At 45.1% G+C, this 56,775-nt stretch carries 61 protein-coding genes and 1 tRNA gene (2 of these 62 only partly in view); 30 read left to right on the top strand and 32 right to left on the bottom strand.

Annotation, left to right across the window (positions count from 1 at the left end; all coding sequences use genetic code 11):
• The 3 genes from IMZ38_RS04335 to IMZ38_RS04325 form a co-directional block, all read right to left on the bottom strand.
• Positions 1–686, bottom strand: partial view of a PhoH family protein gene (locus IMZ38_RS04335; RefSeq protein WP_193435691.1) — the 5' portion only. 460 nt of this gene lie to the left of the window's left edge; the window shows 686 of its 1,146 coding nt (coding positions 1–686); its start codon is at positions 684–686; its stop codon lies beyond the left edge, outside the window.
• A 135-nt stretch (positions 687–821) separates the two neighbouring features.
• Positions 822–1,562 (bottom strand): DNA polymerase sliding clamp, encoded by a 741-nt coding sequence (locus IMZ38_RS04330; RefSeq protein ID WP_193435690.1) that lies wholly within the window; start codon positions 1,560–1,562, stop codon positions 822–824.
• A gap of 70 nt (positions 1,563–1,632) precedes the next feature.
• Positions 1,633–2,298: a restriction endonuclease gene (locus IMZ38_RS04325; protein ID WP_193435689.1), complete on the bottom strand. Its 666-nt coding sequence runs from the start codon at positions 2,296–2,298 to the stop codon at positions 1,633–1,635.
• An 82-nt stretch (positions 2,299–2,380) separates the two neighbouring features.
• On the opposite strand from IMZ38_RS04325, the gene IMZ38_RS04320 reads away from it, so the two are divergent.
• The 4 genes from IMZ38_RS04320 (at position 2,381) to IMZ38_RS04305 (ending at position 6,554) form a co-directional block, all read left to right on the top strand.
• A complete protein-coding gene (locus tag IMZ38_RS04320; RefSeq protein ID WP_413743238.1) occupies positions 2,381–3,361 on the top strand; it encodes a deoxyhypusine synthase in 981 nt (326 codons plus the stop codon).
• Entirely contained in the window at positions 3,358–4,701 is a 1,344-nt protein-coding gene (locus IMZ38_RS04315) for a tRNA(Ile)(2)-agmatinylcytidine synthase (RefSeq protein ID WP_193435687.1), read from the top strand. The genes IMZ38_RS04320 and IMZ38_RS04315 overlap by 4 nt, the downstream gene beginning before the upstream one ends.
• A gap of 68 nt (positions 4,702–4,769) precedes the next feature.
• Positions 4,770–5,966: a pyridoxal phosphate-dependent aminotransferase gene (locus IMZ38_RS04310; protein ID WP_193435686.1), complete on the top strand. Its 1,197-nt coding sequence runs from the start codon at positions 4,770–4,772 to the stop codon at positions 5,964–5,966.
• A 21-nt stretch (positions 5,967–5,987) separates the two neighbouring features.
• Entirely contained in the window at positions 5,988–6,554 is a 567-nt protein-coding gene (locus tag IMZ38_RS04305) for an HD domain-containing protein (protein WP_227410818.1), read from the top strand.
• Positions 6,555–6,566: 12 nt separating this feature from the next.
• Here the strand turns inward: IMZ38_RS04305 and IMZ38_RS04300 are convergent, their stop codons facing one another.
• Positions 6,567–7,424 carry a M55 family metallopeptidase gene (locus tag IMZ38_RS04300; RefSeq protein ID WP_227410817.1) on the bottom strand — a complete coding sequence of 286 codons (858 nt, stop codon included), beginning with the start codon at positions 7,422–7,424 and terminating at the stop codon, positions 6,567–6,569.
• Between the two features lie 80 nt (positions 7,425–7,504).
• On the opposite strand from IMZ38_RS04300, the gene IMZ38_RS04295 reads away from it, so the two are divergent.
• Genes IMZ38_RS04295 through IMZ38_RS04280 form a run of 4 tightly spaced genes read left to right on the top strand, consistent with a single transcriptional unit; the run spans position 7,505 to position 10,383 of the window.
• Positions 7,505–8,578, top strand: coding sequence for a transglutaminase-like domain-containing protein (locus IMZ38_RS04295; protein ID WP_193435685.1), 1,074 nt, complete (start codon positions 7,505–7,507; stop codon positions 8,576–8,578).
• Between the two features lie 48 nt (positions 8,579–8,626).
• Positions 8,627–9,169 (top strand): macro domain-containing protein, encoded by a 543-nt coding sequence (locus IMZ38_RS04290; protein WP_227410816.1) that lies wholly within the window; start codon positions 8,627–8,629, stop codon positions 9,167–9,169.
• 10 nt (positions 9,170–9,179) lie between these two features.
• Positions 9,180–9,893, top strand: coding sequence for a ribose 5-phosphate isomerase A (gene rpiA, locus IMZ38_RS04285; protein ID WP_193435683.1), 714 nt, complete (start codon positions 9,180–9,182; stop codon positions 9,891–9,893).
• A 19-nt stretch (positions 9,894–9,912) separates the two neighbouring features.
• Entirely contained in the window at positions 9,913–10,383 is a 471-nt protein-coding gene (locus IMZ38_RS04280) for a metal-dependent hydrolase (RefSeq protein ID WP_227410953.1), read from the top strand.
• Here the strand turns inward: IMZ38_RS04280 and IMZ38_RS04275 are convergent.
• Positions 10,366–12,054, bottom strand: a complete 1,689-nt coding sequence (locus tag IMZ38_RS04275; RefSeq protein ID WP_193435681.1) for a hypothetical protein — start codon at positions 12,052–12,054, stop codon at positions 10,366–10,368. The two genes, IMZ38_RS04280 and IMZ38_RS04275, sit on opposite strands and share 18 nt — an antisense overlap.
• A 109-nt stretch (positions 12,055–12,163) precedes the next feature.
• On the opposite strand from IMZ38_RS04275, the gene IMZ38_RS04270 reads away from it, so the two are divergent.
• The 6 genes from IMZ38_RS04270 to IMZ38_RS04245 all read left to right on the top strand — a co-directional run bounded on the left by IMZ38_RS04270 (position 12,164) and on the right by IMZ38_RS04245 (position 16,743).
• Complete coding sequence (locus tag IMZ38_RS04270; protein WP_319637031.1) at positions 12,164–13,120, top strand: eIF2B alpha/beta/delta subunit family protein; 957 nt, start codon at positions 12,164–12,166, stop codon at positions 13,118–13,120.
• Entirely contained in the window at positions 13,117–14,118 is a 1,002-nt protein-coding gene (locus IMZ38_RS04265; protein WP_193435679.1) for a ribose 1,5-bisphosphate isomerase, read from the top strand. The genes IMZ38_RS04270 and IMZ38_RS04265 overlap by 4 nt, the downstream gene beginning before the upstream one ends.
• Positions 14,119–14,124: 6 nt before the next feature.
• Entirely contained in the window at positions 14,125–14,457 is a 333-nt protein-coding gene (locus tag IMZ38_RS04260; protein WP_193435678.1) for a hypothetical protein, read from the top strand.
• Between the two features lie 28 nt (positions 14,458–14,485).
• Complete coding sequence (locus tag IMZ38_RS04255) at positions 14,486–14,848, top strand: metal-sulfur cluster assembly factor (protein ID WP_193435677.1); 363 nt, start codon at positions 14,486–14,488, stop codon at positions 14,846–14,848.
• 70 nt (positions 14,849–14,918) lie between these two features.
• The gene (gene serS / locus IMZ38_RS04250; RefSeq protein WP_193435676.1) at positions 14,919–16,301 is read left to right on the top strand and encodes a serine--tRNA ligase; all 1,383 of its coding nucleotides are present in this window, start codon (positions 14,919–14,921) and stop codon (positions 16,299–16,301) included.
• A 70-nt stretch (positions 16,302–16,371) separates the two neighbouring features.
• Positions 16,372–16,743, top strand: coding sequence for a hypothetical protein (locus IMZ38_RS04245; protein WP_193435675.1), 372 nt, complete (start codon positions 16,372–16,374; stop codon positions 16,741–16,743).
• Between the two features lie 173 nt (positions 16,744–16,916).
• Here IMZ38_RS04245 and IMZ38_RS04240 read toward each other — a convergent pair whose 3' ends face one another.
• Genes IMZ38_RS04240 through IMZ38_RS04230 form a run of 3 tightly spaced genes read right to left on the bottom strand, consistent with a single transcriptional unit; the run spans position 16,917 to position 18,737 of the window.
• Positions 16,917–17,819 carry a PfkB family carbohydrate kinase gene (locus tag IMZ38_RS04240; protein WP_193435674.1) on the bottom strand — a complete coding sequence of 301 codons (903 nt, stop codon included), beginning with the start codon at positions 17,817–17,819 and terminating at the stop codon, positions 16,917–16,919.
• On the bottom strand, positions 17,776–18,066 hold the full coding sequence (locus IMZ38_RS04235; RefSeq protein ID WP_193435673.1) for a hypothetical protein: 291 nt from the start codon (positions 18,064–18,066) through the stop codon (positions 17,776–17,778). Before IMZ38_RS04235 ends, IMZ38_RS04240 begins: the two co-directional genes overlap by 44 nt.
• A gap of 29 nt (positions 18,067–18,095) precedes the next feature.
• Complete coding sequence (locus tag IMZ38_RS04230; protein ID WP_193435672.1) at positions 18,096–18,737, bottom strand: MBL fold metallo-hydrolase; 642 nt, start codon at positions 18,735–18,737, stop codon at positions 18,096–18,098.
• Between the two features lie 60 nt (positions 18,738–18,797).
• On the opposite strand from IMZ38_RS04230, the gene IMZ38_RS04225 reads away from it, so the two are divergent.
• Together IMZ38_RS04225 and IMZ38_RS04220 are read left to right on the top strand one after the other, a co-directional pair.
• The gene (locus IMZ38_RS04225) at positions 18,798–20,210 is read left to right on the top strand and encodes a glycosyltransferase family 2 protein (protein ID WP_193435671.1); all 1,413 of its coding nucleotides are present in this window, start codon (positions 18,798–18,800) and stop codon (positions 20,208–20,210) included.
• Positions 20,211–20,264: 54 nt separating this feature from the next.
• Positions 20,265–22,895 (top strand): ATP-dependent helicase, encoded by a 2,631-nt coding sequence (locus IMZ38_RS04220; protein ID WP_193435670.1) that lies wholly within the window; start codon positions 20,265–20,267, stop codon positions 22,893–22,895.
• 7 nt (positions 22,896–22,902) lie between these two features.
• On the opposite strand, the gene IMZ38_RS04215 is transcribed toward IMZ38_RS04220, so the two are convergent.
• Genes IMZ38_RS04215 through IMZ38_RS04200 form a run of 4 tightly spaced genes read right to left on the bottom strand, consistent with a single transcriptional unit; the run spans position 22,903 to position 24,696 of the window.
• Positions 22,903–23,658 (bottom strand): DUF2192 domain-containing protein, encoded by a 756-nt coding sequence (locus tag IMZ38_RS04215; protein WP_193435669.1) that lies wholly within the window; start codon positions 23,656–23,658, stop codon positions 22,903–22,905.
• On the bottom strand, positions 23,659–23,925 hold the full coding sequence (locus IMZ38_RS04210; protein ID WP_193435668.1) for a hypothetical protein: 267 nt from the start codon (positions 23,923–23,925) through the stop codon (positions 23,659–23,661).
• Between the two features lie 4 nt (positions 23,926–23,929).
• Entirely contained in the window at positions 23,930–24,295 is a 366-nt protein-coding gene (locus IMZ38_RS04205) for a hypothetical protein (protein WP_193435667.1), read from the bottom strand.
• 29 nt (positions 24,296–24,324) lie between these two features.
• Positions 24,325–24,696, bottom strand: coding sequence for a DNA-binding protein (locus IMZ38_RS04200; protein WP_193435666.1), 372 nt, complete (start codon positions 24,694–24,696; stop codon positions 24,325–24,327).
• 66 nt (positions 24,697–24,762) lie between these two features.
• On the opposite strand from IMZ38_RS04200, the gene IMZ38_RS04195 reads away from it, so the two are divergent.
• Positions 24,763–25,680 (top strand): hypothetical protein, encoded by a 918-nt coding sequence (locus tag IMZ38_RS04195; RefSeq protein WP_193435665.1) that lies wholly within the window; start codon positions 24,763–24,765, stop codon positions 25,678–25,680.
• Here the strand turns inward: IMZ38_RS04195 and IMZ38_RS04190 are convergent.
• Entirely contained in the window at positions 25,654–26,880 is a 1,227-nt protein-coding gene (locus tag IMZ38_RS04190; RefSeq protein WP_193435664.1) for an aminotransferase-like domain-containing protein, read from the bottom strand. The genes IMZ38_RS04195 and IMZ38_RS04190 overlap by 27 nt on opposite strands.
• 135 nt (positions 26,881–27,015) lie before the next feature.
• Between IMZ38_RS04190 and IMZ38_RS04185 the strand changes: the two genes are divergently transcribed.
• A complete protein-coding gene (locus IMZ38_RS04185) occupies positions 27,016–28,521 on the top strand; it encodes a radical SAM protein (RefSeq protein ID WP_227410815.1) in 1,506 nt (501 codons plus the stop codon).
• Here IMZ38_RS04185 and IMZ38_RS04180 read toward each other — a convergent pair.
• From IMZ38_RS04180 to IMZ38_RS04160, 5 genes are read right to left on the bottom strand one after another with little or no spacing between them, the layout of a single operon-like run.
• Entirely contained in the window at positions 28,479–29,285 is an 807-nt protein-coding gene (locus IMZ38_RS04180) for a hypothetical protein (protein ID WP_193435662.1), read from the bottom strand. The genes IMZ38_RS04185 and IMZ38_RS04180 overlap by 43 nt on opposite strands.
• Entirely contained in the window at positions 29,275–29,694 is a 420-nt protein-coding gene (locus IMZ38_RS04175; RefSeq protein ID WP_193436911.1) for a Zn-ribbon domain-containing OB-fold protein, read from the bottom strand. Before IMZ38_RS04175 ends, IMZ38_RS04180 begins: the two co-directional genes overlap by 11 nt.
• A gap of 6 nt (positions 29,695–29,700) precedes the next feature.
• On the bottom strand, positions 29,701–30,762 hold the full coding sequence (locus IMZ38_RS04170; RefSeq protein ID WP_193435661.1) for a hydroxymethylglutaryl-CoA synthase: 1,062 nt from the start codon (positions 30,760–30,762) through the stop codon (positions 29,701–29,703).
• A gap of 55 nt (positions 30,763–30,817) precedes the next feature.
• Positions 30,818–31,936 (bottom strand): ABC transporter ATP-binding protein, encoded by a 1,119-nt coding sequence (locus tag IMZ38_RS04165; protein ID WP_193435660.1) that lies wholly within the window; start codon positions 31,934–31,936, stop codon positions 30,818–30,820.
• A gap of 5 nt (positions 31,937–31,941) precedes the next feature.
• On the bottom strand, positions 31,942–32,907 hold the full coding sequence (locus IMZ38_RS04160; RefSeq protein ID WP_193435659.1) for an ABC transporter ATP-binding protein: 966 nt from the start codon (positions 32,905–32,907) through the stop codon (positions 31,942–31,944).
• Between the two features lie 88 nt (positions 32,908–32,995).
• Between IMZ38_RS04160 and IMZ38_RS04155 the strand changes: the two genes are divergently transcribed.
• Complete coding sequence (locus tag IMZ38_RS04155; RefSeq protein WP_193435658.1) at positions 32,996–34,060, top strand: radical SAM protein; 1,065 nt, start codon at positions 32,996–32,998, stop codon at positions 34,058–34,060.
• Here IMZ38_RS04155 and IMZ38_RS04150 read toward each other — a convergent pair.
• From IMZ38_RS04150 to IMZ38_RS04135, 4 genes are all read right to left on the bottom strand, one after another.
• On the bottom strand, positions 34,057–35,985 hold the full coding sequence (locus IMZ38_RS04150; protein WP_193435657.1) for an ABC transporter permease: 1,929 nt from the start codon (positions 35,983–35,985) through the stop codon (positions 34,057–34,059). The two genes, IMZ38_RS04155 and IMZ38_RS04150, sit on opposite strands and share 4 nt — an antisense overlap.
• 11 nt (positions 35,986–35,996) lie before the next feature.
• The gene (locus IMZ38_RS04145) at positions 35,997–37,100 is read right to left on the bottom strand and encodes an ABC transporter permease (protein WP_193436910.1); all 1,104 of its coding nucleotides are present in this window, start codon (positions 37,098–37,100) and stop codon (positions 35,997–35,999) included.
• Between the two features lie 86 nt (positions 37,101–37,186).
• The gene (locus tag IMZ38_RS04140) at positions 37,187–39,943 is read right to left on the bottom strand and encodes an ABC transporter substrate-binding protein (RefSeq protein WP_193435656.1); all 2,757 of its coding nucleotides are present in this window, start codon (positions 39,941–39,943) and stop codon (positions 37,187–37,189) included.
• 40 nt (positions 39,944–39,983) lie between these two features.
• Complete coding sequence (locus IMZ38_RS04135) at positions 39,984–40,814, bottom strand: hypothetical protein (protein WP_193435655.1); 831 nt, start codon at positions 40,812–40,814, stop codon at positions 39,984–39,986.
• A gap of 339 nt (positions 40,815–41,153) precedes the next feature.
• Here IMZ38_RS04135 and aspS point away from each other — a divergent pair, with 339 nt between their 5' ends.
• The 5 genes from aspS (at position 41,154) to IMZ38_RS04110 (ending at position 44,950) form a co-directional block, all read left to right on the top strand.
• Positions 41,154–42,419 carry an aspartate--tRNA(Asn) ligase gene (gene aspS / locus IMZ38_RS04130; RefSeq protein WP_193435654.1) on the top strand — a complete coding sequence of 422 codons (1,266 nt, stop codon included), beginning with the start codon at positions 41,154–41,156 and terminating at the stop codon, positions 42,417–42,419.
• Positions 42,420–42,466: 47 nt separating this feature from the next.
• Positions 42,467–42,787: a helix-turn-helix transcriptional regulator gene (locus IMZ38_RS04125; protein WP_193435653.1), complete on the top strand. Its 321-nt coding sequence runs from the start codon at positions 42,467–42,469 to the stop codon at positions 42,785–42,787.
• A gap of 9 nt (positions 42,788–42,796) precedes the next feature.
• Positions 42,797–43,942 carry an inositol-3-phosphate synthase gene (locus tag IMZ38_RS04120; protein ID WP_193435652.1) on the top strand — a complete coding sequence of 382 codons (1,146 nt, stop codon included), beginning with the start codon at positions 42,797–42,799 and terminating at the stop codon, positions 43,940–43,942.
• A gap of 67 nt (positions 43,943–44,009) precedes the next feature.
• A complete protein-coding gene (locus IMZ38_RS04115; protein WP_193436909.1) occupies positions 44,010–44,681 on the top strand; it encodes an adenylate kinase in 672 nt (223 codons plus the stop codon).
• Between the two features lie 68 nt (positions 44,682–44,749).
• Positions 44,750–44,950: a hypothetical protein gene (locus tag IMZ38_RS04110; RefSeq protein WP_193435651.1), complete on the top strand. Its 201-nt coding sequence runs from the start codon at positions 44,750–44,752 to the stop codon at positions 44,948–44,950.
• On the opposite strand, the gene IMZ38_RS04105 is transcribed toward IMZ38_RS04110, so the two are convergent.
• The 5 genes from IMZ38_RS04105 to IMZ38_RS04085 all read right to left on the bottom strand — a co-directional run bounded on the left by IMZ38_RS04105 (position 44,938) and on the right by IMZ38_RS04085 (position 47,184).
• Complete coding sequence (locus IMZ38_RS04105; RefSeq protein WP_193435650.1) at positions 44,938–45,450, bottom strand: Lrp/AsnC family transcriptional regulator; 513 nt, start codon at positions 45,448–45,450, stop codon at positions 44,938–44,940. The genes IMZ38_RS04110 and IMZ38_RS04105 overlap by 13 nt on opposite strands.
• Positions 45,451–45,526: 76 nt before the next feature.
• Positions 45,527–46,342 carry an aldo/keto reductase gene (locus tag IMZ38_RS04100; RefSeq protein ID WP_193435649.1) on the bottom strand — a complete coding sequence of 272 codons (816 nt, stop codon included), beginning with the start codon at positions 46,340–46,342 and terminating at the stop codon, positions 45,527–45,529.
• A 65-nt stretch (positions 46,343–46,407) separates the two neighbouring features.
• Positions 46,408–46,507: transfer RNA gene (locus IMZ38_RS04095), tRNA-Thr, on the bottom strand.
• A gap of 37 nt (positions 46,508–46,544) precedes the next feature.
• Complete coding sequence (locus tag IMZ38_RS04090; RefSeq protein WP_193435648.1) at positions 46,545–46,814, bottom strand: MoaD/ThiS family protein; 270 nt, start codon at positions 46,812–46,814, stop codon at positions 46,545–46,547.
• A gap of 13 nt (positions 46,815–46,827) precedes the next feature.
• Positions 46,828–47,184, bottom strand: coding sequence for a GNAT family N-acetyltransferase (locus tag IMZ38_RS04085; protein ID WP_193435647.1), 357 nt, complete (start codon positions 47,182–47,184; stop codon positions 46,828–46,830).
• Between the two features lie 91 nt (positions 47,185–47,275).
• Between IMZ38_RS04085 and IMZ38_RS04080 the strand changes: the two genes are divergently transcribed.
• A complete protein-coding gene (locus IMZ38_RS04080; protein WP_193435646.1) occupies positions 47,276–48,457 on the top strand; it encodes a hypothetical protein in 1,182 nt (393 codons plus the stop codon).
• On the opposite strand, the gene IMZ38_RS04075 is transcribed toward IMZ38_RS04080, so the two are convergent.
• The 4 genes from IMZ38_RS04075 to IMZ38_RS04060 all read right to left on the bottom strand — a co-directional run bounded on the left by IMZ38_RS04075 (position 48,365) and on the right by IMZ38_RS04060 (position 52,478).
• Positions 48,365–49,525 carry a DNA primase gene (locus IMZ38_RS04075; RefSeq protein WP_193435645.1) on the bottom strand — a complete coding sequence of 387 codons (1,161 nt, stop codon included), beginning with the start codon at positions 49,523–49,525 and terminating at the stop codon, positions 48,365–48,367. The genes IMZ38_RS04080 and IMZ38_RS04075 overlap by 93 nt on opposite strands.
• 193 nt (positions 49,526–49,718) lie before the next feature.
• Positions 49,719–50,243: a hypothetical protein gene (locus tag IMZ38_RS04070; protein WP_193435644.1), complete on the bottom strand. Its 525-nt coding sequence runs from the start codon at positions 50,241–50,243 to the stop codon at positions 49,719–49,721.
• On the bottom strand, positions 50,236–51,222 hold the full coding sequence (locus IMZ38_RS04065) for a helix-turn-helix transcriptional regulator (RefSeq protein WP_193435643.1): 987 nt from the start codon (positions 51,220–51,222) through the stop codon (positions 50,236–50,238). The genes IMZ38_RS04070 and IMZ38_RS04065 overlap by 8 nt, the downstream gene beginning before the upstream one ends.
• 53 nt (positions 51,223–51,275) lie before the next feature.
• Entirely contained in the window at positions 51,276–52,478 is a 1,203-nt protein-coding gene (locus IMZ38_RS04060; RefSeq protein WP_193435642.1) for a hypothetical protein, read from the bottom strand.
• A gap of 108 nt (positions 52,479–52,586) precedes the next feature.
• On the opposite strand from IMZ38_RS04060, the gene IMZ38_RS04055 reads away from it, so the two are divergent.
• The 5 genes from IMZ38_RS04055 to IMZ38_RS04035 all read left to right on the top strand — a co-directional run bounded on the left by IMZ38_RS04055 (position 52,587) and on the right by IMZ38_RS04035 (position 56,687).
• Positions 52,587–53,195 (top strand): hypothetical protein, encoded by a 609-nt coding sequence (locus IMZ38_RS04055; RefSeq protein ID WP_193435641.1) that lies wholly within the window; start codon positions 52,587–52,589, stop codon positions 53,193–53,195.
• A 69-nt stretch (positions 53,196–53,264) separates the two neighbouring features.
• Positions 53,265–54,776 carry an NAD(P)H-hydrate dehydratase gene (locus tag IMZ38_RS04050; RefSeq protein WP_193435640.1) on the top strand — a complete coding sequence of 504 codons (1,512 nt, stop codon included), beginning with the start codon at positions 53,265–53,267 and terminating at the stop codon, positions 54,774–54,776.
• A gap of 36 nt (positions 54,777–54,812) precedes the next feature.
• A complete protein-coding gene (locus IMZ38_RS04045) occupies positions 54,813–54,950 on the top strand; it encodes a hypothetical protein (protein ID WP_193435639.1) in 138 nt (45 codons plus the stop codon).
• Between the two features lie 6 nt (positions 54,951–54,956).
• The gene (locus IMZ38_RS04040) at positions 54,957–55,490 is read left to right on the top strand and encodes a YkgJ family cysteine cluster protein (RefSeq protein ID WP_193435638.1); all 534 of its coding nucleotides are present in this window, start codon (positions 54,957–54,959) and stop codon (positions 55,488–55,490) included.
• Between the two features lie 147 nt (positions 55,491–55,637).
• Complete coding sequence (locus tag IMZ38_RS04035) at positions 55,638–56,687, top strand: hypothetical protein (protein ID WP_193435637.1); 1,050 nt, start codon at positions 55,638–55,640, stop codon at positions 56,685–56,687.
• Positions 56,688–56,691: 4 nt separating this feature from the next.
• Here IMZ38_RS04035 and IMZ38_RS04030 read toward each other — a convergent pair whose 3' ends face one another.
• A protein-coding gene (locus IMZ38_RS04030) for a D-aminoacyl-tRNA deacylase (RefSeq protein ID WP_193435636.1) crosses the window boundary here: on the bottom strand, positions 56,692–56,775 show its 3' end. The gene runs 738 nt beyond the window's last position; only the last 84 of its 822 coding nucleotides appear in the window; its start codon lies beyond the right edge, outside the window; it ends in the stop codon at positions 56,692–56,694.

The following is a 56,775-nucleotide window of genomic DNA, read 5'->3' as shown; positions in this document are numbered from 1 at the left end:
ATCTGCTTCTCTGTCTCAGTTAGCTTTCTAGAGCGCATCTTCGACTCGAACAATAACTTTATCCCCATCTTTGCCCCAGGCCTAACAATATCTTTCAACCCGAGATCAACCACTCTGGCTGACTCCTCGTTAAGCAGGAGCTCCCTTAACATGATTGTGGAGTCTTTAACCGTGTGAGCCCTCTGGAAGATAGGGTCCCCGGCTATTACAAGCCTGCTATTATTTCCTATTCTTGTAACAACCTCTATAGCGCTCTCCACCGGAATACTTTGAACATCGTCTAGAAATATCAGTGAATCGTCAAAGGTTCTCCCTCTCAGATAATGGGAGTCTGCTATTACTATTTTGTAGTTTTTGATCATCTCCTCTACCTTGGCCCATTCAATATACCCGTATAAAATATCCCTCAAGTATGAAGAGGCGAGCTCGTAGTAAAGCTCGCCAAGGTCTGCGGGTGTGAGCTCGCTCCCCGATGTAACGTCAACCAGGGGACGCGCTATAATGAATCTCCTATACTTCTCGTTTAGAACGCTTTCTACTCCGTACAGGATGCTGAACAAGCTTTTCCCTGACCCAGTTGGGCCGAAAATCCCTACTATGCTGTACTTGGCATTCTTTAAGGCATCAACGATCTCAACCTGTCCAGGGGTTTTCGGTTTAACCATGTTTAGTAGTGAAATGCCCATTAGCCGTCACCGTTATTTCTCAGTCAACATTTACATTCAGAGAATTCTTATTAAATTTCACCGTGAAATTCGGTTAAGTTGTTGAAACAACTGTGACGTAAATAGTAGAAGAGGTATTTCTTTTTCTGAGAAAAGCTACATGGAGACCGGGGCCATGATATATCTTACTTTGCCTGTTCCTCCGATTTGAAAGTCTAGCAGCAATGGTGAGTCGCTTGAGAATCCGAGAAAGACCACATCGGAGACCCTGCACAGTTTCATTACGCTTCTCAAATACGATATATCGTACTGTGATTTTGAGGGCTCATCGACCTCAAGCGAGACCAGTCCAACGGATCCTATTTTAAGCCTTGTCTCGTTAACACCTGTACCCCGGCCTCTGAACACCAGTTCCTCCGTTGAAGGAGCCTCAATTTCAATAATGGTTCCAACAACCTCCGCATCCTGAATAGCGTGGTTAACAACGCTGGCTATTAACTGCGCCCTTACATTAGTCTGAAGCCCGGTAGAGGGAATATCTATAACGGGTACCTCGAGGTTCCTAAACCTGTACTCCCTTCTGACAAGTCCTTCGATCCTGAAATTAACATAGTTTCCATCTGACCACACCACTAGGTTTTCTCCTTTCTTCACATGCTTCAAAACCTTCTGGATATTGGAGGTTGAAAAGCCTAGGGATCCTTCCTTCTCTACCGTGTATTCGAGAAACATGTCTCTAGGAAGGTTAACCTCTATTAAAGCAATCTGTGAAATATCCATAGCTCTCAGAAATACTCCCTCGCTTGTAATGCTTAAGGAAACCTCATCAACGAGTTTTCCAACCGCTTCAAACAGTTCCTTCAATATTTTAGCTTCCGGAATCACTATCTTAATCATTTAACCACCCTGAACCACTCCTATTTAAAATAATCACTACATCATATATAATTATTGATTTACACGAAAATTATTTCACCACTGGAATAGGTTTTATGTTAAATTCTTCGAGAACATAATATGCCTCTCGCAACACATTGTTCAATTCCCTAATGCTAACTATTAAAACGTTTCTATGAGACCTGAGCGATGGGGTTAGCAGTGTAACAAGTAGTGGTATTAAAAACCGGGTTTTCTTCAGCAAGGGATATTTAGGAATTGCTTGTGGAACCATCTTAGACAGCCTCACAGTTCTCTCATAATGCGAAGAGGCTGCCTGCGCAAGCCTGCTCTTCGATGATGCAGACCAGTGCTTACAGTCTACTACGAAGCTTAAACCAGTTGACGCGTTAATCGCTACAACATCTACTTGGAGCCTTTGGGGGGAAAATATTGAAACGTTATTGATGGTTTCATACCCATGGAGTGAGAAAACCTCTGAAGAAAGCTTCTCGAATTCTTTCCAGTCGACCAGACTACTGAGCTTTCCAATCTCTAAACCTTTTTCGAGCCCGTGTTCCAGTAATTTGAAAACCTCTCTCACAACAACTTCCTCACCATGGATTTCGATCAAGTCGTCCAGCTCACGTAGTTTTTCCAGAAGAACATGCCTACTGAGTCCTGAAAGCCTAGCTAATTCGTCAAGGAAAAGCCGCCTATGTTTCAGCAGAGATACTATTAAGTCCTCCGAAGGCATTACACCATCTTCCTTATAACAAATATACCTGATAATGCTTTATAATGGATAAGGTGAGGATGCCTTGGCTGAGAAAGACTTTATGGAGGAGGCTAGGAGATCGATTCTCAAGGAGAAAGTCCAAGATTATACGGTAACCGGCAGGGAATCGGTCTGCGAGCTAATCGAGAATTTCGAGAAAGCCCACGGGTTCATGGCAGGGCATGTTGCACGTGCCTCCAGGATTATCAGCGAGATGGTGTTGGATAAGAATGTTTTCAAAATATTTTCATTCACAGGCAACCTCGTCGCCACGGGTTTAAGAGGTGTTATAGCTCAGCTTTTGAGAGAAGGGTTTTTCAATGCCGTGATAACTACTTGTGGAGCGGTAGACCATGATATTGCCAGAGGCGTGGGGGCCGCCTACTACAAAGGGGATTGGGGCTTTGATGACGCACTCCTCAAAGCAATAGACGTTCACAGGCTAGGAAACGTTCTCATACCAATGGAAAACTATGGTTTAGCTGTTGAGAAGTTTTCGCGAAAAATGTTTGAGGAATTAGTTGCTCAGAGGAAGCGTTGGAGCGGTTATGAGCTCTTATGGGAGGCTGGGAGAAGGATAAGCGATGATAACAGTATTTTGAAAGCGGCTTTCGAGAGGAAAATTCCGGTTTTCGTGCCCGGGCTATATGACGGTGCTTTTGGGTCTCAGATCATATTCAATTTGTCGACAATAGGTTTGGAAGTAGATCTTGCTGAGGATGAGAAAAAGCTTGTCGAAATAGTGTTCTCGAGTGAAAAACTTGGTGCTTTAGTCATCGGAGGAGGGATAAGTAAGCATCACACTATATGGTGGGCGCAGTTCAAGGAGGGCTTGGACTACGCTGTCTACTTGACAACCGCGGTTGAATACGATGGTAGCCTGAGCGGTGCTCATCCAAGGGAGGCTGTAAGCTGGGGGAAGATTAAGCCAAGCGGAAGGACGGTAACGGTTTACGGGGATGCCACGGTATTGCTACCTTTAATAGTGGCTGGATTCAAATGCTTGCTTCGTAAGAATGAAGGCCCAGTTGGTGGGACGTGACGAAAGCTGAGAGAATTTTCCACATAGGCATAGACGATGTTGATTCCCCTGCGGGAGGATGCACGACACATTTAGCCCTGTTAATGCTTAAGGAATTATTGAAGCATAGTATTACCCTAGTAGACTATCCTAATCTTGTAAGGCTTAACCCGGGGGTTCCATGGAAGACTAGGGGGAACGGCGCGGTTGCTTTAAGGTTCATCACGAACATGGAATTAGGCGAGATATACGGGATAGTGGAGGGCATTTTCAAGAAATACGTGGAAGAGTTCGAAAACCCTAAACATCAACCGTGCTTATTGATCGTAGAGGGGGAAGTCCCTAACAAAATCGCATTACTAGCTAGGAAAGCCCTATACGATATTATCCCCCCGGATCTCGCGTTGAAAGCCCTTGAAGGAACTCCTCACATCTTCAAATGTTTCAATGGGACTCGAGGCATAGTCGGTGCCTTAGGCGCGGTTGGAAATACCATGACCACAGAAGACTACACGTTTGAGCTGATCGCTTATAGAAGAGTTGAAAACCTGGGCAGGGAACGCTGTGTTGACAAGGATAGCGTTAAAGAAATGGACCGGGTATATGGAGATGAGACCATACTCAACTACGACCCGGTTGAAGACAGGATACTAATCACGCCAAGAGGGCCCGACCCTGTTCTTCTCGGGATACGTGGAGAAAACCCGTCGATCCTTATAAAGGCTTACAAGATGCTTAAGCTTTGCGAAGAACCAGATTTCGCAGCAATATTCAGGACTAACCAGCACACCGACCCACACATTAGGCTTGCTGAAACCATATGCGAAGCCCACCCCTACATGTGCTTAAGGCTTCGAGGCACAGTTGCTACAAAACCGTTCAGGGACGTTGGAGGGCACGTGTTTTTCAAGATTTGTGATGATAGTTGCTGCATTGACGTGGGCGTTTACGAACCGACTAAATGGTTTAGAAACATTGCCGAGCTTCTAATCCCTGGCGACGTGGTTGAGGTTCAAGGATGTGTGAGACCTCCTTCCACTTCCCACGGCATGACTTTAAACCTTGAGAAACTCCACGTGATTTGGTTGAAACCCGTAATTGTTTACGAGAACCCCTTATGCCCGGTATGCGGCAAGAGGTTAACCAGCGCCGGAAGGGGCAAGGGATTCAAGTGTAGGAATTGCGGGTTTAAGTCTAAAGATATTGCCAGAAAAATCAAAATATTGGAGAGGGGTATAAGCGAGGGATGGTATCAGCCACCATACAGTGCTTTTAAACACGTTATGAAGCCGTTGAAAAGGGTTGGGCGGGAGAAGCGGGAATTCAACTACACACATATAGAAACCGTTTTCGTAATGTAAGCTATGTATGATTTAATATTTTATTGTTAAATACTTATATGTATGTATTAATGCTAAAGGGGTTGGGAATGCAGGTATCCTCAAGAGTTAAAAACCTCGAGCAAAACCCTCAGAGAATTCTCATCGCGAAAGCTGACGAACTAGCCCGGAAGGGTTTGAAAGTATACAACTACACGGCTGGGCAACCAGGCCTCCCCCCGGATAGAAGAGCACTGGATTATTTTATCGAGAAATTAAGGGAAGACCCCTTCAAACATTTCAGGTATATTCCAACCCAAGGACTTCCTGAGTTGAGGCAGGCGATTTCTCAAGACTTGAAAAAGTACGGTGGTATTGACGTATCGCCGGATGAAATAATGATCGCTTCCGGTGGTGCGGACGGACTAGTATTATCAATTTACACCACCACTGACCCTGGCGACGAAATTTTGCTTTTAGAACCATGCTACAGTGTGTACTGGGATCTCGCGAAATTCGCAGGGTTAAAGCCTGTCTCCTGCGCACAGATCCATGAGAAAGGGTTTAATCCTGACCCTGAATGCATTAAGAAAAAGATATCGAGTAAAACAAAGGCCATCCTGTTTGCAAGCCCTGATAATCCAACCTCCCGTATAATAAGCGAGGAGGTTGCCAAGACCATAGCAGATATTGCTGTCGAGAAAAACATTTGGGTTATATATGACGTAGCATACAAGCATATTGTTTACGAGGGACAGCATGTTTGGCTTGAAAAATACATGCCGCTAGACAACCTGATAGTGGTGGGATCGTTCAGCAAGGACATCGCGATACCGGGGGGAAGATTAGGCTACGTATACACGTCGAAGACGGCGATAAAAGAGCTTGTAAAGCTTAAGGGAGCATTAGGAATAGTGGCTCCTGTTCCCAGCCAATGGCTTGCATACTACTATCTCGATAAAGGGTTTAAAGAGGAATACTTGAGAAATGTTCTACCAGTATACAAGAAGAGGCGTGACACCGCCTACGAAGCCTTGATAAAGAACCTGCCGGAGGCAAAGGTGGAGAAGCCCTTGGCAAGCATGTACTTATTCCCCGATATGACTGCCTATCTCGAAAAGCTGAGGCTTGACGATTTCAGCTTCACTATGAAACTAGCTGAGGAGGCAGCCGTTATCACCCTTCCCGGCTCGATATTCGGTCCTTCCGGCCGAAACCATTTAAGAATAACCTTCGTTACAATGAGCGAGGACGACTTGGTCAAAGGCATTGAGCTGATGGCGGATTGGATTAGCAAGGCTGGTTAATAACCGGACCATACAATGATTATGAAAGGTGGTTTTTTGAAAATATCTGGAATAATAAATATTAGACACGTACCTAGAACCGGGTGGGTGCTGAGAGGGGTTCCACCAGCAGTAGCCGAGACTATCTCGGATCACATTTTCCTAGTAACATTGGTGTCTTTGAAGATTTCGGAAGACTTAATGGAGAGCGGGTTTAAAGTAGATGTTGCTAAAACCCTCGTGATGAGCCTAGTTCACGATCTTCCTGAAGCTGTGACAGGCGACATCGTTAGATATGTTAAGGAGAAGGAGCCTTCTTACTTTAAAATGGTTGAGGAGAAAAGCCTAGAGAGTCTAGGGATGGAGAAATATATCGATTTGTATAGAGAATTCGAGGAAAGGAAAAGCTTAGAATCTATAATTGTTAAGTTATCAGACTATTTAGCTACAATCATAGAGGGGAGAAGGCTGATCGCGCTGGGATATAGCGATGTCCGTGAGATTGTTGAGAACATGGAAAACCTGGTTAAAAACATTCTTGAATCCTTAAACAATTTAGAACTCAAAAACGTTGTTGAAAAAACGGTCATGAACATGCTGAAAAATTAGGTTTCGACTTCACTATTTAATACTGTTTTTTAAAGCGTCAACCCCATAGCCAACCATTGCTAATAGCTCAATCAATCCTATAAGTTCCCGAGCGTTTTCAGCAACGAACCTTACAGTGTAAGCATTCAATCGCTGGAACTTATCATATGATTCGACAACATCAGCTATTAAGGAGTCGCGGAAAACTGTTTCAACCACGTATGGTTTTCCCAAGCTTATCAACCCTATCTTCCCCTCGCTAAGCCTCTTAACAGCCTCGCGAACCCTGTGCCTCAGTTGATCAATAATGATTTCGATAGATGGGTTTATTGCAGAGTATCGTGAAACCCCTTTCTTCAAAGGCACGAAAACCGTGCCCGGAGAGAATGAGTTTACTTCAGCTTCTAAATACTCGTCCCCTGCAACAAGGGCTACCGGGACATTGTTCTCAGATGAGTAGAGCCCGTTCAAAAGGAATTCGCTTGCCCGAACCCCGTTTACTCTTATCTCGGAAAACGTTCTACCGCTCATGGTGTGATCTAGTATGCCGTGTACCGTTCCCGCGGCGGAGTGGTAGCCTATGAAGATTGATGCGTTAAAGGTTGAGTCAAGAGTTGTAACCATGCTCAACGGTCTAGGATATCCTTGTATGATTTTAGCATTTCCTTTAATTTCAGAGTAATCCAGGTTGGTCATTAATCCGTGGCTGTCAGCAACAATTATTTCTGAAAACCCATTATTAGAGAGTTCTTCAATAAGAGTGTTAACAATTTTAGTAGCCACTCTAACGGTTCTCTCGAACTGGGAACTCCATGGATTTAGCATAGTAAGAGACGATACTCCTGGAAGGCCCTCAACATCGAGGGATATGAAGGCTTTCATCAGGGTCATCCCTTTCTCGGTTTTATTCTCTGTTTGAAGACATATATATTTCCAGAATACTCCGCATTAAGATAGAGGGTGAGGTTTAAGTGGAGGTTTCGAAAATACTAGTGGCCGTACTTCTAGCTTGCTCTCTCTTCTTAGGGTTAAGCTACTACTCAATCCAACGCGCGTACGAGGATCTTGAAGAAAAATATGAGAATTTACTTAACGGATATCGTGAATTAGAGGTAAAGAACTCTGAACTGGTGAGCAATCTGAGCCTTCTTCAAATGGAGAATGAGTGGTTAAAGAGTAATTTAACCAGCATGGAATTGTATTATACCGCTATCATCACCATGTATCAATCATGGCTTGAAGGGAACTCTAGCGAGATCTCTGTTCTCATAGAAAAAATCACGTATTTGAGAACCAAGCTATCAGAGTATGCTAATGTTATAGGTATCCCTAACGGCCTCGAGTACTTGGAGGATTTGACTCAGCAGGAGAGAAATCTCTTCCTCCAGAAAGCGGTAAACAGCTTACCCCTTAATCTTAACTTCTCACAATACGTTGAAAAGTATGGGATACCTCTAGGTATACATGTGTACGTGTCTCTTACGACTTACTATCAGCCGGATCCGGTGTCGGCTAAGGAGTATTGGAAACTCCCAAACGAGACCTTGCAGGATCTGGGCGGTGACTGCGAAGACCTATCACTACTTACATACTCTATCCTCGTTAGAAGCGGTTACAATAACACATACCTTGTCGAGTGGCTTAGCGATGATGTAGGGCATGTGGCAGTGCTTACACGTATTATGGGAAGATGGTATTTGATCGATGTGGCAGGCAACTGGTTTAATGGATTAAAACTGTATGTTTACACGAAGATTCTAAAAGAGGGCACTACCTATGATTTGAAGCTCCCGCCCTTATCCCTACACCCAGATGTGAAAGACTGGTTGGTAAGGAACAATTATGCAACCATAGATGTTTCCTTACCCCCAGGACAGCGTGAGCTAGATGGAGTTGATTTAAAAACGCTTCTCCAAGAATGGGTTGCTTACTGGGTTAGGCTGGGAGAGAGCCCTGTTGAGTACAGGCTGGTCGGTTTAAACGTTTACTTGAAAACCGGATCGATTACACAATTAGCGAATTACTTAGAGAACCTGGGTAAGTAGTGGAATCGTTTTAAAATCCAACCGGCATAGATCAAGATGGTTTTCCCGATGAAGTGTTATAGGAAGGATCGTTTGATATTGTGTTTAACCATTGGCGATATAACAGGTTTCACAGGAGACGCTATCGTGAACCCGGCAAATACGCTTGGTTTAATGGGGGGTGGAGTGGCACTCGCCATCAAAAGAAAGGGCGGGGATGAAATCGAGAAAGAAGCGGTTGCACAAGCACCAATAGGGATTGGCGAGGCAGTTGTGACGAATGCTCACAGGCTGAAATGCAGGAAAATAATTCATGCTCCCACGGTGATTCAACCGGGAGGAAGGTCTAGCGTAGAATACGTGTTAAAGGCCGTGGAGGCATCCTTGAAGAAGGCTATCCAACTCGGTTTAAGAACTATTGCTTTCCCCTTAATGGGAGCGGGCACAGGGGGATTATCGGTCGAGGAATCCCTAAGCGCGATGCTTGGAGCGATGAAGTCCTATTCTAGTCAAGACCTGGAATTAACCATTTACTTTAGAAACCCGGAGGATTTTGAGAAAGGAGTAAGCATTGTGAGTAGGAATGGATTTGTAACAGTTAGCGAGGAGTAAGGTGTGAATCTTGGATGATCTAAGTTATCAGGCAAAAATTAATGCCGCGGTTAAAGCCTGCGAACTTATACAACTTAGCTTCAACGACGTTAGAATTGTTGGCCTAGGCACCGGGTCAACCGTTAAACACTTTATTAACGCCTGCGAAAACTTCCTTGAAAACAAGATCCTGGTACCCTCATCCTTCGACACGGCCCTCCACTTGAAAAACCTGGGGTTTAGTAAAATACTTGACCCTGTCACAGCCAGCGCCGTGGATGTGTACATTGATGGGGCTGACGAGGTTAGTGTGAAACTCGATATGGTTAAAGGGAGAGGCGGCGCCTTTCTAAGAGAGAAATCGATTGCCTTAAGAGCTAAGACAAGGATTTACGTTATTGATCAATCCAAGTTTACAGGGAAACCGTATCTCTACCTAAAACCAGTACCCATCGAAATAGTCCCTGTGGCTTTGCCAGTGGTCCTCGACTATATCAAATCCTTGGAGAACGTTGAAGCTGTTTTAAGAATGGATTCATCCAAAGACGGGCCTGTGGTAACTGATAATGGAAACTTTATTGTTGACTTAAAATTTACTTCTCCTATTCAAGAACCAGCTGTTATGCATGAAAGAATTAAGAGAATTCACGGGGTAGTGGAAACAGGGATATTTCCATCATTCCTTGTTGACTATGTAGTAGTAGGTTATCCTGATAAATCAATTCTACTTCAAAGGAGTGTTTAGGTAGATTTGTTTGAAGCGTGTGACGCATCTTTTCATGGGGGCTGCAATAGGTTTTCTCTACTGTCAATCACCTGCACTATGTGTATACTCCGTGGCGCCGAGCATCATGGGAGCCTATATCCCGGATTTTGATTTACACTATCGTCACCGTAAACTTTTACACAATCTTTTCTCAGCCCTTCTACTAACTCTTATAGCCTGGACAATGTTGAACCGGATTAACCTATGGATGATACCTGATCAAAGCGTTATATGGAAATCCTTCATGCTTGGATACCTGTCCCACTTGTTTCTCGATGCTTTAACCCCCAAGGGGGTTTTCTTATTATACCCGGTCAGCAACAAGTCCTTATCAGCTGGAATTTTCAAGAGCAATAGCTTTTTAGCTAACGCTCTACTTGTCCTCGCTTCAACGGTAATGATTTTATGGAGAGTATATGAATTAATAGGTGAAAAATTCCTCTCAACAGTACTAGGGCTTCTGCCTTGAGAAGATGGCTCTCCCCACAATAAGGGATAAACCGGCCGCTATTATAATAAGCCCAACCAGCCCTGTGGTTATGAAAATGTATGCCTGGTTTCTAAGCTCTTCCGCTCTTTTCAACTCCTCCTCAACCACTAAGATCCGGGTTGACAAGTTAGCGTTAACGGACTGACAAGTGCTTAATTCCTCCCTAAGATTCGTGAGTGTAGAGTTTAACTCGGTGACTCTTAGCTTTAGCTCATCGATGGTAGCGTTCAACCCTGAGATAACGCTGTTTTTCAAATTCAAGAGGTCTATGAGGATCCCGATGCTCGGATTGTAATTAGTGCTCATCATGAACAAGTAGTGTGCTAGGTTTGAGGCTTTGATACTTCCCGTATTCTGCCCAGCCAGGAGAGCCCTGGGAGTGTAGAAGACTAGTCCATTACCAACACCTTCCAGCTCGGGAGTGTTTACTACGAAGTATTGTTCAGCACCATTGTTGATGAGGGTGTAATTGATTCCTCCAACGCTAGAAAGATATTCGTAAAGATTGGTTAAATTACCTGTCACGTTGTAAACCCCTGGCATGAGCCTGACGCCCGGCGGACTAATTGAGGGCTCACCAATTATTTGAAACGGGTTAAGTAGAATGATTAACGCGGAAGGTTTCCTAGCTGAGAACCCGCTGATCATCCTTGCCACGGAGTTGCACACCATGGTTCTCAACTCCGTAGAGTTTAATTGACCACTCATTTTTTCAGCCAGCGTGAAGTATGGGTGATAGATTAAGTGTACGTGTAGATTGCTTCTAGATAACGTTGTGTTAAGGACCTTTTCGAATGCCGTGAGAGATTCGTTAAACCACCATTTCAATGCTTCACCGTCTAGTCTATCGCTAAACCATTCTTGGTAAAGGAACCATAAGGGTAAAGTACCTGTAACCTCGCCTAGAGGTGTTGAAAGCCACCCTGCTGACGAGATTGTTCCAGGGAAGAATATTGTGATATGCGTGTCATTTTTACTCAGCAAGTAGAATTTAACATAGTAATCTCCCGGTTCAACCCCGATTGTCTGATTAACGCTAACCCTTACCTCATTCGATGCTTTCGCAGACTGAGTTATCGAGAGGGTTATGTTGTAAGAATCAAGAAGAATTTTCACCTTCTCGTTCTCAACGATTACTCTCAGCGATGTGTTGAGCTCAACCCATTCAATACTCTCATTAACACCGACAATAGCAATGAATGGCTTCAGCGTTCTCACCATGGCGTTGTACAATGGGTTTAACGCGTTGGAGTGGTTTGAAGGATTAATCATTGGAATATTAATAAGGCTGACATTGCCCCATGTAGCGTTCAGCCAATCCTGGTCAACCATTTCAACCCACGGGTGTGGAACCCCTTGAAACAGAACGTGAGACTCGTTAAACGGGATTTTATCATACGTGTATATTTCACCCGTAAGTATGCCGTACATGAACAAGATGTAATCGTAAGGAGGGGTTGGGTTTAATTCAGCCACCCCGTAATCGGTAGTGTTTAGAAGAGTTGCAACGTATGATGCATCATCCATCGACATACCCGGCAAATACATTACGAGGAGTTCATCCAGGTCGTTTCCATGTGTAAATAATGGAGTAGTCAGCAATGTGATGAATACAGCTAATATGAGTGTTCTGCCTAAACCCTTCAGCATCCTATCCACCATGTTAAACATGTTATTTCGGGCTTAGCTTAAAAGTATACCACATGTTGTAAAGCTTTAAATAATGTTGAAATAGTATTGATCTTAAACCTAGCTTGCGGTGAGCTTCTTGGAGAGGGAACTTATCAAGCATGGATTTAAACAACGTTACACAGGATCCGAGATAGTTTTCGCAACGCTTGACGCGTTGAAAGAGTATTCGGTTTCTAGCGACGAGAAATCTTTTGCGAAACATCTTTTAAACACTTACGAGAAAATTATTGCGGAAAGGCCTGCCTCTGCGGGAGTACTCAACATTCTTAGAGTAGTAATCGAGTCCTTCTTAAAAACCGGGTTACAAACCATTCCGAATCTAATAACGGATTTGAAATCCGGTTATGAGAAAGCTCTGTGGGCTGCTGCCGAGGTCGCTTGCAAAAGAGTTTCCAAAGGAGACGTATTGATGACCAGTAGCAATAGTCTAGCTGTTAGAAGATTCTTCGCCAAGCTTAGAGAGGAAAATATCGAGGTAGAAGTATACGTTCCTGAGTCGAGGCCGGGTCTTGAAGGTTTATTGCTGGCGGAATATTTAGAAGAGTTAGGCTTCAATGTGAACCTTATTGTTGATTCCGCAATGAGATATTTCATGAAGAACGTGGATAAGGTTTTCCTGGGAGCTGAGGCCGTTGCTGCTAATGGAGCTGTGGTAAGTAAGGCCGGGTCTAGCCTGATGGCTCTCGCCGCCAAGGAGGCTAGGGTGAGAGTCTACGTGATAGCTCCGCTCCTTAAATTCAGTTTTGAGTCAGTCTACGGGGAAATGATAAAACTCCCTGAGGGAGGATGGGAGCTCTTAATGGATGATGAAACAAGAAATATGTTACCGGTGAACTATGCTGCAAGAGCCCCATTATACGATGTGACCCCGCCCGAGTACATAGATGCTATCGCCACGGAATACGGGATTTTCTCTCCTCAAGCCATCCCCATTTTACTGAAGGAGATATACGGCTCATACCCGCCGAGCATCTCGCCCCTGCCAAAACTTGTTAAACAGCTCGAAGAGGTGTATCATATATGACGGAGCAGGGGATTCCTCCAAAAGTTCTCGAAATAGCGGAAGGAATCAAAACTATGCGGATAAGAGGCGCGGGGAAGATCGCCCGGGCCGCAGCAGAGGCGTTGAAAATTGCGGCACTGGAATACGGCGGCGTCAAAGAGGTTGCTCCTTTCAAGAGATATATGGGAAAAGTGGCTGACTTACTAATAGCTACCCGACCAACCGCGGTGAGCCTTCCGAACGCTGTGATGTATGTTTTAAGCTCTTTACACAGGGCTAATCCTGGAACATTTGAGGATGCCGTGAACACAGTAGTGCTCACTGCCGAAAAATTCATTGAAGAAAGCATCAACGCTGTGAAGGTTATAAGTGAAACCGCCGCGAGAAGAATAAGAGAAAATTCAATCATCCTTACCCACTGCCACAGCTCTGTTGCTGTTAGCGCGATCACTGAGGCCTACAAGCTGGGAAGAGTAGTGAAAGTATACAGCACTGAAACCCGTCCCTTCTACCAAGGCAGGATAACCGCTAAGCAGTTGCTTGAAAATGGAGTGCCAGTCGTCCAGATACCGGATAGCGCTGTAAGATACGTGATGCACGAAGTCGACCACGTGGTCATAGGTGCAGACACCGTGGCAAGCAACGGAGCCGTTGTAAACAAGATTGGGACAAGCCAGGTAGCGCTCGCGGCTAAGGAAGCAAGGGTGAGGGTTTACGTCGTGGCCGAAACCTACAAGTTCTCTCCCACTACATTGATTGGGGAACCCGTTCCAATAGAATTCAGGGATCCAACCGAGGTAGTCCCCGATTCATGGCTTCAAAAACATCCCAGGATTAAGGTATTGAATCCTTCATTCGATGTAACGCCTCCGGAATACATTGATGCTATAATAACTGAGATAGGGGTGATACCTCCGCAAGCAGCAATACTCGTGCTTATGGAGAGATTAGGTTGGGCTTTAGATAAGATTAAACAGGGTGGATTAACAAAGATTAAGTTTGAAGACTACACGGAGTAGAGGTTTATGGAGAAAGATATTGAAAAATTGAAAAAGGAAATAATTAGTCTAATAGATGAGTCCACGCTTCCAGTAATTAAGGAAGCTTTCTATTCAAACCCTGATGTTGAAGCCGTTATGGAGAAACTCTACGAACAGTGGGAGAGCAATAATCACGCCGGAATCCCCCTGGATTACGCCACGTACGAGGAGTTGTTACTGCTTCATAAAGTGGCAAAAAAGGTTGTAAACTCTCCTCACGAGGAGTTGTCTAGAAGTAGGATGAGAAGAGCTATGGGATTGCCGGAGAAAACAGAGGAGAAGAAGAGCGGTTGGAAGAGATTATTTAAAAAAGCGTGAGCCAATAACTCTGTTATAGGGATGTCAATTGGAAAACCAGGATTTGAAAGAGAAAATAATCAAGGTCCTAGAAACAATTATGGACCCTGAAATAGGCATAGACATCTATAACCTAGGATTGATTTACAATATTGAAATAGTCGATGAGAAAAAGGTTAAAATAGACATGGGTTTAACTACGATGTTCTGCCCATTAGCAACAACCCTCCCGCTCATGGTTATTGATCAGCTGAAGGAGGTGTTAAACATGGATGCCGACATAAACATAGTATACGAACCGGCTTGGACGCCCTTGAGAATGACTCCTAAAGGAAGAGAGATGTTCAAGGAGAAATTCGGCTACGACATTGTAGAACAGTATGAGAAAACACTTAACCCCCGCCAGGAGTGAGCACGGCAAATTTCCTTTTAAATATTCGAACAATCATTTATGATATATAAGCTATTAGAAGGTGGGAGAATTGTCGTGGAGTATTTTAACATTACTTCGTGAAAACCCTGAGATGCTGAAGGAGCATGTGAGAAAACGATTCATGGATGAATCTATCGTGGACGAGGCTTTCAGGCTTGACCAGGAATGGAGAAAACTCTTAACCGAGGTACAAGAACTCAGGCATAAGCACAACGTAATAAGCAGGGAAGTTTCTAAAGCCCCGGCCGAGTTAAAAGAGGAATTGCTTAAACAGGCTAAACAGCTGTTGAGCCAGCTGGAAGTATTTGAGGCAAAGCTCAGGGAGCTGGAAGCCCTGAGGGAGGATGCTTTGAGAAGGCTTCCAAACACTGTACACGAGAGCGTTCCCATAGGTCCTGACGACTCATACAACGTCCCGATAAGGTTTTGGGGTAGGCCAAAAGTATGGAGAGAATATGTTGAACAGTTTAAGCAACAGACGGAGAAGTATGGTTTTAAAGTTGACTACGTCGAGATAGATTGGAAACCGGTTGGGCATGCCGACATGCTGGAGAATGTGTTAAAGCTGGGCGATACATTAAAAGCAGGAGAGGTTGCTGGAAGCAGGTTCTACTACTTGTTCAACGATATAGTGTTTCTGGACCTAGCCCTTCTAATGTACGCTATAGACTACTTGACTAGCAAGGGATACACCCTAGTTCTACCCCCGTATATGCTACGCCACGAGGTCATGTCCGGCGTAATAGATTTAGCAACATTTAAAGATGCGATCTATAAGATAGAAGGGGAAGACTTATATTTGATTGCTACAGCAGAACACTCCCTTGCCGCACTCCACTACAATGAGGATTTAGAGGAAGAAGCCCTACCATTGAAATATGCCGGGATAAGCCCGTGTTTTAGGAAGGAGGCTGGAGCGGGAAGCCGGGATTTAAAAGGGATATTCAGAGTGCACCAGTTCCATAAGATAGAGCAGTATGTCTACGCTAAACCCGAGGAGAGCTGGGATTTAATGGAGGAGCTCATAGGGAATGCGGAGGAGTTGTTCAAGGGTTTAGAGCTCCCCTATAGAATCGTGAATATTGCAAGCGGGGATTTAGGAGCACCAGCCGCAAAGAAGTATGACCTGGAGACCTGGATGCCTGCGCAGGGATTGTTCAGAGAAATGGTGAGCTGTAGCAACACCACTGATTGGCAGTCCTATAGGTTGAGGACAAGGCTCATAAGGCGGAAAGGAATGGTTAAAGAATATGTTCACACACTTAACAGTACCGCAATCGCCAGTACTAGAACCATCACAGCCATACTTGAGAATCACCAGCAGGAAGACGGGACAGTTTACATACCAAGGGTTCTGAGGAAATACCTAGAAGTCTTCAAAGCCGCTCCAAAAGACTATCTGCACCCTGTTAAGAAGGAGAATGTTAAATAATCTTTTAAATTTCCTCTCACCCTATGGTTTAAAACATTGATCATGTTGGATTCTGAAAAAGGGTGCTTAAATGGAGCAGGAGTTACCAGAGGTTACCAAGGTCATAGTTGAGGTTTTCCTGGACTTCAGCGAGGAGAGCGATAAAGCATTGAAAACTCTTCTCACAGTTGCTGAGGAACTGCTGGACCAGCACATATGGGTTGACGTAATACCACACCATGTCTGGTTTTCAGACCCGCTCGAAGCAGAAGCAATGGATCTCCCCAGGATTGTTATCAATGGAAAGATAAGATTCATAGGGAGAGCACCGGAGAAAAACGAGGTTAAGTCAGCAATAATGGAGAGGATAGGAGCACCAGCCGTGAAAAGCGAGGATGTGGAGTTAGAGAGCATCAGGTTTTTCGACGGGGGTTTTAAAGAGGTAGCCTTCGTCTCGACATGAAAAATTATTCTCCTACTATTTGAAAGTTTATAAGGGATTTTTAACAAATTTTAAATTGCAGAGCCGCCCACCACCGTGGGATGCGAAAAATCCGTAAGATTTCAGCGCGTAGTGGTTAGAAATATTTGGCAAACAGTATTTTTGAAATCTCAACAGAATAAGTAAACAATGAATCATAACATATCTTTAGCCGAACTTTGAACAGTGTTTTCAACCAGGTGGTTGGCGGCGATGAAGCCTTTTTTCACCAACCACTTCTCAGTGGCCACAATGCTCTTAAAAATAGATTCAACAATATCGTTTGTTACTAGATAGTAGTATGTTAAGGAACCCAAGAAGAAATCGCCTGCTCCCGTAGTATCCGGGTACGATTCCCCAACATGATGTATTTCCTCAATGTTTCCAGCATAAATGAGAAGAATGTTGAAAGGACCATTCGTCACTATTACAATCTGATCTTTCAAAACACTCTGAAGCTTGAGAGATAAATTTTTTGTATTCTCCTCACCTGTTAACGCCCTTGCCTCCTCAACATCCATGTGAATAAGCTGCAGCATTTTCACAGATTCAAACACCTGCTTGTCCGGAGACAATAGTATTGAATGGTTTTTCCTTAATCTCAAGAATCCTTGAATATCCCCTACGAGAATTGTTGACCTGTTCGATAACTGCTTTAAAAAGCTAGGGAGGATTTCCCTGTAGACAGGGTTCACTATGCTGACGCACAAGTCTTCGCTCATGTTCCAGTTGTACAGAGGTGGGGCTTCCTGTAAGAGAGCCAAAGTTCTCGAGCCTTTTCCATAGTATCTTATATGGAAAACATTATACCTGGTGGAGTATTGTAAAGGAATAACGTGCTTATACACGGGGTGATTTATGATCGGGTGAGATACTGTGGAGTAGACTTTTAATTTAAAGCCTCTCGCAATTAGAGGTAGGCTAGTGTAGTATACGCCTCCACCATAGCTCCATCTTATTCCCCGATCATCCTCAATAATATCCAGCGTCGGGTTACCATATATGCATATTTCCTCAGTCAGACCTTGCTTCACCCATTCTCTTACGTATTTCCTCAAGCTTGCTGGAGAGTCCCCTACTGTGGAAATTCTTTATATGCTCTATTAAGTCGTCCATAGAGAAGAATAAGGATATCTCGCCCTTTACTTCTGTATGAGCTTCGCTCTTGCCCAGGCATGTGGAGTTAGCGTTTAAACAAATCGGGCAGGCTATGAGTCCTGTTACTTTATCTCTGCACGTGGTTAGGACTATTCCATTTCCCTCCAATCTAATGGCTTCCCATTTAGGCTCCCAAGTATATGCCAATTACTTCACCACTTTACAAACAGATTAAGTCATCCATACTTGGGCAGTAGTACTGATTTCTCATAGCTCTCTAGAGTGAAAGATCTTGAATCAAGCCTAACAATGTTGAAGCCTCTAACGTGCTTCAAGAACTCGTCAACAGGTTTTATCGGCAGGTTCAATCCTTTAACCCAGTAATGTATTGGTAAAATATTCCGCGGCTCTACCGACTCAGCGACCTCCCAGGCTTCATGAGGCTCAATAGTGTAAAACCCGCCTACCGGTATTATCAGTAAGTCAACTCCTCTGAGCTTCGATACAACCTCGGAGGAGGGTTTATCGCCTAAATCACCCATGTGAGAAACCCTCCTGCCTTCCACATCAACCATGTAAATAGTGTTTCTACCCCTTCTCTTCCCCCCGGCTTTATCGTGAAATGATTCAAACCCTTTTACGTGTACATTATCCACCACAGCCTCGCCCACGAATTCCTTGAAGACGCGGGTCTTGTCTTTCTTGACAACTTCTACCGCGTTGTGATCGAAATGCTCGTGGCTCACGAGAACAAGGTCAGCCTTAACATTCGGCTTCTCCAACCCAATACTTCCACCGTCATGAGGATCGAATACTATCGTATAGCCGTTGCTCAACTCGAGGGATACGCAAGCATGCCCATGCCACGTGACTTTCATATAACTCACGTTTAAAATTATATTGTAAAACCTATATATGGATTTCAACCGGGGTTTGAAATGAGCGTTTCCGATCTAATAGGATTGCTTGCAGTGGTAGCTACTTTCGTACCCCAGATTTTGTTCTACATATCCCATAGCTTCTTCTACATTATTTCCAGGAGGTTCAAAAGTTCTTTTGAAAAGATTGAGGAGAATTACAAGTCGGTAAGCTTCATAGTACCAATTAGGAATGAGCCTTTAGATTATATTGAGAAATTACTGGAGTACATTGGGGGGTTTAATCTCCCCGAGTATGAGATCTTAATAGTTTCAGACGATGACGAAAACGTAAAAGAAGAGTTATTCAGGAAACTTCACGAATGGAGGAGTAAAAGGTATAATGTATGGCTCATATGGAGGAAGCATCCCGTGGGGTTTAAATCCGGGGCGTTAAACACAGGATTATATGCTTCAATAGGAGATTACGTCTTCCCGCTAGATGTGGATTGCAGGCCTGAGAAATGCCTTCTCGGAAAATCAATAAGCTTGATGGAGAAAAACCCTTCCGTAGTAGGAGTTGTTGGGAGATGGGAGCCTTTAAACATAGAAGATAGATTGAGTCAGGCCATTGGCTTAACAATGAAGGTTATGGTTGAAACACTTTTCAAGGGTAGGTCTGTATTAGGGCTGAGTGTTTTCCCGTTAGGAACGGGAACAATCTTCAAGTCGAAACATCTGAAGGAAGAGCTGAGGGGATGGGATGTTGAAAGAATTCAAGACGACATGGAGATTGGTTGTCGAATGATCGGTAAAGGGTATAGGATAGAATACTTTGATGATTGTAAAGCATATGTAGAGGTTCCGAGCTCCTACAAAGGCCTGAGAATCCAGCAAGCTAGATGGGCCTACGGGGCAACAGATGTTTTCATGTCAAGATTTAAACAGCTGGTAAAATCCCCTCAGAGGCTTCTCGGGAAAATTGAAAGTTTAATGTTCCTTCTTCAGTATCTCCCCGCGATGCTTGCATTCTTCGGCACTATTATTCTCGCAACGCTCTACTCGTTGACAAAAATCGACTACCTTTCAATATATTATTATGTCTTCGTTGCATGGATCGGTTTCCAAGGGGTTTACGGGTACATTCTCTACTCGAAAATCAACGCTGTCCTGAATAATAAATGGGCTGCGATTGTTAACCTCGGCCGAAACGCCGCGGTGGTGACGGCTCTCACTCCCTACCTATCATGGAGCATGATTAAAGCCTTCCTTCGGATGAAAATAACATATAAACGGACTCCTAAGGGCGTGTTTGAGAGGGCGGGATCCCGTGCTAGGGTTCCAGTCGAGTTCATAACTGGTTCAGCATTCTTGACGGTATCGATATATCTTCTATTCTCAGGAGCGGTTCTGACAGGGCTTTGGGTTTTGCTGCAATCACTGGGTTATCTGTATGTTTCATATAGGTGGCCAGGTAGCGTTTTCAAAAGCTGAAACTAGTGAGTCTTAAAAGTTGTTTTAAACATTCGAAAAAATGGGTTGGCATTAGTGATTACATACGCGGATAAGGATTTCACTAAGGAAGAAGTTTACAACCTCCTTCTGCCTTTCGTTAGAGAGTGGTTAATCCAACAATACGGCGATTTAACCCCTGTTCAGAGGAAAACTATTCCCCTCGTGAAGGAAGGGAAGAATGTACTAGTATCCAGCCCCACAGGCACAGGGAAAACTCTCGCCGTTTTCCTCGGGATTATTGACAACCTCTATCGATTCTACCTTACCCATGGTACATTGCCCGAGGGAGTATATGTGGTTTACGTAAGCCCCTTGAGAGCGCTTAACAATGATATGAGGAAGAATTTGATAGAGCCCATTAAGGGGATCAGGGAGATTGCGAGACTCCAGGGAGTAGAGTTACCCGAGATTGAAGTGGCGGTTAGGACGAGCGACACCCCAGCTAACGAGAAGCAAAGGATGGTTAGGAAGCCTCCACATATACTGATAACCACGCCTGAGTCCCTCGCTATCGCGTTGAATGCTCCGAAGTTTAGAGAAAAGTTGAGAAACATGCAAGTAGTCATTATCGATGAGATCCACGAGCTTGCTTCAAGCAAGAGGGGGAGCCATCTCTCACTAAGCATTGAGAGGCTTGAAAACATTACAGGGAAAAGTATTCAGAGAGTGGGTTTAAGCGCAACTATCTCCCCGTTAGAGGAGGTTGCATCGTTCCTGGTAGGATATAAGGATGATGGTACTCTTAGAGATTGCGTCATCGTCGACGCACGTTTCGATAAAAAACTAGACATAAAAGTGTTAATGCCTGTTGAAGACCTCATCCATTCGAGCGCTGAAGAGCTAAATGAAGCCATTTATAATCAGCTATTGAAAGTGATTAAAAGGCATAAGACCACCCTCATATTTACTAACACGAGGAGCGCGACTGAAAGGGTTGTCTTCAAGTTGAAAAAGACCATGGAGAAGAGCAGGATTCTCGACATAGATGATATTGAAGCACACCACAGTAGCTTAAGCCGGGATGTTAGGTTGGATATCGAGAATAAGCTGAAAAACGGCTTACTTAAAGCTGTGGTTAGCTCTACATCCTTGGAACTGGGAATAGACATAGGCTACATTGACGTGGTCGTCCTGCTCAGCAGCCCTAAGAGCGTTACTAGGCTTCTGCAGAGAGTGGGGCGTGCAGGACACCATATTCGCGAAGTCAGCAAGGGTAGGATCATAGTAGTTGACAGGGATGATCTCGTGGAGTGTACCGTGCTCGCCAAGCTGGCCTTGGAAAGGAAGATAGACAGGATCAGGATTCCTAAAAACCCGCTAGACGTGCTGGCGCAACATATAGTAGGGCTTTCATTAGAAAAGAAATGGAGTGTTGAAGAAGCATTCAGGCTGGTTAAAAGATCATACAGCTTTCACTCACTACCCCTCGAGGATTTTCTAAGCGTGTTGAAATATCTTGCAGGAGAGCTGGGAGATTTCTACGAGTATCAACGAGTATATTCGAAAATATGGTTGGATGAGAAGGAAGGGGTTTTCGGGCGTAAAAAGACCTCGAGAATGATATACTATCAAAACATAGGGGTTATCCCAGACGAGTCTAAAGCCCACGTCTTCACTACAGAAGGGAAATACGTTGGTGATCTGGAAGAAGGGTTTGTAGAGTACCTTGCTCCAGGAGACTTATTCGTGCTTGGTGGCAGAGTATACGAGTATCTCGGGAGCAAGGGTTTCAAGGTTAAAGTACGACCTGCAGACGGATTAAGACCGACAGTGCCAAGCTGGTTCAGCGAAATGCTCCCCTTAGCCTATGACTCATCCCTGGAGGTAGGAAAGTTTAGGAGACTGGTGTCGGATTGGATTGACATGTGGGATAAAGAGAAAGTCGTGGAAGAGATCATGAAAAACTATTATTTAACAAAAAGTGCAGCTGAAACGATTTACGAGTATGTTAAGCTTCAGAAAGCATACACTAAGGCTCCAGTACCGTCAGATAAAACGGTTTTAATAGAAGTTTACGATGAACCGGATAGGAGAAACGTTATTGTACACTCATTATTTGGAAGAAGAGCTAATGATGCATTGTCAAGAATTTATGCATATTATGTCGGGAAAAAGCTAGGTGTAAACGTTAAATTAACAGTTACCGATAACGGATTCATGATTTCGATACCTGGACACCCGGTGCTTAACTGGGCTGGGATTTTCGCTGAGCTACCCACTGACCCTGAAAACATATATGCTGATTTAGTTAAAGTTCTGAGGAAAACAGAGTTGATCAAGAGACGGTTTAGACATGTTGCCGTTAGAAGTTTCATGCTCCTCAGAAAATATAGGGACTCGGAGAAAAGCTTATCCAAGCTCCAGGTTAACGCTGAAGAACTGCTCAAGGCAGTGGAGGAGATAGAGAATTTCCCAGTGTTAAAGGAGACTTATAGAGAAATTCTCATGGATTATATGCATCTAGACGAGGCTATCGAGATTTTGGAGAAAATAAGGAGTGGTGAAATAGGAGTTGTTGAAATTGGTCCGTTAGACGTGCCATCGCCTTTCGCTCACAGCATCGTCGTGCACGGATACAGTGACGTCGTGCTAATGGAGGATATGAGGAAGCTTCTGAGAAGGCTTCACGAGAAAGTTTTGGAGAAACTCCATGACTATTCTTAATAAAGCACTAACTGCTCTTCTCCTTATCACTAGTGTTTGCCGCTTCACTAGGCTTCTTTAAAATATCCTTTAAATCTTGATCCGATAGCTCGAACACTGATTCCGCTATTGCCTTCACATAATCATCGCTTGGAGTAGCCTTTGGAAAGCCTATTCTAATAGCTAATGCTTTTTTCAAAGCCTCTTTATACTCTCTCGATTTCACCTCACCGCGAAATATCATTTCGGCAAGCTTGAAAGCAACGTAAAACCTAGCATATTTCAACACCGTCGCCTCTTCCTCTGGGAAAGCTTCCATGGTTTTTCTAAGGATGGTGGCAAACTCTTCCTCTTTCGCGAACCCCAGTACCAACTTCGTTAAAGGTATTCTCAGCATTCGAGCAACAGTGTTGCTATCGATAACGCCTGTTGATGAGACTTCTTTCAATATTTTTCTAGCTGTTTCGAAGTCTCCTTTCAAAACATTTTCCACAGCTTTCTCATATGATTCCTCAAGATAGAATACTTTCTCAAAAAGCTCCGGATACTCTTCATGTAGGTTTAGCCCGTGTTTCCCCACGACATATATCGTTGCCATTTCCTTATCATATATGTCCTGCGGTAGAGCTTTCCCTCTTATAGGCTGTAGCCCTTGCCTTTCATATGTTTTTCTCAAAAAATCTACGACGTATGGCCGGTTCAACTCGCCAGTTCTCTTGGACAACTCGCTTAAGATGCTAACTGCTATTTGAATTCTCCTCTTATAAGGAGATCTCTCCCGCATCTAATCACCCTTCAAGAGCTCGGTTCTCAACAATCTTTTAAGCCGCAGATCCAAGCTTGTAGCCCCTGTGTAAACCCTTATCTTGGATCCGTCACTGCTTACTTTTATCTTAACGGTTCTGATACTAGAAATATTTTTCTCAAGCTTAATAATGATTGTCGTGTTTTTAACGCCCTTCTTTATAAAGGTGTGCACTACTTTTCCATACTCATTATTCAATACTCGAATAATCCGTGCCAGAGCTTGGGTTAATTTCTCGTCTTTCAAACAGCTAAGCACCTTCCCGCCAGGCGAACTTTAAACTGATTATACCCAGGTTGTCCGCTATCTCAATCAGCCATGATGCTACTAGCTGGGCAATCTTGGTCATGCAGTGAACAGTATCCACTTCCTTGCCGAAAAAACTTTTGCAGGCGATCTGTGCAGGGGTCTCCTGGATTTTCTCCAAGTATTTCTTCGAAAAATGATCGATTAATACCCCTAGGTTTGCTACTTCCTGCTGTTTAACTAGGGTTTCAAGCTCTTTCAAATCATCAGATGAGGGAATTGGCCCGCAGGTCTCACCTTTCAACTCCCTGCAGGCATCATAGTATTTGTATAAGAGCTCGTAGGAGTTTACAATTTTCCCAGAAGCCATAAAAGGGATGTGATTCAATAATCCCACCATTACTGTAGAATTGTTTCCTTTATGATTTTACGTATCCGCTCCTTATAGGTTTCATCAAGACTATCGTACAACATTTTCAAAGCGGAAAGAATGTCTTGAATTATTATCATATGAATCTTTTCCTCCTCGTAAGGCTCCATTATGGCTAGTGCTCTTCTAATAACTTCATTGCTCGGGTGGGTATCTCTCTTCAAATACTTCCTTATAGCAGTTGGTGTAACCCCTAAATTCCTCGCTAAATCAACTAAGCTTCTCGTAGATATCAACGTTTCAATTATTTTAAACCGTGCCTCCTTGCTGAGCCATTCAACCGGGATTAGTAGTGCTTTCTCTTCTATCTCATAATCCTCTGTATCGATATCCTTGTTCAACTTCGACCCTCAAACAAGGATTATTTTGTGGTATTCCACTATTTATAGGATTATGACCATAATTATTTGCTTGGTGCTAAGGGTTTGAAGCAGAAGGTTGTAGTTTTCGATGGTTCGCTGAGAATCGTGGAAAATCCCGCTATCGCGTTAACCCCAGGGCACATGCTAGTGAAGCCTTTAACAATATACCTTGGATTCTCCGAGAAATTAGTCACCTCAGGCTTAATGCCTTTGAAGATACCTGTCACGCCGGGATCCATGGGGATTGGGAAAGTCGTTGAGACCTACAATGATGACTCTAGCATTACAGGTAAGAACATAGTGATCTCCCCTTTCCACAACGATGAAGTCTTAGGAGTCGATAGGAATGGATTATTAGGCAACTTTGTCACGCTTCCCACGGGATATGTTCACAGCACGGTTGAAAAACCACATGCTCTACAAGCATTGACCCCTCTTGTTCATCACGCGTACGCGATCGCGGAAAAACTACATGATAATCCCTTAATACTAGGCTGTGAACTACTTTCAATCCTTGCCGGGGTTTTCTCAAGGAACAGGGGGTTCGAGCCAGCGTTTATCTGCGTAGAGGATTCAAGAGAGGCCTGCAAGCTTGGGTTTAAAGTATATAAAAACCTTGGCGAAATACCGGGAACAGTTAAATCATTGGTAGTGACCTCCTATAACCCTATACTTACAGGAGCCGTCATCGAGAAAACCCATCCACAGCACATCATTGTCTCCCCCTTATCGTTCACAAGCTTCCTAAGGCTTCCCTTGAAGGAGAAGGTGTTAATAGAAAGGGTTACAAGTTTCAGGGTTGAAAGCTTCAATGAGGTTGAAAAAGGCTTGCGAGAAGTTAGGAATGATATAAGAGTGGTTGAAGTGGACGATGTTGAAAAAACCCTGGGACTCATACCGCCCAGGGGATTTGGAGTGGTTGTCAAATACTCTAAATTATTTTATGCTACTCCTAACGAATGAGCCCAATCTCCTAATCCCTTCTATAATCTGATCCTCGCTTGGATAGCTGAAGTTGAGCCTCATGCTATTCCTTCCACTACCGTCTGGGTGGAAGCTCCCGCCTGGGACGTAGGCTACCTTGTATTCTTTCAACGCTTTCTCAAGCAGTGAGTCTGCGTAAAACTTCTCGTTCATAACATATGTAAATATAAAGAGGCCACCAACCGGCTTGTAGAAGCTAACCAGCTCGCCCATCTCCTCTTCTATGGCCTTGATCATTGTGTCCCGCTTCCTCCTGTACCGTGGCACTGCCTTGGTCACGGTCTCCATTATAATACCTCTCTTGATGGCTTCAGCCACAATGTACTGGTTTAATGTAGGAGAGTGGAGGTCGATGTACTGTTTTATTAATTCAAACTTGCGGATCAGCTCAGGGTGTGCTATAATCCAACCTATCCTTAAGCCTGGCGCCAGGATCTTGCTAACCGTGCTCATGTATATGACTCTGTTCTCGGAGTCCATGCTTTTAAGCGATGCCACCTCAACGTTTGGTTCAAAGATGATGTAGCTGTAGGGATCGTCCTCGACAACGAGGACGTCGTACTTTGAAGCAATCTCTAGAAGGTGCTGCTTTCTGTCCTTATCCATGGTTGTGCCAGCAGGGTTCTGCCCGACCGGTATTACGTATATGAATTTAACTCGCTCCCCGTTTTCTACAAGCGTTTTCAACTTTCGCTCCAATACATCTGTTTTAATTCCTTTATCATCAATGGGTATTCCAACTACTTTAGCACCATTATTCTTGAAAGCTCCAAGCGCAGCCAGGTATGTTGGGTTCTCCGTTATCACTACATCGCCAGGGTTGATGAACGTCCTAGATATGATGTCCAGTGCTGATTGACTACCTGTTGTAATTATGATATCCTCAGCGTCAGCGATGATATGCCTGTATCTTAAGACAAAGTCGCTCAGCGTCTCCCTTACCTCTATGATCCCTTTAGTCTCACTATACTGTAACGCGTCATCACCGTATACTTCAATAACGAACTTGGCAATCTCGGCCAGCTTCTCCTTGGGGAAAATAGCTGGGTCGGGGATTCCTCCAGCGAAGCTTATCACGTCTTTTCTCTCCCTTATCAGAGCGAGTAGTTCTCTAATTTCCGATGCTTTAACTTTTTTAGCTAGTTCACTGTAGTATTTTGTGAAATCGGGCAAAACCATACACCGTTTCGATATATACGTATAGATAGAATATAAACTTTTAGGTAAGTGAAAATGGAATTAAATACGGTATATAAAAACCCTTTAAAAGCATCCTCGCGAGTAGCATTTATTTATCCTAGTTTATACGAAGTGATGATCTCCAGCCTGGCCTCCGACCTCATATATTTCACTCTTAATAACAATCCTGAAATATATGCTGAGAGATTTTGCAACAAAAGGTTGACAGGGGCTGAGGAGGAGGCTAGGTCTATTGAAACCCGCTCTCCCCTGAGAGATTTCGACCTGATAATTACCTCGATACATTACGAGCCCGATATAGTTAACCTTGTAAGACTTCTCCAGGCGAGCGGGGTGAATCCTTTCAGGGAGGCTCGGCAAACTCCCATCATCGCTGGAGGACCCGTGGTAATGGCGAATCCGATCCCGTTTTCAGACTTGATAGACGTATTCGTCATAGGGGAGGTTGAAAGCAGTCTCGATAAAATCGTCGAGATCTGGCTTCAGTTTAAGGGGGATAAGAAAGCATTTCTCGAAGAAGTAAGCAAGCTAAGCTATGTTTATGTCCCAGGTTTAACAGAGGGCGAAGTGGTTAAATCTTATCCTGCCGATCTAAACGCGTGCTTCTACCCGGTTAGACAGATAGTGAACACGAAGATTGAACCCGTTTTTGGGAGAGGTTTTAAGCTAGAAGTTAATAGAGGATGCATGTTCGCATGCTCTTTCTGCATGGAAACAAGGGTCATGGCTCCCTACAGGGAGAGGAGCCTTGGTTTATTGAAGAAGCTAATAGAAGAACACTTAACCTACAATCCAGGGGAGAAAAGGGTGGTGCTTTACTCCCTGTCATTTCCGGTTAGAAAAGATCATTTGAGAATTTTAGAGTTTATGGTAGAAAACAATTTAATAGCATCACAGCCCTCCATAAGACTAGACTTGATAAATGAGGAATTGCTCGAACTTCTAAGGGCTTTAAACCAGAAAACCATAACTATTGCCCCCGAATCCTTCAGTTTAACCACTCAAAAATTGTTTTTCAAGTACGTCAAACCTTGTGAATGGTTTGAAGAGAAAATTGGAGCGGCCTTGAGCAAAGGATTTAATGTGAAAATATACTTGGTCTATGGTGCTCCATGGGAAGGCCTGGAATCGATAAAGGAGAACATTGAATGTTTAAAGCGCGTAATAAGCAAGGCAAAGGGGAAGCGTTGGAGAGCCGTGGTGTCGTTAAACCCTCTCATACCTAAGCCTCATACACCTTTCCAGTATTTCGGAATGAAGAACATGAAGGAGTTGAAACAGGTTTTCAAGATTTACAAGGAAAATCTAAAAGGTCTTGTCGAGAGCAGAGCATACGATATCGAATGGTCATTGATGCAGGCTTTTCTCTCACTATCTGAAAAACCTCTCGGAAAACTTATCGCAACATGGGCTGAAGAAGGAGGAGGCCTACACGGTTTCAAAAAGGTTGCCAAGGGGTTTAACATTGATTTATCAAGAGTTTTCAATGGATACAGATTCGAGGAGACCTTACCATGGTCCTTCATAAAAATTCCTTACGAGAAGAGCGTCCCCAGCCGTATCCAGGCGGAGATAATTTACTCTTTCATGGAAAAGGCTAGGAGGCTGAGCAGGGAGTAGACTCCTATTATTACGGGGATATCCTCTACGCCGCTTACTCCAAGAATTTTCAACAACTCTTCAACGAACGGGTTGTAGCTGGGTTTAGTAAAATATGTTGAAAACGCAACATACAATACGGTTTTATCATCCCCTGAGTCAAGGCGGGCGTCGAGGATTCTGTTGAAAACTGCCGTCGCCACAGGGATTTCAAGCATTGAATATATCTCAAATAAGATGAGCCAATGGTAGAGTTTGTATAAGAATGTCTCCTTGAATCGAAGGAGCTTGGAGAAGTTTTCAAGTCTTGCGCCGTGGGATTCGAAAACTATTCCTACTTCTGCTTTGTAAGCATTCCCAACAAGCATTCGCAAATGGTTTAGTTCTTCATCGCCATAGCGGAATTGTTTCCCTATCACAGTGATCGTTCCCTTCTCAAGCATCTTAACGGCTTCTCGGATCTCTCTGGCGTGAGTGGCAAGGTTTAAATCCAGGATCAAGTGAGAAGTTATACTTCCACTATTAGTTTTTATTACAATGCTTCCCAAGTAGCCAATGGGTTTTTCCATAGACCCGATTGGTTTAAGATCCTTGTACACGGGATTTTCCGCGAAGTCGGTGATTGTTGATGAAATAAAGGGGGTTGGAGTGTTAAAAGATTCCTCGAGAATTCTGCGGCGTAAAAAAGCCTTCAGGTTTTCATTAAGTTCCAACCCATCTATTTTTTCGAAGGGGCGCTGGGTCTTCTTAAGTTCTTCTAGAATAAAAATTAGTTCATTGCTCAACCTTCTTCAGCACCGGGCGGTAAGCGATTCCATAATTTATTAATCCTGACTCTCCTTCCTCGGTTATTCTTCTGAGAACCGGCTCCATCTCCATTCCAGACCTTAGCTCCTCAGGCAACACATCCGTTAAGGGTGCCAAGATTCTGGTCTTATGATGCAGGGTTTCCAATATTCCTATAATAACCGGTCTTCTCTCTTCGAAACCATCCATTGCATTGTAAATCACTGTCCAAGTAATAAGCTTCGCCCGCTCATCTATGAGCTCAACGGTTTCAGTATTCCTGGACCCGCAAAACCTACAGAGTTCTGAAGGCGGATACCCCGTTCTTCCACAATCCCTGCAACGAGTAGCCTTTAACCTGTACCTGTCAACGCGAGTTCTCCACGTAGGAGGTATAGAAATTCTCACCATGCATCACCCCTTAATCCTGTCGATTAACCCCCTATACTTCGCGTACAATGCGTAATCTATTAATTGTTTCCTCTGCAGGTAATCACTTACTTTAGGAGCTCTTTCCCTTCTATGAACAACCTCCTCAGTCACAACTATGCTGTACGCGTCACTACCGGCACCGCTACCGAATGGAGCTAGGAGTATCCTCTGCCCCGGCTTAGCTTCGTCAAGCACTTTAGACAATCCTATGAGTGCCGACGAATTATAGCTGTTACCGATGTAGGGTGTCACCAAGCCTGGAAGGATCTTCTCCTTAGGGAACCCTAGCATACGCCCCACTCTCAATGGGAAGGTTCCGTTTGGCTGGTGGAAGATGGCGTAGTCGAAATCATCCGGTTTCAACCCAGTCCTCTCGAACAAGCCTTTAACCGCATTGGTTATGTGGTGGAAGTAAGCAGGCTCTCCCGTAAATGCCTCGCCGTGGAGGGGATAGTGGGCGTGCGCCCTCCTCCAGAAATCCGGGGTATCCGTGACGTAAGTGTAGCTTGCCTCGAAGAACGCTGCAGCCCCTTCTCGCGGACCAACTATTAAAGCTGTTGCAGCAGAGGATGCTGTAAACTCTAGCACGTCGCCTGGATTGGCTTGAGCCGTGTCTGAGCCTATTATTAGCGCGTATTTAACCATCCCAGAAGCTACTACGCCAATGCTAGCCCGCAAGGCCTCGCTAGCTGCTCGGCACGCAAACTCCCAGTCAGTAGCCATGGTATCAGGCGTTATGTCTAATGCTTCAGCTATGATTGTGGCAGAGGGCTTGACAGCGTAGGGCTTGCTCTCGGTTCCAAACCACACCAGTCCTATCTCCCGCGGGTTAATCCCTGCGCGTTTCAAAGCGTTTCTAGCTGCCTCCCAGCCCATGGTCACAGAGTCCTCGTCCACGCCTGCAACGCTTTTTTCTAAAACATTCAATTCCTCCGGCTCCTTCGGGTTGAAACCCCAAACTCTTGCAATGTCGGCTAAGGGCAGGCGCCACCTGGGAATATAGGAGCCCCACCCCAATATTCCAGTTTTCTCTTCAGGATTCATGAAATCCAGCCCTCGGAAAAGAGAGATATGTTTTTAAAAATAAAACCTTTACCTTCTACCTTCTAGCGTAGAGCCAGCAAGCCACGTAATGACCCTTCTCGACCTCGATCAACGGGGGCTCCTTCTTCGTGCATAAATCTCTTATTTCTGGATGTTCATCCAACGCTACGCATCTCGGATGGAATCTGCAACCTGGAGGGACGTTTATGGGTGATGGTACCTCGCCTTTGATAGGTATCTCACGAATGCTCAGCCTCCTCGTCGGGTCTGCCTCCGGTATGGCCTCTATCAACGCTTTCGTATACGGGTGGTACGGGTTCTCGATAACCCTTCTCGCATCCCCGAGCTCAACGATTTTGCCTAGATACATTATAGCGAGCCTATTGGAAATATATCTTGCAACAGCGAGGTCGTGAGTTATGAACAGGTATGTCAACCCGAGCTTGTTCTTCAACTCCATCATTAACTGAAGTATTTCAGCACGAATGGATACATCAAGCATCGAGACAGGTTCGTCGGCAACCAAGAACTTAGGGTTGAGAATCAGCGCTCTCGCGATAACGACACGCTGTCTTTGCCCGCCAGAGAGCATGTGCGGGTATCTCTCCATGAAGTCTTCTGGGGGAGTTAGCTTCACTGCTTCAAGAGCCTTCGCCACGATATCGTACCTGTCTTCTTTGCTCACACCTATATCGTGGATTGCTAAGGGTTCTTCAAGAATCTCATATATTGTCCTCCTAGGGTTCAAGCTACCGTATGGGTCCTGCCATATCATTTGAATTTCCTTTCTAATCGGCTTGTAGCTTTTAAGCGGGATAGCTCCAATGTTGACGTGCCCGTACTCGCTGACCTTCGCCTTTTCGACAATTGGTCCTAGTTCTTCAGCAATCTCCTTCGACACCCTATACCCAACGATGCCCTCGGTCGGCGTGTGAAGCCTTATCACTAGCTTCCCAGTTGTAGTCTTACCACAACCTGACTCTCCTGCAAGAGTGAAGACTTCCCCGTATTTAACATCGAACGATACCCCGTCAACTGCTTTTAAGGTCAGCTTTGGACTTTTCTTCAACACGTCTATGAATGTTCTCCTAACCGGGAAGTACATTTTCAAGTTTCGCGCAAACAATATTGTCTCACTGGTTACTTCTGGTTGATAGACATGCTCCTCGCTCATCCAGATCACCTCTGAACATACAACCAACATGCAACCTTGTGTCCAGGCTCTACTTCAACAACTGGAGGCTCCTCCTTGCATCTTTCATGGGCGAATGGACACCTTGGTTCAAACCTGCAACCCGGAGGGGGATTAATCAGGTCTGGCGGCACTCCGGGAATCCATGTTAAATCCTTGATTTCACCGTGAAGTCTCGGAATACTGTTCAACAATCCCTTGGTGTATGGGTGTTGCGGATTATTGTAAATCTGTTCGGAAGTCCCGTACTCAACGATCTTGCCGCCATACATTATAGCAATTTTATCAGCTATTTCAGCTATCAAGCTTAAGTCGTGAGAGATCAGTATTACCGATAATCCAAGCTCCCGTCTTAAACGCTTCAAGAGATTCATTACCTGGGCCTGAACAACCACGTCTAAAGCTGTGGTTGGCTCGTCAGCTATGACTAGTGGAGGCATTAAGGCAAGGGCCATCGCTATTACAACTCTCTGCTTCATACCACCGCTTAGCTCGTGCGGGTAGCTTTTGATCCTCCTGGGTTCGATACCAACCATTTCCAGCAGTTTCTTGGCTGTTTCCAGGGCCTCCTTCTTAGTGTAGTTTTGATGAAGCATTAACACCTCAGCGAGCTGGTCACCTATGTTGTAGACAGGGTTCAAAGCGTTCATCGCACCCTGGAAAACCATTGAAATCCCTTTCCACCGAACCTCTCTCCTGAACTCCTCCTCACTAAGCTTGGTGATATCCCTGCCCTGGAAAATTATTTCCCCGGAAACTAGTTTGCCCGGGGGCGGTACAAGTCTCATCAAGGAGTAGGCTAGTGTGCTCTTCCCACACCCAGATTCCCCGGCAATCCCTAAGGCCTCCCCCTTGTAAAGCTCGAAGGACACGTTGTCAACAGCTTTCACAATACCTTTAGCTGTGTAAAAGTATGTTTTCAAATTCCTTGCTTCAAGCAATACTTCTGGCAAACATAAGGCACCTCTTTATTAGTCAGGGAGCACAATATTATAAAAACAACCCACCAGTTTTAAATATTTCTCCAGGTAAGTATGAACCATGAATACCGGAATGGATAAGCCTTTGTTGATAGGAAGGTTTGCCGAGAAGCCTCTTTACTACTTGCCCAGGAGCATGCCGGGTCTCGGTTTCATAGCTGCAGGCGTGATCGACAGAGGGACGAACGTAGTTCAGGTTCGCCCAACAACCCTTTGCCCAATGAACTGCGCATTCTGCAGCGTCGACGCAGGACCCCTATCAAGTAGGAGACATGCAGAGTACTTTATGGATCTGGAGGCGTTGCTGGAAGCGTTCAACCAGGTTGCTTCAGTTAAAACCGCCATGGTTGAGGCTCTTATCGACACAGTTGGAGAAGGATTAACATATCCATACATCTATTCCTTGATAAAATCCTTGAAAAAACATCCAAGAGTTAAAAGCGTAGCACTGGAAACCCATGGCGCACCGCTCTCCAAGCAAGTTATCAACAAGCTCTGGGAAGCAGGGCTTGACAGAGTTAATCTAAGCCTCGACACTTTCAACAGAGAGAAGGCAAAGATGCTCTACGGTCTGGAATCATATGATCCGGCGAGAGTTGCTGAGCTGGCTGAGTACATGGTTAAGGAGACAAGCATTGACCTCCACGTTACCCCGTTATGGCTTCCAGGATTAAACGATCAAGACATCGAGGATGTTTTAAACTGGGCGTTGAAGATTGGGGCAGGCAAGAAGTGGCCCCCCACTACTGTTCAAAAATTCAACGTGCACAGACACGGGCGAAACCGTCTCGGGGTCAAGCAAGTATCATGGAGCGAGTTTTACAAGTGGCTTGAAAAACTTGAGAGAAAAATAGGTGCTAGACTGCGATGGGATATGAACGAGTGGGGTATGACTTACGATAGGCGAATTCCAATCCTTTACCGTAGAGGAGAATTAGTTGGAGCCATGATCGTTGCAGAGGGCTGGCTCAAGGGCGAGTTCCTGGGTGTTACCCTTCATGGTGAACCCCGCTTGATAACTCTGATCCGAGAGAAAAGTGTAGCCGCGATTGGTCGAAAGTATATTGCAAAAATTGTTGAAAACAAGGATGGAATTTATGTTGGAAAAATAGTGGGAGAAGCTTAGAGTGTTCTCAGCCTTGGCTCAACTATCTTCTCGATCGCTAAGCCCAGCAGTATGAAGGCGAGCGATGTTATTGACAGCATTACTCCAGGCGGCACAATCCACCACCAGATATCATATCTCCCAGTGTCTCTGGCTCTGGAGAGGATGGCGCCCCATGTAGGCCATCCGTGCCTTATACCTAGAACGCTCAAACCAGCCTCACTCAGGATTGCGCCGGGAACGCTGGCTACGAGTGATGCACTAGCGTACATTGCTACCTGCGGGAATATATGTTTGAAGATGATTCTTGAATTGCTGGCTCCTAAAGCCCTGGCTGCGTCGATGTACGGCTCCTCCTTAATCGATAAAGTCATCGCTCTCACAGTGATGGCTAAGCCTCCCCATCCAAAGATGATCAGTACTCCGATTATGGTCAATATAGTCATTAAAGCCTTTACTTCTGTACCGTACTGTGCGTATTCTGTCTGAGCTATCTGCGCTAGAATAATCAATATAGGCAGTGTGGGTATGTTGCCAATAATATCTGCTATTCTCTGGATGACCTCATCTATGATACCTCCATAATAACCGCTAGCTATTCCAGCGAATACTCCTATGAAAGTTGTTATTATCGCCGTGGTTAAACCGATCGCGAGAGCGATCGGGGTTCCATATAGAAGCACCTGTAGCAAGTCTCTACCTAGGTCATCGGTTCCTGAAAACCCATACGCGTTCCCCTTTACGATTATCCTAACTTCGTCAGCTGGAGAGCTCACTATATCCCTTAACTCATCCCTAGCAGTATATGAAATCGTCAAGATAAACTCATACTTCCCTGTTAAAGGAGTGGTGGTGATCTTTATATTGTAGAAGGCGTCCGTGGTGTACAGTTGCTCAATATACTTTGACACATCTTTTATAATACTGTTGAGCATGTCCAACTGTTCTCCAGGTAGTAAGAGATTGACGAAGGCTATCTTCCACGTAAGCGTCAAGTTTGCCTGAGCCTTCTCCAGGGTTCTGAGGAAGTCCGTTAGGGTTTTGTTTTCACTACGTAGCGAGTCTATGAGGTCCCTCACGTCTACTAATCTCTGCTTGATATCCGCGACCTGCTCGTTAGTAACATTTATCCTCTCAATCAGGAAGTTTAGCGAACTCGTGATCGAGTTCAACTGGGGGGTTTGATCCTTCTTTCCAACTTCCAATACTGGTAGTCCGAACAGGAAGGATGACCTTTTCAGCCTAACCTCATCCCTGAGCTTACTAACAATTATCGACTCTCCTATTCTCTGTAGCGTTACATTGCTGCCCACTATCTCCAAGGGTACGGTGAAGTTATAGTATGTTGCCAGGAAGTTCGATATTCTCCACAAGTCGAAAATATCTGGTTTCAAGTCTCTTGTAGCAATGAACTCGACTGTTTCGTTTCCTCCTAACGCGATGTCTGACTCAAACATTTGGATAACGCATCCATCCGGTCTTGTCACAACCATTACAATATGGGGTACATATATTGTTCCTGACACGTTCACTACTTTCAGCCGGAAGAGCTTTAACACTAAGTCCTGCGGGAAAGCCGGCTGTTCAAGCCTGTATGTTCCTATATACTTAATCACGAACCTTCCGCTGTCGAGAACCAAGGGCTCGTCAGGCCTTGTCTTAGAGATCACCAACGACTCAGCCACCGGAGAACCGAACATCGAAACCCATGTGGGAGGAGCCCACTGCGGGTTTTCATCCCAGTACGCTGCGTTCTCCCATCTCGCAATAAATCCTGCAGGCAATGTTAGGGCTGCGTATATTGACGTAGCGATCAGGAATATGATTATAGCTATGCCAACCCTACCTGCCCAATACCTTAAAAGGTCTCTGAATACATTCTTCAACGGCCTGATTACCTTAAGAGTTAACTTGTCTGCCAGAGTTAGCTCTTTCTTCCCAGCCATCTCAACCACCCCTACCTAGCCCTAACACGTGGATCTAAAACAATGTACAATATCTCGAGTACGAACCTCGCAATAATGTAGACACCTACCGTAACCACGAATAATCCGATAACGGTCGGAGTATCACCGGTTGTTAAAGCAGCGTAGTACAGCGAGCCCATCCCGGGCCAGTCAAACACTGACTCCGTGATTATGAATCCGCCGAGGGAGTAAGCCAGTGAGAGAATGACCGAGGTGAGCACTGGGGATATCGCTACTCGTAGAATGTACTTCCTAGCGATGTCGCGTTCAGGAAGCCCTTTAGCCTTGGCTACGACAACGTAATCCTCCCTAACTATTCTCAACACCATTGCTCGCACACTGTAAAGCCATCCGCCAAGTCCTGCCACCACTATGGTTATGATAGGCAGAGCGGCGTAGTATGCGATCTGTGTGAAATTACCTAGAGGGTCGTTCCAGAAGTTCATCATGTATGTTGAAACCGGCCTCAGGTTTGTCGGAAATATTTTCAATTGATAGCCCAAGACGAGTATGAAAATCATTGCGAGCCACCATAGCGGTATAGCGTTGAAGACCGCGAAGTAAGTTATTATAGCCCTGTCGAGAAAACCGCCATGCCTGTATGCGATCCTGGGTGCTAACATCAGCGCTATCGACGCCATTATTATGTCGGCCACAGTGATCATTATTATTGTTCTCGGGAGAACGATGGCGATAAGCTCTGCAACAGGCACGGGTGGTAGCTTGCTGGCAAGCTGCGCAACGCTTTCTTTTGTTGCTTTCCCAAGGTTGAAGGTTAAGGCGTTCCCGACCAGTATCCACATTCTCACGTATGGAGGTATGGGGTTACCGTTTTCATCTATTAGTCCATACATTTTACTGTAGTATATCGTTAAGTCTTTTCTAAGCTGCTCTAGCTCTGTTGGTGAGAACTGGCGTCCAGCCCTTACCAAAGCCTGTATCTCAGCCTGAACAGATTCTTTAACTATTGCTTCATATATTCTTTGAGTATAACCCGTAACCTCCATAATGACGGCTACGATGATAATGATCATAACGTATGAAAACAGGAGGATCAAACCCCTTCTCGCGATAACATAGCCTGCGCCAGGCATGGTTTTCACCGATTAACACATTACCTTTAAACCTTATAAAGAAGGGAAATAAAAAGTTTTCGTGAAAAAAAGTGGGTTTGAAATTATTACTTCTTCCTTATTAAGGGTATTACAGACACTATCAGAGTTATGACAACTAATCCTAGTGTCGCGTACACTATCGTGCTGAGTGAGTCGACAGTGCTCTTCAAAGCTGAAACATCTTCTGGGGTGGCAGGGTTCTTTGGTAACGCATCAACCTTGTTGCTTAATGTTTGAATCGCACTCCTCAACTCACCTATGGCCCTCTGGAATGCTTCTTGCTGCAAGTTCAACACTTCAGCGTAGGTTGCAATATCAACGGGTATCTTCGCGATCTCAGGTGTAGCTACCACCTCAGAGGTTACTATTAACTGCAAGGTGTATTTAGCACCGTACTCTAATCCTGCGGTAAGCTCCGGCTCCATGTCAATCTTGAAGTGGAAGTCATCTAACTTTGTAGCTTCGGCAAAGACTAGTATTTGGTCCGAGGGGTCTCTTAACATGTACTTGAGGTATAGCGGTGGAATACCGGAGACTTCAACGTTTACAACTGCTTCCCTGCCTGGTACTATCTTGTTGGGAATGTCTGAAACTATCGTAACGCTTTTCACCGCAGACGGGGTGGGGGAGCCAAAGTACCAGTCGCCAGGCTTGAACGGGTAGGTTGGGTCTCTGAACGCTGTCATCTCACCCTCGTTTGCAACAGTATCCATCTTGGTCAGCATGAACGGCCCATTGCTTATCCAAGCCAGGTTGTAGGTGTTTATCCAGTTTAGATCAGCCTGTATTCTCTGGTTCCACTCTGTCATCGTCAATAATCCGTTAGCATACTTGTTCGCTTTCGCAAGCACCGCGCTGTTGTCTGAGTACGTTGCCAATGTGTTCTTGACAAGGGTTACATGATTCGGGTAGACGAGGCTGAATGTCTGATAGCCTTCTCTCCTGTAGAGCACCAGGTTGGTCTCATTCCTCCTGTCCAAGGCTAGCTCGAAGGTGGCGATGTGAATCTCCAACGGATTAATAGGGGTGACGGTCGCCCATGATGCAATGTAGTTTTCATCGAAGTGCCAGTAGTCAACGTAAACAGTCATCCTCTTGTTCTGAACATCGAACTCCCAACCCTTCACAGTGTCAAGCCACGGCTTCGTGCTCGACACTATACGGGACTCTAAGGTCTTGTAGTAATCATCGTAGACTAAGTCATATATCATTGCAACATAGCCGATCACGTCTGCCATCGTTATTTCTACTCCATTGTGCCATTTAGCACCAATATACTTGCTCAAATCGAATACTACTTTACTAACCGCTGTCGTATTCTCCGGTACATTCTTCCAGGTGTCTGTTGCTGCATCGAATATCTTAGCGGTCGTGGGCACGGTCATGTTGCCGTCAGGACCTGCTGTCAAGACAACATAGCTAGACCTAAACGGTATTGGAAGACCGTTGAACGGGTGGTTCCAAACAGAGGGGTCGTAGGTAACCCTCTCCCAGTCAACACTGTACACGTCTGTGAAACCGCCCCAAATGTTCCACTCACTAGTTGATGTCCAAACCCATAAGTGTCCAACCTTCAGCGTTTTATCAGCTCTCCCCTCAACATATGCTTCGCGAAGGTTCCATATACCGCGGAGACCGGCACCCAAGTCCTTGGTAAGTCCCTTGACATAGTCCCAAGCCACCCAGGTGTCGAGCCTGGTTACAACCCATGCTCTAACAGACTCCTCAATACATAACCGGGTACCATTCCTGTAGAGCTCATCCCTTTCCTCCTTACTCTTGTACTGGGCCTGGTAAATCTTTAAGGTGATCTCGTCTATCTCTGGGTGCTCGTAATTCCAAAATGTAGGCTCCTGCCAACCAGGCATGTAGCCGACCCAGGGAGCACAGAACTGGGCTATGGTTCCACTATCATACTTGTCAATACCGCTCTTACCCCAACCCTCAGTGTACATGTGCCACTGGAACTCCATAGGGTCTGTTCCATATAATACTCCTATTGCGTCTGCAAACCTCATGTAGATTCTCTGAACATCGAACCCTAGCATGTCTAGGTCGGTCGCAATCATGTTTCCGATATCGTATCTTTCATCCTCAATACGGATGATGAATTTCAAGGAGATGGGTGTTCCATTGTAGAACCACTTGCCGCCTGATTTCGATGCACCGATCCTCTGTAAAGTCTGCGTGATCAGTTGATCAGCATAGGCAGGGTCGTACCTGAACTCGTTCATGGCGATAATGTCAGCGATCACCGAGTAGTCGGGGTCGAACTGGCTGAGGAAGGTGTACATTGGGACTGCATAGCCCTTCAATATCGTGTAAGCAGCTGTATCCCTATCGATCAAGTAGTTCATTGCAAACCTCACTTCCCTAAACGCAAACGGGTTAATCCCTACACCTGGTTTAGCTCCAAGATACACGAAAGTGTGGGTCCCATTGTACTTTAAGCCTACCACAGCATCCTTAGGAACTTCTATTCTTGCAGCCGCGCCAATGGCATCGTACGTACCATTTAAGACTTCAACAGCTACAGGAGCCGGGTTCATAATAATGTCGATCAAACCAGCAGGAGCCTGGTAGAATACAACCCCCTCAATATCCTTCAACTGCTCGGCCTGGGCAGGCCTCAGACTGTACATGTATAAATCGATCTCCTGGTTTCGGATAGCAGACGGCACCTGTTCGATCGGAACCCTTTTCATTATTACTTTATCGCTCGCTGGACCTTTTACAGGAGCCTGTGCCTCTGCAAGAGCTGGGACATATATTATTGATAGTACCAATAGTGGGATTAGTAGGGCTAATATTAACTTCTTCATATGTTACACCAACCGATATAATGTTATAGGTGTTTCATATTTAAATCTTTTTAGTCCTTTTTTTAGCCCCCTTTATGGTTTTTCTGCATGCTTGAAGCAGGTATATGGAATCGGCTAGTAACAAGGGTGGAATCACAAGGATCATGTTGTCTCTCAAAGCAAAATACAAGGTACCGTCAAAGTAGCTGAAGCATAATAACCTGTTAATCAAGTAGAGCCTTACATCCGCTTCTACATTAGTAAAAACTCCTTCCATTACCGAGTCAGCTACCCCGTGAGGTGGAACCTCAACCTCTAAGCCCTTCGACTGGTTGGGGGATTTTCCAGTCAGCCTGACAATGCCTGTTAACCCTCCATTGTTAGTTATAGAAACAAAGGGATCCTTCATCAGAACCTCTAACTCGGCGTAAGCATCTAAGTAACCGGGTGATTGAAGCCTTAACTCCCAAACCCCGTCCCTCCTGTGATAGGCGTATGTTGGGATCGCTGGATGGTATCCCGGCACGCTTAAATCCAACCTGACATCAATGTTTGGTGAGAAATCCTTCCTCAGCTCATCCAATGTTTTCTCGAGAAGAGCATTCGGCTCGTAGAACAATAGCCCGGGGACGTATTCGAATGAGGCAACAGTCTCGTTCAAAACTCCGGGGATGATCAGCCTAACAGTAACCTCCTCTGTTGGAGGGGTAACGAATAGTGTAATGTTCAACAGCCTGAATCTTAAAACCCATTGCGTTGGAGTGTAATCGGCCTGGAAATCATAACCCCCTGCTTGAAGCGAAGGGAGATAGTAGGATATTCCTATTACTATTAAATTAAGCAATGCTAGAAGAACTATCTTCTTCCTTAAAGCCTTAAAGCATTTTTTCATTTTCACAGTCATGTTGAATACCTCATGAAATATTTGAAGCAACCACTTGTATTAAAATCGCAATTCTCCACGTGGATAAACTCTTAGAAGTGTTGAGGGGGTGTGGCCTGCCTACGGACGTCCCTCCAGACTCGCCCGGGGACGTCCCTCACCGCTCTGCCCTAGGGTACCCGGTCACGCTGGATCATGCTGAGTGATCCAACTAAACCGGGGGTCTGGCGGGCAGAGCGTAGGCATCTGGCCCTTATCATATATCTAGAAAACCCGACTTATTAATTTTACATATAGTGATGTAAATACTCCTGTTTAAAAACTCTGTTCTTCTAAATAACTCTTAGCATGGTGTGGTGCATGCGCGTCTGCGGATGGGTTTTAAGAAAAAAAGAAATAGGTAGGGTGGTAATCGTAGAAGTAGTCAGCTCCCGGTCGAAGCCCAGTGTGCTGGTGTTGAAGGAGGAGCGCGAGCCCGATCTATACGCTGTTTCGAAAACACTCGACGTTGGAACCGCGCTGTGCTTTGAGGGCGAAATAGCTGCTGAGCAGAAGAGTAAGAGAGGCATCGAGTACACAGTGTCGAAAATCGAAGTCTACTCAAAACCTGTGTCACCGTTACCTGTGGAGGTTTCCGGGAAGGTCCCATCACTGCTTGACACGCGCATAAAGTACAGGTGGCTGTTGCTCAGGAATCCTGTTGAGAAAGCCATATTCAACATCAGGGAATCGGTTTTCCATGCTGCCCGAGAGTATCTAAGGAGGAACGGGTTCCACGAGGTTCAAACCCCTAAGATTGTTGCAGCAGGTGCTGAGGGAGGTGCCACTCTTTTCAAAGTAGAATACTTTGAGTACCAGGCTTACCTGAGCCAGAGCCCGCAACTCTATAAGCAGATACTTATGAACGCGTATCCGCGCGTCTACGAGATAACCCCGTACTTCAGAGCCGAGAAGTTTAACACTCCGAGACATTTAAACGAATCGTGGGGGATAGATGTCGAGCAAGGATTCATAAATGGGGTTGAGGATGTTTTAGAAACCCTGGAAAACCTCGTATCATATATCGTGAACTACGTGGTAGACAACAATAAGGAAGATCTTGAGACACTAGGGGTAAACCTTGAGAAGGTTAACCCACCGTTCAAAAGACTTAGATTCACAGAAGTCGTAGACCTGTTGAAAAACGAGGGAATCGAGGTATCAGAGAAAGAGGACCTTCCAGATCACGCCGAGAGGAAACTTGGAGAAATCATGAAAAGCAAGGGACATAGGCTCTACTTCATCACAGGCTTCCCTTGGAACGCCACAGGCTTCTACTATATGAGAGAGGAGGATGGCATGTACACGAGGAAGTTCGACCTGGACTTTGAGGGTCTTGAAATAGCCAGCGGCGGTCAGAGGGAGCACAGGTATGATAAACTCGTTGAGGCGATAATCCTGAAAGGGTTAAACCCGGATGATTTCCAATTCTACCTTGAATCATTCAAGTATGGAATACCCCCGCACGGGGGATTTGGATTAGGTGTTGAGAGATTGCTGATGAAAATGCTGAACCTTGAGAACGTGAGAGAAGCAATCCTCTTCGTGAGAGATAGGACCAGGCTCCTTCCTTAATAATCTTTATATTTGTGATCACAAATATTTGTAAACGGTGAGTGTTTTTGTCCGATACCAAAGCATTGGTGAGACTTAAGAAGAAACTAACCCTTGAAAACCTTTGGCTTTACATCATCAAGATCATGCTGGATGAGGCGAAGCCGCTTAAAGCCTACGATGTCAAGGTAAGGCTTAGGGAGAGATTCAGCATCAACCCCCCGGCTGTCACCGTCTACACGGTGATCTATAGGATGAACAGGGAAGGGTTGCTCGCCAAGAAAACTGTGAAGGAAGAAGCCCTCTACGAACCAACCAGCAAGGGGGTAGAGGCCTTCAAACAAGGCGTTCTCTTCATTGAGGAAACGCTTGCGAAGCTCAAAATCTAGGGTGGGAAAATGATAAGAGTTGGAATAATCGGTCAAGGTCTTGTGGCGACCCATTTTGCGGTTGGATTAGAGAAGCTGAAGTATAATGAAATACCGGATCATGGAGTTCCGCTGAGAAACTGGCTACCATACAAGTACACGGATGTTGAAATAGTCGCGTCCTACGACGTGGACGAATCAAAGATAGGTAGAACAGTATTTGACATAGCCTTAAGAGATTACCCAGGCAACAACATACCCGGCAGTTTAAGAGATATTGTGATTAGGAGAGGAATCCACTTAAACAGCCTGAAAGGCTTGCCCATTAAGGCAAGAGGGAGAGAAGAGGAGAAAGACCTGCAGCAAGCCCTTCTCGAGTTAATAGATGAGTGGAAATCCATGAAAATCGACGTCTTCATCAACGTTATGACCACAGAACCCGTTGAGCCCGTTGGCAGGCTTGGAAACCTTGAGAAAAGAGTTATGGAGGAGGATGTAACCGCCTCGCAAGCATACGCTTACGCTGTTGGACTGTACTGTGAAAAAGTGAAGCCAGCAGTATTTGTCAACGCGATTCCTTCACCCATAGCGAACGATCCCGCTTTCATAGAGTTTTACAAGCAGAAGAAGGGAGTCGTATTCGGCGATGATGGTTCAACAGGGGCCACGCCGTTGACGGCTGACCTGCTGGAACACTTGTATGAGAGGAATAGGAGGGTTCTCGACATCGCCCAGTTCAACATCGGCGGGAATACAGACTTTCTCGCGCTAAACCTTCCCGAGAGGAACATTATGAAGAAGAAGACTAAGAGCAGCATTGTAGAAGACATCCTGGGATATGAGGCGCCCAACTATATCCGTCCCACAGGCTATCTCGAACCGCTTGGCGATAAGAAATTCGTGGCAATGATCATAGAATATCTCAGCTTCGGAGAATTCAAGGATGAACTCTACATTGTTGCAAGGATAAACGATAGCCCTGCTCTCGCGGGACTGCTAGTAGACCTTGTGAGGCTGGGCAAGATGGCTCTGGACAGGGAGAGTTATGGAACAGTTTACGAGGTGAACGCTTTCTACATGAAAAAGCCTGGTCCACCGGGTTTCAAGGCGGTTTCAAAGTATCATGCATACATGAAGCTTCTGGAGTGGGCTGGGGTTAAAGATCCCAGATTTTAATTTTTAACCTTGAAAACTATTAACACCATTCTTGGAGACGATATCCCATAAATGCAGGTGGAGTATGTTGAAAATAATCATGATAGGCGCACCGGGCGCTGGCAAGGGAACGTACGCTCAGTATTTAAGGGATAAGTACTGCATCCCCCACATAAGTACGGGAGATATTTTCAGGGAGGAAGTAAGGAAAGGTACTCAGCTCGGGCTCATCGCTAAGCAATATATGGATAGAGGGGAACTAGTACCCGACGATATCGTCATAGAGATTGTTAAGAAAAGGCTTCAGGAAAAAGATGTTGAAAACGGCTTCATCCTCGACGGATTCCCCAGAACCCTCAACCAGGCTAAAGCACTAGAGGAGGTCATTCCCGTTGATGCAGTAGTACATGTGCTGGTTTCAGAGGAGGTAGCTGTCAGGAGGCTTAGCGGCAGAGTCATATGTCCCGTCTGCGGAAGGGTTTACAACATTTACTATGAACCCAAGCCAAAGAATGATGAGATTTGCGACTACGATGGTTCAAAGCTTGTGCGGCGTCCTGACGACGATCCAGAAATAGTTAGGAACAGGTACAGGGTTTTCTATCAAACATTCACACCAATCATTGAGTATTACAGGGAGAAGAGAAAGCTTATTGAGATTAACGGTGAAGGAGGTATCTCCTTCGTCATGCCCCTACTTGAAAAAGTGCTCAGGGAGAATGGAATACTGAACAAACCCCCGTGCCGCGAGGACTTGTGACCGCGAATTCGAAAACCGGTAGAAATCAAACATCTTTGTCGAAAAACCTGTGCCGGCTAATCTCCTTCTTGCTCGAGAATGATAACGACTTTTTCAGCGATGACTACTTGAACAGCGAGGGTAGAAAACTGTTCGAGAGAATTGTTGAAATCATTCTCGAATTGAACCCTGAGTATAGTAAGCGAATAACCATGGTGAGGAAGAAGGGTTCTAAGGAGGAGGTTGCCTCCCTTCTCAGCGATATTGGTGAGAAGCATCAGTGCTGGTGATTGTTCTTACCCCTGTTTCTTAGCACGGGTATACAGTTGCTACACTTCAATACTCCGCTACACCCCGGCTCCGGGTTCTTCAACGATATTTTCTCCCCGAATGGTATCTTGCCATACTCAATGTTTACTTCAACCTTCTCCGCAAGCTCGGAGGTTAAAACCGAGACTAAGGTTGCGATTTCATCCTTCGACCTGCCGTAGAGTATGAGCAATGCCTCGCTACCATTGAGCGTTACAGCCGAGATAACTCTGTTGCAGGTTAAAGCTTTACCAACAATCTTGTCTACCTCGCTACACCTAACCCTTACAACCCCTGCCACGTCTCCTAAAAGAGCTGGGGATACTGCGAGCCTGAAATCTATGAGACCGTTTCTCTGAAGCTTCCTGAACCTCTCCCTTAGCGAGATATAGTTAAGCCCAAGCTCGCGTGAAAGCTTGAGGAGGCTCATTCGCGGGTTTTTAATCATCATGCTGGTCAGTTTTAACTCTACATCATCCAATACAATAACCACCATTCATGACGATTTTAAGAGAAAAGACTCTTATATTTTTCACGAATTACTTCCTTGGCTAATATCAATGTTCTTCAAGGCATTTTCTAAGATAGTTTATATGGGCTTCTGGAATTCTCCAGCCCATTGCACCTATCAATTCCTTAACGTGTTCAACTCTTTCAGCTTTAGGAATTGCTACCACGTTTTCATGAGAAATTAGATAGTTCAGCGCAACCTGTATTGGTGTCCTACCCGTTTTCTCGCTGACTGCTCTAACGCAGGGATTATCCTTAACGGAGCCTCTCTCTATAGGAGTGTAGGCCTGAAGCAATATTTTCTGGAACGCGCAGTAAGGTAGCAACTGCTCCTCCACCTCTCTCCTGTTTAGCACACTATAATGGACTTGTAGAGCTACAATAGGGGCTTTCTTGGTAGCGTAAACAGCTTCTTTCAGCTGGCTAAGAGAGAAGTTGCTAACACCTATATACCTAGTTAAGCCCTTGTCAACAAGTACCTCAAAATTCTGAACCTGCTGTGTGATAGACAGCCTTTCATTAGGCCAGTGTATAAGGTATAAGTCAACATAGCTTACGCCAATCCTTCTCAGGCTTTCCTGGGCTGCTCTAACTATCTTCTCCCTATCGTCCAGCCTATTGGGTAGCATCTTAGTGGTGATAAATACGCCATCCCTGCCTACCTGCTTTAAAACCTCTCCCACAAACTCCTCCGCTCTCCCCATGTCATACATCTCTGCCGTGTCAACGTGGTCGATCCCGTTTGTCAAACCATAAACATAAGCTTCGAAAGCCTTTGAGTAATTCTTTATCCCATAGGTCCCTAAACCTATGGGAGAGATCGTATCAGAGCCTACCTGTTTCCTCTCGATTAGGCCAGGCATATTGAGAATACCTAATTATTATCTATGAAGGTAAAACTTAAATTTCTATCTTACAGCTTTTTAAAAGCCGCCGGCGGGATTTGAACCCGCGTCCACCGGCTTTCTCGACGGGCCTACTCAAAACGCTTACAAGGCCGGCGCTCCACCGGGCTGAGCTACGGCGGCGTCAATAATTCTTAAACATAGTAATAGATTTTTAACTTTAACCCCCGGATACAGGAGGCATAAAGACGACCTCGTCCCCTTCTTTAAGCTCTACGGTAAGGGTTTTAGGTGAGACGTTGTTGACGAGAACAATGACTTCCGACCTACTCTGAATAATGCTTTCAATAATTCTCGAAAGTCTTGGACGAGAGGCCTTGATGTGTTCTAATAGGCTTAGAAGAGATGAGTTACTAAGTGAGACTTCCTCCAAGGAGCAACCTGCTTTTTCAGCTAGCCATAGGAAATACTTGACTCTGACCTTCACCATTCCCTCCTCATCCCTAGGAAGGCTTTGATTTCTCACGTGAAAAAGCTTCATCAAACAGTTTTTTCCACTCCTCATCGCTTAAATCCCTGTAATCCGGGTGTAGTATGCTTCGATACTCCCTGTTCTTCATGAAGAAATATACTGTGTAGCTACATATCGGAATTATCGCTAAACCTCTCTGTCTCGCCAGCTCAATAGCATACTCTACTAAACGCTTAGCAATACCCTGTCCTCTGAAAACCGGTGGTGTGTAAGTCTCCAGCAACAACATGGAGTTGTTTTCAACACTATATCTCAGAAAGGCTTTTTCCTCACTTCCTTTCAACCTAGCATATATAACGGATGAAGTGTGACCAATCTCTATCTCCATTGAAACACCCTGAGCATCCTCGGTGATGCTTATTAGATAGAATCCTTATAATAATTTCAAAGTGTCAATAATGCCTTCAACCTTGAGCCGCATGAAACTACTGGGTATTGCCTTAGTCTTCTTGATCCTAGCGGAGGGCGCGGCGATTCTAAGAGCAGAAGGAAGCCAGGAAAAAACTATCATCCTGACATACAAAGGATACACTACTATCACCGCGTCCATGGAAGGGGCTAGGAAAGTAGCAGGCGTTGACGATATCGAGCATGTTTCATTAACATACGAGTATTTGGTCATTCTCAATACTACTTTCAACATTGACAATTTAAAAAGAGGGAGATGTGAAGGAATAATTAACATTACAAGCATGACAGTAACGATTCACCCAGAAAACTCTACCTTCACACCTCCTTCCCCACCAATAATTTTCGAAGCCGAATGCTCTAGCGAACCCTTCATCATTGTTTTCACAAACGGTAGTTTCGAATTCAGGAACTATCCGGGAACACTCCACCTTCAAGGATTCACGCGAATGGATGTTGACGCCGCTCACTACATCTACTTCCTGACAGTAATGATGTTCAATGAAACAAGGGATCAAGGATGGAGCATTTACGTTGAGCCTCTGTCAAAGCTACCTATCTTGGTTAGCTTCGATGAGCAGCAAGAAGTAGAAGGGGTTAACACTCTAACAATGCACTCCGTAATCTATATGGAAAATGCCAGGCAAACTTTTAGGGAAATTCTTGGACGAGTAGTCTACGACTTCATAATCCAAGGGGAGTCATACACGGGTAGCCTTGTCCTTATTCACAGCTTAGGCGAGAACGCGATAAATGTGACTGCCGAGATAGTGGATAACGAGACTATAGCTATCAACCTGGGAAAACCCGTTACCTGCTTCATTATAGTGGAAGCCCCTTACGGGGTTGAAATCTCCTATTCTAACGTAGAGCTTAAGAATTATACAAGCATAGGGTCGACAATTTATTATTCAACTAAACCAGCTAATTGTTCAAGCGTGTTATTCCGGTTTAACAAGAATGTTACACTCCTCTTTAAACCAGAGTTTCCTGAGAAAGGAGTCAACCCTAAGTACGTTCCCCCTTCAGTCGACGTGATCGCAACAACCCTGGTCTTCAATGCAGCTACCGCATATCTTGTATACGCCGTGGTAAGCAAGCTACTGGGTTTCGCTCGCAGAGGAGGGACCCCCCGTTTCAGACTTCTCCGTGGATTGCTTAAGAAGTTTAAGATTATGCTTGTACGCAGATAAGGGGTGTCTTCCTCCAGCGCAATAATTCTGAATAGGGCACGCACCTACTGATTTCATCCTGTCACAACTGTAAGGGGTGTACTTCCTCCTGCTACCCCTTAACCCGGCAATATGCTCCACCTGATACCTCGCAATTTTTTCATCGAAATCCGCCGTGGTTCTAAACACTGCTAGAACATCATCAACACTATATCCAATGTTAACGAGAAAAGCCGCTAGGTTGAATCTTTCCTCGTGACTGGGGTTGCCGCCTGATTTGATTGTTGAGAGAATCTTTTTAATACAAGGCGGGAAGGCTTCTTCTACAACGCCGGATACTTCTTCGCCAACACCTCTATCTTTAACAAAGCTTCTCCGCCACCATTTTACATTCTCGAGATATCGTTCCACCTCAGCAATTAATTGTTCAATCCCGTTTAGAAATTCGGTTGATGGGGGCTGAAGGTCTTCATAAGTTTTCAAAATATAGTGGAAACAAGCCTCCTCTAACAGACGCGTGAACCGTCTGCGATCCACGTATACAAGCCCTTCGTGAACTATTTGGCTCGATAGATTGTAAGAGGAGTCCTGCTCAAGTCTGCCGGCTACGAGTCTTATGAAGCCTGTGAGTGTGATACCGTACGACAAGGACTCCCATCCAAACTGTTTCCTACCCCTCTCTTCCTCGACAATTCTTAAAAGCCTTGGAGGCTGCACTGATTTGATTACACCGATACCTATTTTTCTGGCAACATTAATTAGAAGTTCATCGTTCTCACTCCTGAAGAAGAAGCCAGCTCTCTTAGAATAAGCAACAGCAGTCCTAGCTAGTAGTTGCGGCTCCTTAATAGCTTTAGAAACCAGTCCGAGAGAGTAGAAGACGATGACCTCGTGATCAGAATTGTAGGATGACCTATCCTGTGGTACCGTGGTTTTCTCAACAATTAACTTCAAATATGAAAGAAGCTTCTCATATAGTGGGGCATCAGGATTCCCAATCAATACTGGTAGAACGGTGTACGAGTTTGGAACCACGTCTTCTAACCTAAGGAGAAACGGATACTTCCAGTATAGTGGTATCCCGGACATCCTCCTCAGCCTGATCGGGTTCGATCACTTCTCACGCGATGGCGTACTCATCACGGGTTTTCAAATCGTACAAGGCGGGTTCAGCGCTTTGGCCCCACATCATTCTTCAGAGGTCCTCCCTCATGGGAGGTCCCCATGCATCAACCCCGCCGTTTTAGAATATGGGTTAAGCAGGATTTTAACAGTATTGGTTTCAATCAATTTCGAACAATATTTTCTCAAACCCTCTTATACGGGTTCCTTTTTTAACATTAAATCTTAAAACCCTGCCGCCTGCTTCCACCTTAAATGGAACACCCAGGTCTGCTAGCACGACTCGGGCTTTACCGGGGAATAGCCATACCACTTCATAATCGTATTCTGCAACCTCTTCCTCATAGTAATTCTCATAAGTGTTTAAGCCTTTAACCAGGTCTCCTTTGAAACTCACTATGAAGAGAATGTACGGTCTCTTAGCATCGCCTCTGAACCCGATGCTGACGTTTAAAACGGTGGGGGTTGATTCTGAACCATTGATTAAAACCTTCTCCAGATCCAGGTAGAACTGCATGTTTCTTGAAAGGGTTTCTAGTTCTACATCCAGCCGGTCTTGATTGCTAACTACTGAGGCATAGTACCCGTCTGGGTCATAGTATTCGAAGAGAATTAATTCGTTGAAAACCCCGTTCTCCTGGACCGTGAAGAACCCGTTTGCGAAGACGGGAGAAGGCTCAGTCATTCCTCTTCTCCTTGGAAGTTATTTTCTTGAAAGCCTCAAATCCTTTCTCCGTTAGTCTAAGGTAGTTGTACTTGCCCGACCTCAACACGCTAACGTATCCCTCATCCTCAAGCTTCTTGATTCTCCTGCTTATGCTTGATTTTGGCCTACCAGTTAAGCTTACTAGTTCAGATTGCTGGAGGCCTTTATCACCGGCTTTCCCAAGAGTCACTATAATATCTCTTACTACTTCATCGGTTAACAAGTCCCTTGTAGCTACTGGTTCAAGCTCGATCGATACTCTTCTCCTCCATAAGTATATGAAGACCCCTGCAATCCCGACCGCTAAAAGAGCTACGATAATAGCGATGATTGTGCTGAAGCCTGTGGCTGGAGAGGGCTGGTTAACAGGAGGTTCTTCAATATTTGTTAGAAGCAGTACAAAGTATAAGCCGGGACGGTCGATCTGTAGAACTGTGAAAGAATTTGAGTAATAGACTGTTCCATTGTATGCTTTACCACCTAGATTTTCAACCATGACTCCGTGGCTTCCGTAAACATAGAGTTTAAAGCTCGCAGAGCCCGCGCCAGCGAATTCTTCCAGGTTTAGGAAAAACCCGTACACGCCTGGCGCGTAATTATCGGTGATGTTCTCCGCTATCAACCATGCCGTGACGCGCGTGGTGTTCAAGGCTATTAGCCTTAAAATCTTATCGTGCTCGTTGTACTCGTATATCAAACTCCCTGCTTCAGGGGTGGCTGTGATGTTGACAATGTTGAACCATGCATCTTCACCAATGAACGCCAACGGTATTTCAAACATAGTAGTGTTTGAAGAATCATGAATATCGAGCACTATCTCCATTAACCCGGTATTCGACAGCAAATCATAGGAAAGATTGATTGATATCGAATATGCGGCCTCGCCATTGAAAACTGGTGTGAAAGCCGAGACCAGTGTAAGAGCAACTATGAATGCTAAAATTTTCTGGTTAAACATATAGCATCTAAGGAGATATATGGATGGTTAGGGATTTAAAAAAGTATAATGGGTTATTGACCCATTCTAACCTTTATGATTTCATTCTCGAACATGTTTCTTATATCCATTCTCAACTCCAGCTGGAACTGGTATAGGCTTAGATACAATAGCTGTAAACCTGTTGAGTTTGTCGAGTTAGCTACTTCTCCAACCAGTTGGCGGCAGTATTGGTAGAGCTCTGTCAAATTGTTAATGCCGTGCTGAATTCTCCAAGTCCGCATTATTACTGGAAACCTGTACTCGAGCTTTATAGCGTAATCCGTTAATATCTTAGCCACAGCATCGATCTGCATTGCCCTATATCTCTCTCTAAGCTGAATAGCCTCCGTTCTAACGTACTGGACTAGTTCTTTGAAATTCCTTATCTCCCCGGCCTCTATCTTAGCCCTAATCCTCTCCCTTAACTCGGGAGGCAGTTTTTCGGAAACCAGGAGTAGCTGGAGTTTCAGCCCTCTTGGAACAATCAACCTGTTGCTTAACCCTTCATAGTCTGATGCGGCCAGCCTTATTTTCTGGGCGAACACGCTTTTAACAAGCACAGCGAAACCTCTGACGTAAGCCCTGTATCCTCCAACAGCGTGCCAGAAAGCTTCTGTGATGTTGGTTTCAATCAGTTCTCCCGCAACAGCAGTTAAGTTGTCGCCTCTTTCAATGTGCCAGTATACTAGCAAGGGGATTGTCAGATTCCAAGCCTCTACTTGTCCAACAGCCTCCTCTAGCAGTTGTTTCAGCTCTCCCGCCTTTCCCAACACTGCTTCAACCGTTGCCGCAGTTATTGTATTGTTTTCATCCAGTGTTGAAGGTATAACCTTGGCTAAAACCGGGTTCGCGAAAGCTGGAGCATGACTGTAGTGGATGGCGGCTACTATTGCGAACACCGTAGCCCTCTTAGTATTGTTCACGCTCAACTCAATGGCTTTCTCTAGGAAGAAGTCCCCTCTTATAAGGCTAATGTTAGCGGCTTGAACATTCTGCTCGATCTCCCACTGTAGCAGGTTGTAGGTTAGGTTTCTCATCGTGTAAGCGAGATCGAGGGCGTCAGTGAAGTTGATGGCAACCCTGTACAACCCGTATGCCGTGCCGCCAACATTTACGTCTTCAACAATGTTCTCATCCTGCACCGGGGTCTCATCAGCAATTAACGCTACCGGGGTTATCAACGATGCGAATAGAGCGGCTAACACGAATATAGGGAGTATTTTCAGACCTTTCATACTTCCCACCGAGTCTATCGTATGTAGACCGTTTTAAATAAGGGTTAATTGATAAGTTCCATAAGGGATTGTTCCACCCGGTTGAAACGATCAACAAGGTGGATTGGTTTGTGGATTTATGAAGAACTTTACAGCTGCCCTAAAACAGTCTTGATAGGTAAGGCTTTTGTGGGGAAGCATCCTGGTCTCCTGACCTTGTCGATTGGAAACTACAGGGCTAACTTATTGAGGAAGGGAAGCGAGTGGTTTCTTTACCACAACATTCCCGTAGAGCTAAACCCTGATGAAACTGTTAATGCATGCCTTCAAATAGCCAAGGGGTTGTTGCATGAGCAGAAGGGGCTGGAAAAGGTGATTGCGACATCAATGTTTTACGGTGGTTTAACGTTTTTCATAGAGCAAGGAACCGAGCACATTCTATTGAACATGGAGCCAGTGAACAGAGATGTTTTCAGGTTTTACATAAACCCTAAAGGAGAAAAGACGGTTAAGGAGTCGGGTTTCGAACAACTAAGCCTGTTCATGCTCTCCATGAGAGAGGGTCTCAAAGACTTGATGCTTGAGAGCTGTGCTGAAATAGGTAGAAGAAGTAGCGGCTCATGTATCATCCCCACAAGCGTTGGAGAGTTAATAGTTTCAACTGAGGAAATCACTAGAAAAGAGTTGATGAGAGTCGTCCCCGATAATGCTCCTCTCAGACATGTTGTAAAGGTTTAACATGAAGCCCCTGGGAATCACGCCTATCTTATATTCATAAATATGTATATTAGTGTTTGAGGGAGTTGCATGATAACAACCTTAGACATGAAAGTCCTTGAAACAAACTCGGTCGCGCTAGGCTTGCCACTTAACAATTTAATGGAGGCGGCAGGTAAGAGCGTTGCAGACTTCGTGGATTCACAGTTGAAGAGTAGGGAGGAAGTAAGCATTGTGGTAATGGTTGGGAAGGGAGGAAACGGCGGGGACGGGCTTGTAGCAGCCAGGTATCTTTCATCAAAAGGCTACAGAGTTGAGGTTCTACCAGCCTACCCGTTCTCGGAGATAGAGCATCCCGACACGTTTTTCAACTTGAAAATTCTGAAAAAGCTTGATAGTGTGGTAATCCATGAGCCCGGGCGGCTAAGGGCTCTGGAGAACAAGGATGTGATCATTGACGCGTTAATCGGCACCGGGGTTAAGGGAGCTTTGAAATCTCCTTTAAGAGAACTTGTTGACAAGGCGAATGAGGAGAAGGCCTACTTGAAAATCGCTGTTGACACGCCTTCAGGACTTAACCCTGACACAGGGGAAGTACATGGGTCAGCTTTTAAAGCACATTACACGGTCACCTTCCACGATCTTAAGCCAGGATTGCTGAAAAACCCTGAGTATACTGGTGAGGTAATCGTCGCAAATATCGGCATCCCTGTAGAAGCAGATAAATACGTGGGGCCGGGCGATGTCCTCCATAGAATTCCTCCTCGACCAAGGGACGCGCATAAAGGCTCGTCTGGGAGGGTGCTCATCATTGCCGGAAGCATGAGGTACACTGGAGCAGCACACCTAGCGGCCCAAGCCTCCTTGCTAGCCGGGGTGGACCTCTCCTTCCTCGTGGTGCCCGAGGCGATCAGGGACATAGTGGCTGGTTTCTCACCAGACGTGATAACCCTGCCCTATCCGGGTGAATACTTGTCAAACAATGCAACACCTGTAATCACTAAATACATTGAAGAGTTGAAACCGCACGCTATCGCTATAGGACCGGGCCTTGGCAGCGAGTTGGAGACCTTGGAAGCCGTGAAAAAACTAACCAACTACCTGGTAGGAAAGAACATCCCCCTGGTTCTGGACGCAGACGCGCTCAAAACAGTTAAGCTAGGAGTGGACAGGTTCAACGGGATGGTTGTTTTAACGCCTCACCGAGGAGAGTTCAGGAACATCACGGACTACACTGTTAGCGAGGATCTCCGCGAGGCTTCACAAATGGTTGAAACCGTTGCAAAGGATTTAAACGCTGTGATCCTGTTGAAAGCACCAATCGACATTATAAGCAACGGGGAGAAAACACGGTTTAATAAGACCGGGAACCCGTACATGGCCGTAGGAGGCACCGGGGATGTTTTAACAGGGCTGGTGACAGGGTTAATACCCCAGGTTAAAAACCTGTTCCACGCTGCGTGTATAGCGGCATATCTGAACGGGTTGGCCGGGGACTACCTGCTTAAAACCGGCAAACACGTCTCAGCTTCAAACATACTCAAAGTACTTCCGATCGTTAAGAACAAGCCCTTAGAGATTCATAAAGAGATATATGATTAAAAACCGTTAAAACATTGTTATAATTGATGATGGAAGATGGGTGAACAGGACAAGAAGAATATAGAGGAAAAACTCATACCAGGGGTTATACTTGACGAGGATGCAGAAGAGATCTACTACGAGTTAACAGGGTCGAAGTGCTCGAAATGTCCGTTAAGAGGCATGTGCGGGTAGTTGGAATTGCCTCGTGAAGTAGTGAAAGGGGCTAAATTCAGTTTCAAATGCCAGAGAAGTGGTGTTTGCTGCAGTAGCGGGCCAAACGTGACTTTAACCTCCTACGATATATGCAGAATAGCGAAATACATGAATGTGGACTGGCGGGAGCTCGTTGGCAAGTACGTTAATGCCGTAGTAGCAGACCATATACCGGTACCATTTCTAAGAGGTGAGAGAGACCGCTGCGTCTTCCTTGTTAAAGTCAACGGCTTACCCTCATGCAGCATCTACCCTGCAAGACCCATGAGGTGCAGGCTCTTCCCGTTCATCCCATACGGGCCTAAAGTGCTTGACAAGATGTATGTCTCCAGCATATGCCCAGGCGTGGGGAAGGGAGGTGAAATAGATCCTCCATGGGGGGATTTGGAGAAGTATTCGGAGGAGGTTTCCGATCACTACCGGAGACTTTACGATTTTATCTTTAACAAGGGATATGAACCGATTAAAGCATTAGAGGAAGTTACAGATACAGTGTGCAAGGAAATTTCTGAGCTATGAATGTTACTACTCTGCCAATATCCTCTTCTAAGGAGTCTGGTCAGACAGGGGTTCACTCTGATCATCTCTAATCTCTCGCGGCAGGGCTTCTTCATCCCTTAATTTAATATCCCTACTCCCAATAATAATTTTAACACGGGGAGTTAAATGAGCTTGAATGACTTACCATTGATACTTAACAAGACTTTCAACGGGGACCTTTACATTGACTTTAGAAACACAGAGGTGAAGCTGGGGGGAAATATAAATCAAAAAGTAACCATACCAATAGGCCTTCCAAACAGGAGTTTCACGCCGCTTCAACTGGCAATTCTCGACATGATTGTCCAGTCGCAAGACAATAGGATTGATTGGAAAGTTAAAGTCAACGGGGTCAACATAACCAAAGAGTTCAAACCGTTATTCACCGCGAAAACCGATTCAGCAGTATACTCTAAATTCGTTTTCGACATAACAAGTATTTTGAACACTGAAGAGTCGATGAGCAGGAACTGGGTTAACGTGACTATTAAACATGAAGGTGGCACAGGATTCTCCATTAAAACCCTTCTCTTGCTCTCAATTTACGAATCCGAGGATGGAAGGACAAGCCTTGAATACAGGTCAGGGCTGGTCCGGTTGAGACCCGGGGAGAGGTTCAACATAAGTAAGGGTGAGGACGAGCCTTACTCCAATGTGAAAATAGTCTACGGCTCGATGTCAAAGGACCTCATAACTACAGTACATATTGGAGATAGAATTATCAGGCTCGGTATTCACAACGATTTCGAAGAATACGAGTTCACGAGAGAAGGTAAACAACCAGTGTTCATCCAGGTTGAGGAGAGTGTTAATAGTTCGAAAACTAAAGAGGTCTTCCTTGCCAACGTGATCAGTTACAATAGCACTCTTAAAGCACCGTTTCTAGTTGGAAGCCTGGACTCGGTGCGGATGGAGGGCAGGGAGCTAGTAATTGATCTAAGCTTGAAGAACACCGGTGAATCTGCCCCTGACAGCGTGGTCTACACTATTCTCCACAAGGGTCAAGCAATCTACACTAGTAAGGATGTGGAGAGGATTGACCCCCAAATGCTAGTCAACAGGAAAATCCATGTTAAGATGCCTGAGGGCGTTGACGAAGCTACTTTGAGAATTATCTGGCGTAAATTAACTAAAACATGGTTTCTAGACCTGCCGATTTCTTTGAAGAAGAATTAAAAGCTCAAACGTATCTTACTTCTATACCTCTCCTGCTCGCGTAATCCTCTATAAGACTCCTATGTTCGATGCGAGTGCCCTTCTTTTC

It is taken from the genome of Thermosphaera aggregans (assembly GCF_014962245.1).
Classification (GTDB): Archaea; Thermoproteota; Thermoprotei_A; order Sulfolobales; family Desulfurococcaceae; genus Thermosphaera; species Thermosphaera chiliense.
Note: the sequence above shows the minus strand (reverse complement) of the source record. Positions and strands in the feature narration are given on the sequence as shown.

Excerpts from the sequence above, each read along its gene's own strand:
- IMZ38_RS04065 (WP_193435643.1), bottom strand. The coding sequence starts at position 51,222 with ATGTTTAACCAGAAAATTTTAGCATTCATAGTTGCTCTTACACTGGTC.
- IMZ38_RS04140 (WP_193435656.1), bottom strand. The coding sequence starts at position 39,943 with ATGAAGAAGTTAATATTAGCCCTACTAATCCCACTATTGGTACTATCA.
- IMZ38_RS04135 (WP_193435655.1), bottom strand. The coding sequence starts at position 40,814 with ATGAAAAAATGCTTTAAGGCTTTAAGGAAGAAGATAGTTCTTCTAGCA.
- IMZ38_RS04080 (WP_193435646.1), top strand. The coding sequence starts at position 47,276 with ATGAAACTACTGGGTATTGCCTTAGTCTTCTTGATCCTAGCGGAGGGC.
- IMZ38_RS04215 (WP_193435669.1), bottom strand. The coding sequence starts at position 23,658 with ATGCGGGAGAGATCTCCTTATAAGAGGAGAATTCAAATAGCAGTTAGC.
- IMZ38_RS04305 (WP_227410818.1), top strand. The coding sequence starts at position 5,988 with ATGAAAGGTGGTTTTTTGAAAATATCTGGAATAATAAATATTAGACAC.
- IMZ38_RS04155 (WP_193435658.1), top strand. The coding sequence starts at position 32,996 with ATGAATACCGGAATGGATAAGCCTTTGTTGATAGGAAGGTTTGCCGAG.
- IMZ38_RS04205 (WP_193435667.1), bottom strand. The coding sequence starts at position 24,295 with ATGGCTTCTGGGAAAATTGTAAACTCCTACGAGCTCTTATACAAATAC.
- IMZ38_RS04090 (WP_193435648.1), bottom strand. The coding sequence starts at position 46,814 with ATGGTGAAGGTCAGAGTCAAGTATTTCCTATGGCTAGCTGAAAAAGCA.
- IMZ38_RS04185 (WP_227410815.1), top strand. The coding sequence starts at position 27,016 with ATGATCTCCAGCCTGGCCTCCGACCTCATATATTTCACTCTTAATAAC.
- IMZ38_RS04045 (WP_193435639.1), top strand. The coding sequence starts at position 54,813 with ATGGGTGAACAGGACAAGAAGAATATAGAGGAAAAACTCATACCAGGG.
- IMZ38_RS04300 (WP_227410817.1), bottom strand. The coding sequence starts at position 7,424 with ATGACCCTGATGAAAGCCTTCATATCCCTCGATGTTGAGGGCCTTCCA.
- IMZ38_RS04145 (WP_193436910.1), bottom strand. The coding sequence starts at position 37,100 with ATGCCTGGCGCAGGCTATGTTATCGCGAGAAGGGGTTTGATCCTCCTG.
- IMZ38_RS04230 (WP_193435672.1), bottom strand. The coding sequence starts at position 18,737 with ATGAAAGTCACGTGGCATGGGCATGCTTGCGTATCCCTCGAGTTGAGC.
- IMZ38_RS04060 (WP_193435642.1), bottom strand. The coding sequence starts at position 52,478 with ATGAAAGGTCTGAAAATACTCCCTATATTCGTGTTAGCCGCTCTATTC.
- IMZ38_RS04245 (WP_193435675.1), top strand. The coding sequence starts at position 16,372 with ATGGAGCAGGAGTTACCAGAGGTTACCAAGGTCATAGTTGAGGTTTTC.
- IMZ38_RS04330 (WP_193435690.1), bottom strand. The coding sequence starts at position 1,562 with ATGATTAAGATAGTGATTCCGGAAGCTAAAATATTGAAGGAACTGTTT.
- IMZ38_RS04085 (WP_193435647.1), bottom strand. The coding sequence starts at position 47,184 with ATGGAGATAGAGATTGGTCACACTTCATCCGTTATATATGCTAGGTTG.
- IMZ38_RS04225 (WP_193435671.1), top strand. The coding sequence starts at position 18,798 with ATGAGCGTTTCCGATCTAATAGGATTGCTTGCAGTGGTAGCTACTTTC.
- IMZ38_RS04310 (WP_193435686.1), top strand. The coding sequence starts at position 4,770 with ATGCAGGTATCCTCAAGAGTTAAAAACCTCGAGCAAAACCCTCAGAGA.
- IMZ38_RS04170 (WP_193435661.1), bottom strand. The coding sequence starts at position 30,762 with ATGAATCCTGAAGAGAAAACTGGAATATTGGGGTGGGGCTCCTATATT.
- IMZ38_RS04070 (WP_193435644.1), bottom strand. The coding sequence starts at position 50,243 with ATGACTGAGCCTTCTCCCGTCTTCGCAAACGGGTTCTTCACGGTCCAG.
- IMZ38_RS04265 (WP_193435679.1), top strand. The coding sequence starts at position 13,117 with ATGACGGAGCAGGGGATTCCTCCAAAAGTTCTCGAAATAGCGGAAGGA.
- IMZ38_RS04050 (WP_193435640.1), top strand. The coding sequence starts at position 53,265 with ATGATAACAACCTTAGACATGAAAGTCCTTGAAACAAACTCGGTCGCG.
- IMZ38_RS04275 (WP_193435681.1), bottom strand. The coding sequence starts at position 12,054 with ATGCTGAAGGGTTTAGGCAGAACACTCATATTAGCTGTATTCATCACA.
- IMZ38_RS04290 (WP_227410816.1), top strand. The coding sequence starts at position 8,627 with ATGAAGTGTTATAGGAAGGATCGTTTGATATTGTGTTTAACCATTGGC.
- IMZ38_RS04120 (WP_193435652.1), top strand. The coding sequence starts at position 42,797 with ATGATAAGAGTTGGAATAATCGGTCAAGGTCTTGTGGCGACCCATTTT.
- IMZ38_RS04075 (WP_193435645.1), bottom strand. The coding sequence starts at position 49,525 with ATGTCCGGGATACCACTATACTGGAAGTATCCGTTTCTCCTTAGGTTA.
- IMZ38_RS04190 (WP_193435664.1), bottom strand. The coding sequence starts at position 26,880 with ATGGTTTTGCCCGATTTCACAAAATACTACAGTGAACTAGCTAAAAAA.
- IMZ38_RS04165 (WP_193435660.1), bottom strand. The coding sequence starts at position 31,936 with ATGAGCGAGGAGCATGTCTATCAACCAGAAGTAACCAGTGAGACAATA.
- IMZ38_RS04150 (WP_193435657.1), bottom strand. The coding sequence starts at position 35,985 with ATGGCTGGGAAGAAAGAGCTAACTCTGGCAGACAAGTTAACTCTTAAG.
- IMZ38_RS04320 (WP_413743238.1), top strand. The coding sequence starts at position 2,381 with ATGGAGGAGGCTAGGAGATCGATTCTCAAGGAGAAAGTCCAAGATTAT.
- IMZ38_RS04035 (WP_193435637.1), top strand. The coding sequence starts at position 55,638 with ATGAGCTTGAATGACTTACCATTGATACTTAACAAGACTTTCAACGGG.
- IMZ38_RS04325 (WP_193435689.1), bottom strand. The coding sequence starts at position 2,298 with ATGCCTTCGGAGGACTTAATAGTATCTCTGCTGAAACATAGGCGGCTT.
- aspS (WP_193435654.1), top strand. The coding sequence starts at position 41,154 with ATGGTGTGGTGCATGCGCGTCTGCGGATGGGTTTTAAGAAAAAAAGAA.
- IMZ38_RS04260 (WP_193435678.1), top strand. The coding sequence starts at position 14,125 with ATGGAGAAAGATATTGAAAAATTGAAAAAGGAAATAATTAGTCTAATA.
- IMZ38_RS04100 (WP_193435649.1), bottom strand. The coding sequence starts at position 46,342 with ATGCCTGGCCTAATCGAGAGGAAACAGGTAGGCTCTGATACGATCTCT.